This window comes from Sphingomonas faeni (assembly GCF_024273235.1).
Lineage (GTDB): Bacteria > Pseudomonadota > Alphaproteobacteria > Sphingomonadales > Sphingomonadaceae > Sphingomonas > Sphingomonas faeni_A.
On sequence record NZ_JANBVH010000027.1, the window covers coordinates 1 to 57,671 of the forward strand.

52 protein-coding genes and 2 tRNA genes are annotated in these 57,671 nt (G+C 66.3%); 33 read left to right on the forward strand and 21 right to left on the reverse strand.

Annotation, left to right across the window (positions count from 1 at the left end; all coding sequences use genetic code 11):
* A partial coding sequence (locus NLI89_RS14620) for a DcaP family trimeric outer membrane transporter (protein ID WP_254687690.1) occupies positions 1-1,427 on the reverse strand: 1,427 nt, incomplete at its 3' end.
* Positions 1,428-1,572: 145 nt separating this feature from the next.
* Here NLI89_RS14620 and acs point away from each other — a divergent pair.
* Entirely contained in the window at positions 1,573-3,528 is a 1,956-nt protein-coding gene (gene acs / locus NLI89_RS14625) for an acetate--CoA ligase (RefSeq protein WP_254687691.1), read from the forward strand.
* Positions 3,525-4,148 carry a response regulator transcription factor gene (locus tag NLI89_RS14630; protein WP_254687692.1) on the forward strand — a complete coding sequence of 208 codons (624 nt, stop codon included), beginning with the start codon at positions 3,525-3,527 and terminating at the stop codon, positions 4,146-4,148. The genes acs and NLI89_RS14630 overlap by 4 nt, the downstream gene beginning before the upstream one ends.
* Before the next feature lie 327 nt (positions 4,149-4,475).
* Here the strand turns inward: NLI89_RS14630 and NLI89_RS14635 are convergent, their stop codons facing one another.
* From NLI89_RS14635 to NLI89_RS14655, 5 genes are all read right to left on the reverse strand, one after another.
* Positions 4,476-7,799, reverse strand: coding sequence for a PAS-domain containing protein (locus NLI89_RS14635; protein ID WP_254687693.1), 3,324 nt, complete (start codon positions 7,797-7,799; stop codon positions 4,476-4,478).
* A 237-nt stretch (positions 7,800-8,036) separates the two neighbouring features.
* Positions 8,037-8,110 (reverse strand) — tRNA-Gly (locus NLI89_RS14640).
* A 160-nt stretch (positions 8,111-8,270) separates the two neighbouring features.
* Complete coding sequence (locus NLI89_RS14645) at positions 8,271-9,065, reverse strand: FadR/GntR family transcriptional regulator (RefSeq protein ID WP_254687694.1); 795 nt, start codon at positions 9,063-9,065, stop codon at positions 8,271-8,273.
* A gap of 110 nt (positions 9,066-9,175) precedes the next feature.
* On the reverse strand, positions 9,176-11,662 hold the full coding sequence (locus tag NLI89_RS14650) for a TonB-dependent receptor (protein ID WP_439144522.1): 2,487 nt from the start codon (positions 11,660-11,662) through the stop codon (positions 9,176-9,178).
* Between the two features lie 347 nt (positions 11,663-12,009).
* A tRNA-Gly gene (locus tag NLI89_RS14655) sits at positions 12,010-12,084 on the reverse strand.
* Positions 12,085-12,280: 196 nt separating this feature from the next.
* Between NLI89_RS14655 and NLI89_RS14660 the strand changes: the two genes are divergently transcribed.
* The 7 genes from NLI89_RS14660 (at position 12,281) to NLI89_RS14690 (ending at position 20,675) form a co-directional block, all read left to right on the forward strand.
* On the forward strand, positions 12,281-13,084 hold the full coding sequence (locus tag NLI89_RS14660) for an ImuA family protein (RefSeq protein ID WP_254687696.1): 804 nt from the start codon (positions 12,281-12,283) through the stop codon (positions 13,082-13,084).
* Positions 12,993-14,522: a Y-family DNA polymerase gene (locus NLI89_RS14665; RefSeq protein WP_439144524.1), complete on the forward strand. Its 1,530-nt coding sequence runs from the start codon at positions 12,993-12,995 to the stop codon at positions 14,520-14,522. Before NLI89_RS14660 ends, NLI89_RS14665 begins: the two co-directional genes overlap by 92 nt.
* 13 nt (positions 14,523-14,535) lie before the next feature.
* Positions 14,536-17,862 carry an error-prone DNA polymerase gene (locus NLI89_RS14670; RefSeq protein ID WP_254687697.1) on the forward strand — a complete coding sequence of 1,109 codons (3,327 nt, stop codon included), beginning with the start codon at positions 14,536-14,538 and terminating at the stop codon, positions 17,860-17,862.
* A gap of 437 nt (positions 17,863-18,299) precedes the next feature.
* Positions 18,300-19,196 carry a tetratricopeptide repeat protein gene (locus NLI89_RS14675; RefSeq protein WP_254687738.1) on the forward strand — a complete coding sequence of 299 codons (897 nt, stop codon included), beginning with the start codon at positions 18,300-18,302 and terminating at the stop codon, positions 19,194-19,196.
* Positions 19,193-19,834 carry an LON peptidase substrate-binding domain-containing protein gene (locus NLI89_RS14680; RefSeq protein WP_254687698.1) on the forward strand — a complete coding sequence of 214 codons (642 nt, stop codon included), beginning with the start codon at positions 19,193-19,195 and terminating at the stop codon, positions 19,832-19,834. Before NLI89_RS14675 ends, NLI89_RS14680 begins: the two co-directional genes overlap by 4 nt.
* Positions 19,831-20,031: a Trm112 family protein gene (locus NLI89_RS14685; protein WP_368077286.1), complete on the forward strand. Its 201-nt coding sequence runs from the start codon at positions 19,831-19,833 to the stop codon at positions 20,029-20,031. Before NLI89_RS14680 ends, NLI89_RS14685 begins: the two co-directional genes overlap by 4 nt.
* Positions 20,031-20,675, forward strand: a complete 645-nt coding sequence (locus NLI89_RS14690; protein WP_254687699.1) for a DUF2238 domain-containing protein — start codon at positions 20,031-20,033, stop codon at positions 20,673-20,675. Before NLI89_RS14685 ends, NLI89_RS14690 begins: the two co-directional genes overlap by 1 nt.
* Here NLI89_RS14690 and bluB read toward each other — a convergent pair.
* Entirely contained in the window at positions 20,662-21,315 is a 654-nt protein-coding gene (bluB, locus tag NLI89_RS14695) for a 5,6-dimethylbenzimidazole synthase (protein WP_254687700.1), read from the reverse strand. The two genes, NLI89_RS14690 and bluB, sit on opposite strands and share 14 nt — an antisense overlap.
* Positions 21,316-21,618: 303 nt before the next feature.
* Positions 21,619-22,833: a UbiH/UbiF/VisC/COQ6 family ubiquinone biosynthesis hydroxylase gene (locus NLI89_RS14700; RefSeq protein WP_254687701.1), complete on the reverse strand. Its 1,215-nt coding sequence runs from the start codon at positions 22,831-22,833 to the stop codon at positions 21,619-21,621.
* A gap of 143 nt (positions 22,834-22,976) precedes the next feature.
* On the opposite strand from NLI89_RS14700, the gene NLI89_RS14705 reads away from it, so the two are divergent.
* The 6 genes from NLI89_RS14705 (at position 22,977) to NLI89_RS14730 (ending at position 30,370) form a co-directional block, all read left to right on the forward strand.
* Positions 22,977-25,286 carry a DNA translocase FtsK gene (locus NLI89_RS14705; protein ID WP_254687702.1) on the forward strand — a complete coding sequence of 770 codons (2,310 nt, stop codon included), beginning with the start codon at positions 22,977-22,979 and terminating at the stop codon, positions 25,284-25,286.
* 211 nt (positions 25,287-25,497) lie between these two features.
* Positions 25,498-26,946, forward strand: a complete 1,449-nt coding sequence (locus NLI89_RS14710; protein WP_254687703.1) for a carbohydrate porin — start codon at positions 25,498-25,500, stop codon at positions 26,944-26,946.
* 69 nt (positions 26,947-27,015) lie between these two features.
* On the forward strand, positions 27,016-27,645 hold the full coding sequence (locus NLI89_RS14715) for a LolA family protein (protein WP_254687704.1): 630 nt from the start codon (positions 27,016-27,018) through the stop codon (positions 27,643-27,645).
* A 396-nt stretch (positions 27,646-28,041) separates the two neighbouring features.
* Positions 28,042-28,824 carry an exodeoxyribonuclease III gene (locus NLI89_RS14720; protein WP_254687705.1) on the forward strand — a complete coding sequence of 261 codons (783 nt, stop codon included), beginning with the start codon at positions 28,042-28,044 and terminating at the stop codon, positions 28,822-28,824.
* Positions 28,821-29,864, forward strand: a complete 1,044-nt coding sequence (gene ribA, locus NLI89_RS14725) for a GTP cyclohydrolase II (RefSeq protein ID WP_254687706.1) — start codon at positions 28,821-28,823, stop codon at positions 29,862-29,864. Before NLI89_RS14720 ends, ribA begins: the two co-directional genes overlap by 4 nt.
* Before the next feature lie 29 nt (positions 29,865-29,893).
* Positions 29,894-30,370, forward strand: coding sequence for a YdcF family protein (locus tag NLI89_RS14730; protein ID WP_254687707.1), 477 nt, complete (start codon positions 29,894-29,896; stop codon positions 30,368-30,370).
* Positions 30,371-30,567: 197 nt separating this feature from the next.
* On the opposite strand, the gene NLI89_RS14735 is transcribed toward NLI89_RS14730, so the two are convergent.
* Together NLI89_RS14735 and NLI89_RS14740 are read right to left on the reverse strand one after the other, a co-directional pair.
* On the reverse strand, positions 30,568-31,230 hold the full coding sequence (locus tag NLI89_RS14735; protein ID WP_254687708.1) for an HAD family hydrolase: 663 nt from the start codon (positions 31,228-31,230) through the stop codon (positions 30,568-30,570).
* Positions 31,227-31,901 carry a YggS family pyridoxal phosphate-dependent enzyme gene (locus tag NLI89_RS14740; RefSeq protein ID WP_254687709.1) on the reverse strand — a complete coding sequence of 225 codons (675 nt, stop codon included), beginning with the start codon at positions 31,899-31,901 and terminating at the stop codon, positions 31,227-31,229. The genes NLI89_RS14735 and NLI89_RS14740 overlap by 4 nt, the downstream gene beginning before the upstream one ends.
* 127 nt (positions 31,902-32,028) lie before the next feature.
* Between NLI89_RS14740 and NLI89_RS14745 the strand changes: the two genes are divergently transcribed.
* Positions 32,029-32,451, forward strand: a complete 423-nt coding sequence (locus NLI89_RS14745; protein WP_368077287.1) for a thiamine phosphate synthase — start codon at positions 32,029-32,031, stop codon at positions 32,449-32,451.
* Between the two features lie 357 nt (positions 32,452-32,808).
* On the opposite strand, the gene NLI89_RS14750 is transcribed toward NLI89_RS14745, so the two are convergent.
* A complete protein-coding gene (locus tag NLI89_RS14750; RefSeq protein ID WP_254687741.1) occupies positions 32,809-33,516 on the reverse strand; it encodes a hypothetical protein in 708 nt (235 codons plus the stop codon).
* Positions 33,517-33,808: 292 nt separating this feature from the next.
* Between NLI89_RS14750 and NLI89_RS14755 the strand changes: the two genes are divergently transcribed.
* From NLI89_RS14755 to holA, 4 genes are read left to right on the forward strand one after another with little or no spacing between them, the layout of a single operon-like run.
* Positions 33,809-34,240 carry a DUF3576 domain-containing protein gene (locus NLI89_RS14755; RefSeq protein WP_187502496.1) on the forward strand — a complete coding sequence of 144 codons (432 nt, stop codon included), beginning with the start codon at positions 33,809-33,811 and terminating at the stop codon, positions 34,238-34,240.
* 10 nt (positions 34,241-34,250) lie between these two features.
* Entirely contained in the window at positions 34,251-36,923 is a 2,673-nt protein-coding gene (leuS, locus tag NLI89_RS14760; protein ID WP_254687710.1) for a leucine--tRNA ligase, read from the forward strand.
* Positions 36,920-37,453: an LPS assembly lipoprotein LptE gene (gene lptE / locus NLI89_RS14765; RefSeq protein ID WP_254687711.1), complete on the forward strand. Its 534-nt coding sequence runs from the start codon at positions 36,920-36,922 to the stop codon at positions 37,451-37,453. The genes leuS and lptE overlap by 4 nt, the downstream gene beginning before the upstream one ends.
* Complete coding sequence (gene holA, locus NLI89_RS14770) at positions 37,450-38,469, forward strand: DNA polymerase III subunit delta (protein ID WP_254687712.1); 1,020 nt, start codon at positions 37,450-37,452, stop codon at positions 38,467-38,469. The genes lptE and holA overlap by 4 nt, the downstream gene beginning before the upstream one ends.
* A 275-nt stretch (positions 38,470-38,744) precedes the next feature.
* Here holA and NLI89_RS14775 read toward each other — a convergent pair whose 3' ends face one another.
* The 6 genes from NLI89_RS14775 to NLI89_RS14800 are packed head-to-tail and all read right to left on the reverse strand — an operon-like array spanning position 38,745 to position 44,445.
* The gene (locus NLI89_RS14775) at positions 38,745-39,641 is read right to left on the reverse strand and encodes a ParB/RepB/Spo0J family partition protein (RefSeq protein WP_254687713.1); all 897 of its coding nucleotides are present in this window, start codon (positions 39,639-39,641) and stop codon (positions 38,745-38,747) included.
* Complete coding sequence (locus NLI89_RS14780; protein ID WP_254687714.1) at positions 39,638-40,420, reverse strand: ParA family protein; 783 nt, start codon at positions 40,418-40,420, stop codon at positions 39,638-39,640. The genes NLI89_RS14775 and NLI89_RS14780 overlap by 4 nt, the downstream gene beginning before the upstream one ends.
* On the reverse strand, positions 40,417-41,037 hold the full coding sequence (gene rsmG, locus NLI89_RS14785) for a 16S rRNA (guanine(527)-N(7))-methyltransferase RsmG (protein WP_254687715.1): 621 nt from the start codon (positions 41,035-41,037) through the stop codon (positions 40,417-40,419). Before rsmG ends, NLI89_RS14780 begins: the two co-directional genes overlap by 4 nt.
* Positions 41,034-42,869, reverse strand: coding sequence for a tRNA uridine-5-carboxymethylaminomethyl(34) synthesis enzyme MnmG (mnmG, locus tag NLI89_RS14790; protein WP_254687716.1), 1,836 nt, complete (start codon positions 42,867-42,869; stop codon positions 41,034-41,036). Before mnmG ends, rsmG begins: the two co-directional genes overlap by 4 nt.
* 54 nt (positions 42,870-42,923) lie before the next feature.
* The gene (gene mnmE, locus NLI89_RS14795) at positions 42,924-44,201 is read right to left on the reverse strand and encodes a tRNA uridine-5-carboxymethylaminomethyl(34) synthesis GTPase MnmE (protein WP_254687717.1); all 1,278 of its coding nucleotides are present in this window, start codon (positions 44,199-44,201) and stop codon (positions 42,924-42,926) included.
* 7 nt (positions 44,202-44,208) lie between these two features.
* On the reverse strand, positions 44,209-44,445 hold the full coding sequence (locus NLI89_RS14800; protein WP_248524238.1) for a DUF6489 family protein: 237 nt from the start codon (positions 44,443-44,445) through the stop codon (positions 44,209-44,211).
* A 56-nt stretch (positions 44,446-44,501) separates the two neighbouring features.
* Here NLI89_RS14800 and NLI89_RS14805 point away from each other — a divergent pair, with 56 nt between their 5' ends.
* Together NLI89_RS14805 and NLI89_RS14810 are read left to right on the forward strand one after the other, a co-directional pair.
* On the forward strand, positions 44,502-44,975 hold the full coding sequence (locus tag NLI89_RS14805) for a methylated-DNA--[protein]-cysteine S-methyltransferase (protein WP_254687718.1): 474 nt from the start codon (positions 44,502-44,504) through the stop codon (positions 44,973-44,975).
* Positions 44,972-45,673: a dienelactone hydrolase family protein gene (locus tag NLI89_RS14810; RefSeq protein ID WP_254687719.1), complete on the forward strand. Its 702-nt coding sequence runs from the start codon at positions 44,972-44,974 to the stop codon at positions 45,671-45,673. The genes NLI89_RS14805 and NLI89_RS14810 overlap by 4 nt, the downstream gene beginning before the upstream one ends.
* 184 nt (positions 45,674-45,857) lie before the next feature.
* Here NLI89_RS14810 and NLI89_RS14815 read toward each other — a convergent pair whose 3' ends face one another.
* The 4 genes from NLI89_RS14815 to hemE form a co-directional block, all read right to left on the reverse strand.
* On the reverse strand, positions 45,858-46,577 hold the full coding sequence (locus tag NLI89_RS14815; protein WP_254687742.1) for a TerC family protein: 720 nt from the start codon (positions 46,575-46,577) through the stop codon (positions 45,858-45,860).
* 232 nt (positions 46,578-46,809) lie between these two features.
* On the reverse strand, positions 46,810-48,066 hold the full coding sequence (gene rho / locus NLI89_RS14820) for a transcription termination factor Rho (protein ID WP_031395107.1): 1,257 nt from the start codon (positions 48,064-48,066) through the stop codon (positions 46,810-46,812).
* 285 nt (positions 48,067-48,351) lie between these two features.
* A complete protein-coding gene (locus tag NLI89_RS14825; protein WP_254687720.1) occupies positions 48,352-48,813 on the reverse strand; it encodes a CopD family protein in 462 nt (153 codons plus the stop codon).
* Positions 48,810-49,859, reverse strand: a complete 1,050-nt coding sequence (gene hemE, locus NLI89_RS14830) for a uroporphyrinogen decarboxylase (protein WP_302675807.1) — start codon at positions 49,857-49,859, stop codon at positions 48,810-48,812. Before hemE ends, NLI89_RS14825 begins: the two co-directional genes overlap by 4 nt.
* A gap of 328 nt (positions 49,860-50,187) precedes the next feature.
* Here hemE and NLI89_RS14835 point away from each other — a divergent pair, with 328 nt between their 5' ends.
* From NLI89_RS14835 to NLI89_RS14885, 11 genes are all read left to right on the forward strand, one after another.
* Entirely contained in the window at positions 50,188-51,021 is an 834-nt protein-coding gene (locus NLI89_RS14835) for a pyruvate, water dikinase regulatory protein (RefSeq protein WP_254687722.1), read from the forward strand.
* On the forward strand, positions 51,018-51,608 hold the full coding sequence (locus NLI89_RS14840; RefSeq protein WP_254687723.1) for a Maf family protein: 591 nt from the start codon (positions 51,018-51,020) through the stop codon (positions 51,606-51,608). Before NLI89_RS14835 ends, NLI89_RS14840 begins: the two co-directional genes overlap by 4 nt.
* Positions 51,609-51,868: 260 nt before the next feature.
* A complete protein-coding gene (locus NLI89_RS14845; protein WP_254687724.1) occupies positions 51,869-52,690 on the forward strand; it encodes a shikimate dehydrogenase family protein in 822 nt (273 codons plus the stop codon).
* A complete protein-coding gene (gene coaE / locus NLI89_RS14850; protein WP_254687725.1) occupies positions 52,687-53,262 on the forward strand; it encodes a dephospho-CoA kinase in 576 nt (191 codons plus the stop codon). The genes NLI89_RS14845 and coaE overlap by 4 nt, the downstream gene beginning before the upstream one ends.
* 15 nt (positions 53,263-53,277) lie before the next feature.
* Positions 53,278-53,970 (forward strand): DNA polymerase III subunit epsilon, encoded by a 693-nt coding sequence (dnaQ, locus tag NLI89_RS14855; RefSeq protein WP_254687726.1) that lies wholly within the window; start codon positions 53,278-53,280, stop codon positions 53,968-53,970.
* 61 nt (positions 53,971-54,031) lie between these two features.
* Positions 54,032-54,643 carry a ribosome hibernation-promoting factor, HPF/YfiA family gene (gene hpf, locus NLI89_RS14860; RefSeq protein ID WP_187502479.1) on the forward strand — a complete coding sequence of 204 codons (612 nt, stop codon included), beginning with the start codon at positions 54,032-54,034 and terminating at the stop codon, positions 54,641-54,643.
* Positions 54,644-54,746: 103 nt separating this feature from the next.
* Positions 54,747-55,214: a PTS sugar transporter subunit IIA gene (locus NLI89_RS14865; protein WP_254687727.1), complete on the forward strand. Its 468-nt coding sequence runs from the start codon at positions 54,747-54,749 to the stop codon at positions 55,212-55,214.
* A gap of 161 nt (positions 55,215-55,375) precedes the next feature.
* On the forward strand, positions 55,376-55,843 hold the full coding sequence (locus NLI89_RS14870; RefSeq protein WP_254687728.1) for a PaaI family thioesterase: 468 nt from the start codon (positions 55,376-55,378) through the stop codon (positions 55,841-55,843).
* Complete coding sequence (locus NLI89_RS14875; protein ID WP_187502476.1) at positions 55,840-56,166, forward strand: DUF1491 family protein; 327 nt, start codon at positions 55,840-55,842, stop codon at positions 56,164-56,166. Before NLI89_RS14870 ends, NLI89_RS14875 begins: the two co-directional genes overlap by 4 nt.
* A 189-nt stretch (positions 56,167-56,355) precedes the next feature.
* Positions 56,356-56,985, forward strand: a complete 630-nt coding sequence (locus NLI89_RS14880; RefSeq protein WP_254687729.1) for a cell wall hydrolase — start codon at positions 56,356-56,358, stop codon at positions 56,983-56,985.
* A gap of 171 nt (positions 56,986-57,156) precedes the next feature.
* Entirely contained in the window at positions 57,157-57,666 is a 510-nt protein-coding gene (locus tag NLI89_RS14885; protein ID WP_254687730.1) for an MmcB family DNA repair protein, read from the forward strand.
* The last annotated feature ends 5 nt before the right edge of the window (positions 57,667-57,671 follow it).

Consider the following 57,671-nt stretch of genomic DNA (forward strand, 5'->3'; position numbering starts at 1 on the left):
CGGTCGAGCGCGCCGGTGTCACCCGAGACGAGCTCGCGGACGGCGTGGCGGTACTCCATGCCGATGTCGAAGCCCTTGCCCGGCGACCAGAACAGGTTGGCGGCGCCGCCATAGGACTTGGCATTGGCCAGCCCCGTGACGATCATGCCGGCCGGATAATCGGCCGACTGGTAGCTGCCCATGACCGTCGAGTGGATCGCATCGGTCCAGCCGATACGGAACGCCGCGAAGGCCGCGAAATTGTCGATCCGCTCGAGCCGGGTCGCGGTGCCGCCGTAGATCGCGTCGGGGACGTATCCCAATCCCAGGTACCGGCCGATGCCTTGCCCGTAGGTCGCCATGAAGCGCAGGTCGTGACGCTTGCCGATGGGAATCTTGCCCGACCCGGAAACGCCCCAGCCGAAGGCGGTATCGCCGCTGCCCAGCGTATCGGTGCGCAGCTCGCGCGCGATGCCGGCCAGCGCGAAATCGCCGAATGCCGGCTTCCAGTTCACGCGTGCCACCACGTCGGGCAGGCGATCGTCATCCGTGTCGACCAGCGCCGCATTGGCCGGCAGCGCGGTTTCCGTCTCGGGGTTCTCGGCCGCGATCTGCAACGTCAGCCCGGGTCGCAAGGGGATGGAATAACGGACCAACGCCTGCCGGTTGAACACCGTGCCATCCAGCGGACCGACGAAATCGGTCGTCTCCGGCAACACCGCGATGTTCTGGAAGGTCGACCATTCCTGCCCGACCAGCAAATTGCCATATTCGATGAAGCCACGGCGGAAGGTGGGCGTGTAGGGATTGGTCGCGCGCTGCGCGCCGACCGGTGCCGTCGCGAGCGCGAAATCGAACTCCACCAGCGTCTTGATGTCGGTGCCGTTCATCGGGGTCGCGGTGCTGAACTGCAGACGGGTCTGGCGCGCGGAAAGCAGCAGGTCCTGGCTGGAAAACCCGCCGCCGACCGGAATCTGCTGCGGCAGGAAGAACTCCTTGCCCAGCCCGCCGACCGCGACCTCGCCATCGCTGTAGCGGCTGGCGATGACGTTGAGGCGAACGAAGCCGCCCAGCTTGACCGTGGTGTTCCCGACGCGAAAACCGTCGGTCGGTGCCGAGTTGGCCGCGACAGGCCTGGCCTCGGCCACATTGGTCGCGCCGGGCGATCTGCCGGGCGACGCGGGTGCCGCGCTCACGGAAGCGGTGCTCGTGGGAGTCGCGCTTGGGGGAGACGCGCTCATGGGAGCCGGGGCGATCGACGCCGCAGCCGTGGCGCGCGCCGCGGTCAACTCGCCGCGCAGATCCTGCACTGCCGCTTCGAGCGCCTTCAACCGTGTCTCGAGCTCGATCTCACGCGCCGTCTGGGCTTGCACCATGCCTGGTACCAGCGCGGTACCGCCAAGCAACGCCGTGAAAGCCAGTCGCGTCCTGAACGCCATCCGTGTCATCCCCGTCTCCGCGCTCTTCCACTGGTCTTACGCGTGGAATGAGCGTTGTGATCATGGCGCATTGCGAACGCTGGGCCATCCCTTACTTTGGTTAGGGATGATCGTGCCGACGCGACCGCGTACAGCGCGGCAAAAGGAGAGCCAGATGACCGAGGCCAGCTATCCCGTCCCCGCAGATTGGGCGAAGGACGCCCTGATCGACGCCGCCGCCTATGACCGGATGTATGCCGAGGCCGCGACCGATCCCGACGCGTTCTGGGCGAAGGAGGCCAAGCGCCTCGACTGGATCGTGCCGCCGACCAAGATCAAGGACACGTCGTTCGACGAGAGCGACTTCCACATCCGCTGGTTCGAGGACGGGCAGCTCAACGTCGCCGCCAACTGCGTCGATCGCCACGCCGATGCGCGACCGGACGCGACCGCGATCCTGTGGGAAGGCGACAATCCCGACGAATCCCGCAAGATCAGCTATGCCGAACTGCGCGACGAAGTGTCGAAGCTCGCCAACTGCCTGAAGGCGCGCGGCGTCGAGAAGGGCGACCGCGTCACCATCTACCTGCCGATGATCCCCGAGGCGGCGTTTGCGATGCTCGCCTGCGCGCGGATCGGCGCGATCCATTCGGTGGTGTTCGGCGGCTTCTCGCCCGAGAGCCTGTGCAACCGCATCCACGACTGCGACAGCCGCATCGTCATCACCGCCGACGAGGGCCTGCGCGGGGGCAAGACCGTGCCGCTCAAGGCCAATGTCGATGCCGCACTCGACCACGGCGATCTCGCGGTCGAGGCGGTCATCGTCGTCCGCCGCACCGGTGGCACGGTCACGATGACCGAAGGCCGCGACTATTGGTATCATGAATGCGTCGAGGGCCAGTCGACCGACTGCGCACCCGAGCCGATGAACGCCGAGGACCCGCTGTTCATCCTCTACACCAGCGGCTCGACGGGCCAGCCCAAGGGCGTGCTCCACTCGACCGGCGGCTATCTGGTGTGGGCGTCGATGACGCATGAATACGTCTTCAACTACCGCCCCGGCGAGATCTTCTGGTGCGCCGCCGATGTCGGCTGGGTCACCGGCCACACCTATTCGCTGTACGGTGCGCTCGCGAACGGTGCGACCACCGTGATGTTCGAGGGCGTGCCGAACTATCCCGATCACAGCCGGTTCTGGCAGATCGTCGACAAATACCAGGTCAACATCCTCTACACCGCACCGACCGCGCTGCGCTCGCTGATGCGCGAGGGGGACGACTGGGTGACGCGCACCAGCCGCAAGTCGCTGCGGCTGCTCGGCTCGGTCGGCGAACCGATCAATCCGGAAGCATGGAACTGGTATCACAATGTCGTCGGCGACGGCCGGTGCCCGATCGTCGACACCTGGTGGCAGACCGAGACCGGCGGCCACATGATCAGCCCCCTGCCCGGCGCAACCGCGCTAAAACCCGGCAGCGCGACCAAGCCGCTGTTCGGCGTGCTCCCCGAGCTGGTCGACGCGGACGGCAAGGTGCTGGAGGGCGCGGTCGAGGGCAACCTCGTCATCGCCGACAGCTGGCCAGGCCAGATGCGCACCGTGTGGAACGACCACGAACGCTTCTTCCAGACGTATTTCTCGACCTATCCCGGCAAGTATTTCACCGGCGACGGCTGCCGCCGCGACGATGACGGCTATTACTGGATCACCGGCCGCGTCGACGACGTCATCAACGTCAGCGGCCACCGCATGGGCACCGCCGAAGTCGAGAGCGCTCTGGTCGCGCATTCGAAGGTCGCCGAAGCCGCGGTCGTCGGCATGCCGCACGACGTGAAGGGCCAGGGCATCTACGCCTACGTTACCTTGAACGCCAACGCCGAGCCGAGCGAGGAGCTGCGCAAAGAGCTCGTCCAGTGGGTTCGCCGCGAGATCGGGCCTATCGCTACGCCCGACATCCTCCAGTTCGCGCCCGCGCTGCCCAAGACGCGCTCGGGGAAAATCATGCGCCGCATCCTGCGGAAAATCGCGGAGAACCAGCTCGACCAGCTCGGCGACACCTCGACGCTGGCCGATCCCGCGGTGGTCGACGCCTTGATCGCAGGACGCGAGGAGGCCATTCCCGTTCCGGCATGACCCGCACGATCCTCATCGCCGACGATCACCCGCTGTTCCGTCAGGCACTCAAGCTGGCGGTCAGCCGGGCCGCGCCAGACGCGGTGGTGATCGAGGCGGGGCAGCTCTGCGAGGCGGTCGACGCGGTGCGTAGTGCTGAGCGGCTCGACCTGATCCTGCTCGACCTGCGGATGCCGGGCTCGGAAGGATTTGCCGGTGTCGCGCTGCTCCACGCCGAACGTCCGGACACGCCGATCATGGTGATCTCCTCGGCTGACGAGGCCGAGGCGGCACCGCGTGCCCGGGCTTATGGCGCAATCGGCTTCGTCTCGAAAACCGCCGACCTCGCCACGCTCGAAAACGCGGTCGCTCGAGCCCTCGCCGGCGAACGCGACGCGCCAACCGAAGGCGCCCCGGTCGACGAAATGTCCACCCGCGTCGCCAGCCTCACGCCGACCGAACTGAAGGTGCTGCTCGGCGTGCTTGCAGGCCGCCTGAACAAGCAGGTCGCCTTCGACCTCGGTATCTCGGAGGGTACGGTGAAGGGCCACATGACTGCGATTCTGCGCAAACTGGGGGTTCAGAACCGGACCCAAGCTGTGCTCGCGGCACGAGCGATGGACATCCACTTCGCCGATTGAGGCGGACCATGCCGCTCGGACAAGAGCCAGTCCGCAATCCACCGGCAGCACATCGGTCCTTGTTCTCCCGCGAAGGCGGGAGCCCAGTCTGGATCCCCGCTTTCGCGGGGAAACATGCCTTGCTCGATCGGTAAGAGTACCGACTGGTTTCGAGAGTTGGCGTTCGAGCTGAATGCCGCCCCCATTTCAATCCTCCCCCGCCAGGGGGAGGTGGCGCCGGAGGCGACGGAGGGGGAGGAACACGCAACGCCCGTTTGCCCTTACCTCCCCCTCCGTCTGGCAAGAGCCAGCCACCTCCCCCTGGCGGGGGAGGATTGCAGAGAAGGGTCAACTCCCCCGCGCCGCGGCCGCCGACGCCTCCTCGATGAACCGCCACAGATCCGCGGGCTCGACCGGTTTCGTCAGCACGACCAGCCCCGCACACCGCACATCCTCCACCACCGCACGGTCCGCCGTTACCAGCGCGATCGCCGGTGCCGGAGTCATCGCCCGCAACCGCGCGACCACGTCGAGCCCGTCCTCCACCTCGTCCAGATGATAGTCGATCAGCGCCACGTCCGGCTCCTCGTCCGCCGCCAGTTCCATGGCCTCGGAGATCGTCGCCGCCAGCAACGGCACGCACCGCCGCGCCCGCAGCGCCGCGTCGAGCGCCGCGAGGATCGTCGCGTCGTTGTCGAGACACAGCACCCGCAAACCAGGCACCAGCGCGCGCGCCGCCGAGGGCGTCGGCAGCGGCACGTCAAGCCCGTCAGGCGCCAGCGGCACCCGCACGGCAAACGTCGTCCCCCGCCCCGGCTCCGACCGCAACTCCACCGCCGCCCCGAGCAACCGCGCGATCCGCCGGACGATCGCCAGCCCCAGCCCGACGCCACCGCCCGCGCTGCCCTTGCTCTCCAGCCGCTCGAACTCCTCGAAGATCCGCTCGCGGTCCGCCGCCGCGATTCCCGGCCCGTTATCCCGCACCTCGATCAGCACGTCGCCACCCCGCCGCCGCGCCCCGATCCAGATCCGCCCATCCGCCGAATAGCGCACCGCGTTCGACAGGAAATTCTGCAGGATCGAGCGCAGCAAAGACCGATCGGTCGCCACGCTGAACGCGCCGGGATGGGATGCCAGCGACAGCCCACGCTCGCCCGCCAGTGGCCGGAACTGCGCCGCCAGTTCCTCGATCAGCGCCCCCAGCGCGAACCGCTCGACCTTCGGCACGACGCCCCCCGCATCGAGCCGCGACACGTCGAGCAACGCGCGCAGCAACGTGTCCGCCGATCCGATCGCGCCATCGATCGCGCGCACCAGATCGCCCTGATGCGGCGCCCTATCGTCGTCGAGGCCTTCGTCCAGTGCAGCGCAGAACAGCCGCGCCGCGTGCAACGGCTGCAACAGGTCGTGGCTCGCCGCCGCCAGGAACCGCGTCTTGTCGCGCGTGGCAGTCTCCGCCACCGCCCGCGCCTCGTCCAGCATCGCGTTCGACTGCGCCAGATCCTGCGTCCGCGCGGCGACCCGCGCCTCCAGATCGGCCTGCGCCTCCTTCTCCGCGGTGATGTCGGTAAAGCTCTGGACATACCCGCCGCCCGGCATCGGCCGCCCGACCATCTTGATCCAGCGCCCCGACGGCCGCTGCCGCTCAAAGCTATGCGGCGTGCCGCGCGCGAGATGCGCCACCCGGCGCCCGACATGCGCCGCGATATCGCCAACCCCCTCGCGCTCGGCATTGTAGCGGATCAGGTCGGCGATCGAGCGCCCGACCACGACATACCCCTCGGGATAGTCGAACATCTCGACATAGCGCGGATTCCACGCGACCAGCCGCAAGTCTGCATCGATCACGCTTACCCCCGGATCGATCGTTTCCAGCGTCGCCGACAGCAACGTCCGCGAGAACCGCAGCGAGCGCCCGCGCTGGTCGAGCAGCCGTACCACGTCGCTGACGTCGATCGCCGACCCGGCAATGCTCGACGCGACGATCTTCCGCGCCGACGGTGCGCCGATCACGCCCGCGATCAGTCGCTCGGCGGTGCGCGCGGCTGGCCCGTCGATCGGCGCACGCAGATCGGGCGACGCCACGCCGATCGCCTCCGCCTCGCCGTCGCCGACGAACCGCGCGACCAGCATCCGCAACTCGCCCAGCGTCGTGACGTGGTCGAGCGCGGCGTTCCCCCGATGCCGCTCGCGCAGGTGCAAGCCCGCCATCAGCGCGACGTTGACACCCAGGCTCCACACCGTGCCATTCACCAGCGGCGAGCCGATCCGCCAGCCGAGCAATGCATCGGGATCGAGCCAGCCGCGTGTGAACTGCGCCAGCATCGGGCCGATGCTCTCGCCGATCGACGGCAGCAACAGGCAGTAGATCCAGACGACCACCCCACCGATCAGCCCGGCACGTGCCGCAGTATGATTCGAAAAATTCCAGCCGACCGTCGCGATCAGCGCAGGCGCGAACTGCGCGACGCCCGCAAACGCGATCAGCCCGATCGAGGCCAGCGGCAGGTCCGCGCCGAGGCTCCGGCCATACAACAGCGCGACCGCGACGATCGCGGCGATGATGACCCGCCGCACGCGCAGCATCCGCCGGCCAAGCTCGCCCTCGCCCGCCTCGCCGTGCCGCCGGAGCAGCAATGGCGCGAGCAGGTCGTTGGTCGCCATCGTCGACAGCGCGATCGTCTCGACCACCACCATTGCCGTCGCCGCCGAGAACCCGCCGAGAAACGCGATCAGCGCGACCAGATGCTCACCCTGCTGCAACGGCACCGCCAGCACGTACAGGTCGGGCTCGGCATCGCCCGGCAACAGCGTCATCCCCGCCAGCGCCAGCGGCAAGACGAGCACCGAGATCAGAACCATATAGGCGATGAACGGCCAGCGGGCGCGCGCCACCGCATCGGGGCCGCGCGCCTCGATCACCCCGACATAGAATTGCCGCGGCAGGCACAGGATCGCCAGCGCCGACAGCAGCGTCCGCACCCAGAAGTCGGAGGTCAGCGCCCCCCAGGTGAAGCCCGACTCGAGCCGCGAGAGCGGTGCCGCCAGCGTCTCCGCCGGAACATCGGCGAGCAGCGCCACGGTCACCACGCCGAGCACGACGAAGCACAACAGCTTGATCAGCGACTCCGCCGCGATCGCCGCGACCACGCCGGGATTGCGCCCCGCCACCTCGTACCGCCGCGCGCCGAACAGGATCGCGAACACCGCCAGCAGCAGCGCGACGAACGTGCCGACCTCCGCCGAACTCCCGACGCCCGCGATCGCGCCGAAGCTCAACGTCACCGACCGCAACTGGAGCGCGATATACGGCACCGACGCGAGCAACGCCGTCCCCGCGACGATGGCGGCGGTGCCCCGACTGCGACCATAGCGCGCCGAGATGAAGTCCGAGATCGAACTCGACCCTTCCTCGCGCGCCAGCCGCACCAGCCGCGCGAGAAACTTCGGCGCGAGCAGGAACACCAAAGCCGGCCCGAGATAGATTGCGAGGTAATCCCACCCCCGCGTCGCCGCGGTGCCGACCCCGCCGAAGAACGTCCAGCTGCTGCAATACACCGCCAGCGACAGCGGATACGCGATCCGCCCGAGCCGCTGCGACATGCCCCGCCGATCGACCACCCACGCGATCCCGAACAGCAGGATGCCATAGCCGAGGATGGCGAGGATCACACTTGGCGCGACGATGATACGGCTCCGCTTGCAGGACTGCGCTGGCCTACGCCTAGCACAGGATCAGGCAATCGCCTTGGGCGCGGATCGCGGATCGCGGATCGCGGGTCGTCGTTGCGGAGCCCGTTCAGGCGCACTCTATTGCAAAGGCTTGGGAGATCGGCGTTATTGCAAAGGCCGGATAGACCGGCGGCGACATCATGGTCACCGCGTGCCTGCAATTCGAGACGCTGGGCGTGGAGCGGGTAACGGGAATCGAACCCGTGTATTCAGCTTGGAAGGCTGCTGTACTACCATTGTACTATACCCGCATCGCCTTGAAATCGTTAGATTTCCAAGCCTGCGTCCGAGTCCGTCCTGCTGGAATTCCAACATAGTGACGCGGTGTGCATCGGGGTCTTATTCAAATGACTATCCCGGTGCAAGGCTTGCCCGACGGGGTTACAAGACCATACGCGCGCGCGCCCTCCGCTACGAGCCGGATCCGCCGTAGCGCTGCCGGGTCGTCGCGAGGGCACGCCGTGCCTCCTCGATCGCGATTTCCTCGGTCCTGAAGAGCAGATGGTCCATCACCGACGTCAGATGGACCCGCATCGCCGATCGTGCCGCGGTCGCATCGCGGGCGCGCAGGGCCTCGACGATCGCCGCGTGTTCCGCCACGACCGGCCGGACCTTCGCATTGCGCGCCTTGGCATGCAGAAGCGCACATTCGGGCGACGTCGAGCGCAGATGCCACAGATCCTCGATCGTCCTGACGACGCCAGCGTTCCGGGTCGCTCTCGCAATCGCCATGTGGAAATCCCGATCGGCGTTTTCGGTCACCTCGGCGAGCAGGTTTTCGGTCGTCATCGCCTCGACCAGCCGGTCGAGCAGGTCCACTTCCTCGTCGGTGATCTGGACCGCGGCCAGTGCGGCCGATTCGCCCTCGAACATGATGCGCGCTTCGGTGAGCTCGAACGCGGTGATGGCGAAACCGGGTTCCTCGCCCTGCCCCGGCAACCGGACCACATAGGCCCCCGAACCGACACGCACCTCGATGAAGCCCTGCACCTCCAGCGCGATGAGCGCCTCGCGCACTGCCGGGCGGCTCGCGCCATATTCGATCGCGAGTTCGCGCTCCGCGGGCAGGCGATCGCCGATGCCGAACGTCCCGGAAACCAGTTCCTCGAACAATCGGCGCGCCAGCCGCTGGTACAGGCGCTCGTTCGCAGGCGCACGATACTCGCCGGCTGCGAAAATCGGGTTATCGCGTGCGGGCGTGACCATCGTACTTACCAATCTGCATCTCGGCGCAGATGCTACTACAGTAAGGGCCGAGGTGGAACGAAGATCGTCGCGCGATGGCGGACGCGGTTCACGCGTCCGCCACGGCGTCATCAGAAGCCGACGTTCAAGGTCGCCGACACGGCGCGCGGTGCGCCGATCTGGGCGTAGGTGAGCGAATTGGTCGCGCTCGTCCCGCTGAACCCGCCGACGTAGAGCTTGTCGAACAGGTTGGTCACGTTCAGCTGCAGGAAGGTCTGACCGTCCGAGCCCAGCCCCTGTAGCGCGATCCGCGCATCGAGGTTGAACAGCGTGTAGGCCGGGGCCTTCGCACCATAGACTTGCACGCCCGAGATCACGACCGGCAGGTTCTGGTCGTTGACGTAGCGATCGCCGGTCCGCTTGGCCTCGATACCGACGCGAATCGGTCCGGCATTGCCCTCGACCCGGCCGCCGAACGTGTAGGTCGGGGCGCCCGCCTCGCGCTTGCCCGCTGTGTAATAGGTGGAGGTGGCGGATGCCTGGACGTCGTCGAGGATCTTCGACTTCAGATACGATCCGAACGCATACAACGTCACCAGGTCGATCGGACGATAGCTGACGCTGCCGTCGATGCCGTATTTGTGGACGGTGCCGAGGTTGCGATAGATCGTCGTGTTGGTTTCCAGGTCGTAGGACGAGGCCAACCGGTCGTGGAACACCGTGTACCAGCCCGACACCTGCGCCTGCAGGCGACCCATCTGGTAGCGCAGTCCGGCGTCGAAATTGTCGGTCGTCTCAGGCTTGGCGCCCTCGGAACCGGTCGTACCCTCGGCGTAGTAGAAGCTGTTGTAGAGATTGTCGGTGCCCGGAACCTGCATGCCCTTCGAATAATTCGCGAAGACGGCGAGCGGCTCGGCGAGTTGATAGACCAGCCCGGCACTCGGCAGCACGCGGTTATAGTTGAACTTGCGCTGCTGCGGCCCCTGGTAGTTGGGATAGGCGGCGGCGATGATCGCATCGGTCGCCGCGTTCTGGCCCGAGCAGATCAGGCCGCCCGTCGCGCTGGTGGTGAAGCAGTAATTGGTCAGGTCGCGGGTGAAGAACGGCGCACGGATGCCGGCATTGATCGTCAGCTTACTGTCGAAGAAGCGCCCGCGATATTCGCCGAACGCCTGGTTCAGGATCGCCTTCGAGAAGCGATCGCGCTTCTGGAGCGCGGTGCCGGTCGAATCGAGCAGCGGTGCCTCGCTCGGGAACGGCGTCGACGCGAGATTATAGCCGTTGATCGTGGTCAGCTCGCCGGTCTGGCGATGGCGGCCATAGTCCAGGCTATAGCCGACGCGCACCGTCTGAGTCGGGCTGAGATCGTAGCGCAGACCGAGGTTGAGCAGGTAGCGGTTGGTCTCGGTGGTGCTCGGCGCACTGACCAGCACGCTGTCCCTGGTGTCGCCGTCGCCGTTCAGATCGACGCCGCCGAAATAGGGCGTGCTGCCGACATAGCCCGCGACCGCATGGCCACCGATCGTCGCGAAGCCTTCCGATGCGGTCGCCGTGCCGCCGCCGTTCGCCAGCGTATAGGAATAGGCCGCATCGGCGGTGAAGACGAGCTTGTCGGTGAGCGTGAAGCGCGAATTGACGCGGATATTGGCGGTCTTGGACGGGTTGTAGCGATAGTCATACGCGCCCGCGCCACACGCGGCACCGGCGCTGCTGACGCAATTGCCGACATCGTAGAAGCGCTCGTCGCGCGTCTGCGGGAAGCGGTTGCCCGATCCCGTACCGACGCTGGCGCCGACGTTGCTGAGCGGCACCGAGCCGAAGAAGTTGTTGATGTTGCGGTTGTAATGGCCGGCAACCGAGATGAAATCGCCGTTGTTGCCGATCGGCTGATAGATCTTGGCGTTGACCTGCGTCTTGTCGATCTTGCCCGCATCGGTGAACACGACGTTGTTGGTCGATTTGCTCGCGGAGAAGAACGCGCGCGTGCCGAACGGGGTGAAGACGCCGGTATCGACCGCACCGAACACGCGGAAGAAGTCATACTGGCCGACCGATCCCGCCATCCGGACGTGGAAGTCCTCGGACGGGTTGCGCGTGGTGTAGTTGATCGTCGATCCGGTCGCGGACGCGCTGGGGCTGTCGACGTCGGTCGAACCGAGGCTGACCGTAACCTGGCCGATCAGTTCGGGATCAAGCTGCTGGTTGGAATAGATCGCATAGCTGCCGGTGTCGTTGAGCGGAAAACCGTCCCACATCTGCGACACGCGGCTGCCGTCGAAGCCGCGGATGCTCAGCGTGCCGCCGGCCGAGCCGTAGGGATCGTTGTTCTGGAAGCTGACGCCTGGCAGCATGTTGATCGTGTCGTTGATCGACTGGCCTGGCGTCTCGTGCTGGATGAATTCCGCGTTCAGGCCGACCTTGGCCTTCGATGTCGCCGGCAGGACGACGCCGCCGACCGCGGGATCGCCGTTTTTGCCGGTGACGACGATGTCTTCGAAATCCTTGGTTCCGGTCGACTGCGCGATTGCAGGAGACGCGATCAGACACAAAGTGCAGCCGAAAAGACTGCGCGTCAGAAGAGTTTTACCCACTTTGATACCCCGAGCTGGTGGCGACATGCCGTACGCCACTCGGGCGGATCACTTAGTCGTCCCGCATTTCCGCGAAATGTCCCCGTGTTACGCGGCGTGTTACGCGGCATTCACAATCGCCGTCGCTGGCGGCCCGGAGCGGGGCGAGGCGGCGCGACGCGGCGCGCGGCGCGCGGCGCGGGCGACAGCAGGGCTGAGGGGGATGGCGGGACCAGTGCGGATGGACACGCAGCGTTCCGGAGTCGCGCGTTGGCTTTGGTCGAAGCTCACGGATCAACCGGGTCACGGAGCGCATTCGGCGCGCATTCGAAATGTATGGAATACCCTCGGCCTCGGCGGCCAGCCTCTACGTCAGTGCTTTAACTGTAGAAAACTGGAGCGGGCGAAGGGATTCGAACCCTCGACCCCAACCTTGGCAAGGTTGTGCTCTACCCCTGAGCTACGCCCGCTCTGGCGCCTATGTCTCCGGTCTGAAGCGACACGGTGACTGGGTGAGGCGCGCTGTTAGCCCGGGGTTTCGGGAACGGCAAGCGCCTTTTCCACTTTCGCGCGAAAATCATCCGGATTGTTGTGCGCCGCACAAAGCGATCAACCCTGCGAGATTCCGCTTGGCGACTCACCCTTTGGAACATTACAAGAACAGTTGTGAACGAGTCGTCCGCCCTGATTGCCCGCCTGAAGCGGATCGCCACGACGGGAATGCCGACCCAGGGTGATGGGCGCGCCGATGATGCATGGCTGACGCAGGGGATGGCCAAGGCGCAACTCCACGAGGTTTTCGCGACCGTCGACGATGCGGCGAGTGGCGCAGGGTTCGCGGTGGCGTCGGTTCTGGCGGCGCGTGCGGCGCCGGTGATGTGGTTGCGGACCGAGGCGAGCGAGCGCCAGGGTGGCCGGCTGCATGCGACCGGGCTGGTCGAGATGGGGCTCGACGTGACGTCGCTGGTGTTGGGGCTGGTCGAGGACGAGGCGGACTTGTTGCGCGCCGCCGCCGATGCCGCGCGGTGTCACGGGCTTGGGACATTGCTGATCGAATCCTGGGGGCGTGCGCCAAGGATCGACCTGACCGCGACGCGGCGGCTGATGCTGGCGGCCGAAGCCTCGGGCGTGACCATCCTCAGCCTGCGGATCGGCGCAGAGCCCGTGCCGAGTGCGGCGGCATCGCGCTGGCAGGTGGCGGCGTGTCGTTCGCGCCCGCTGGAGGCCGACGCACCGGGCAAACCTGCCTTCGACATCGAATTGCTGCGTCGACGCGGAGGCCAGGCCGGGCTTCGCTGGCGTGTGGAGTGGGACCGTGACGCGTATTTCTTCGACCAAATCGCCTTCGAAACCGTCATTATCGAAGACCCAGGCGGTGATACCGCGGCGCTATCTGGCGCTGGTGTTTCCGTGGCTGCCGATCGAGCGGCTGCGGACAATGCGGCCGCATCTGTTCGTCGGACGGGCTGAAACGCCGATCGCGTTCGTCGAGACGGTCTCGGGTGGGGTGCGGCTGAAGGCGCTCGACCGCGAGGCGATGCGGGCGGGACTCGTCCCGGGACTTACGCTGGCGGATGCGCGCGCGCAGGTGCCGGAACTGGAGGTTTACGAGCATGACGCGCATGCCGATCACGAATGGCTCGAGCGACTAGCCGATGGATGCCAGCGCTACACGCCGTCGGTCGCGCTCGACGAGCCCGATGGGCTGATCCTCGATATCGCCGGGTGCGTGCATGAGTTCGAGGGCGAGCGTCGCCTTGCCGCCGACCTGGAGGAGCGCCTCGCGCGGCGCGGGCTGCTGGTGCGCCACGCGTTCGGCGACACGCCCGACACGGCGCGCGCGCTGGCCCGGTTTGCGGGGGCACCTGCGCCGGATGAGAAGCGGGCCGTGAAGCGGTTGCCGGTGGCCGCGCTGGGGCTCGACGAGGATGCGACCACCGCCTTGTCGCGCGCGGGCCTGAAGACGGTCGGCGACGTGATGGCGCGGCCGCTGGCGACGATCGCCGCGCGGTTCGGCGAGGAGGCGGCGATGATGATCCGCCGGCTCGACGGATCGGTCAAAGGGCCGATCGTCGCGCGGCGCAGCGTGCCGAAGATCGGTGTCGAACGCCGCTTCGCGGAGCCGATCGCGCGCACCGAATACGCGCTGGAAGTGATCGCGGAGCTTGCCGCCGAAGCCGCCGAGCAACTGGCCCAACGGCACGAAGGCGGGCGGCGGTGGGAAGTACGGCTGTTCCGTGCCGACGGGCTGGTCCAGCGCCTCAGGATCGAGACCGGTCAGCCGATACGCGACGTCGCGCTGTTGATGCGCCTGTTCCGCGAGCGGATCGACAGCCTCGCCGACCCGCTCGATCCGGGGTTCGGCTATGACCTGATCCGGTTGGACGTGGCGCTCGCCGAACGTCTCGATGCGTCGCAGTTGAAGCTGGAAGGCGGCGAGGCGCAGAAGGGAGAGGTTGCGCAGTTGGTCGACCAGCTCGGCACGCGGCTGGGCCGGGCGCGCGTCCGCCGGTTCTCGGCGCGCGACAGTCACATCCCCGAACAGGCCGAGCTGATGCTGCCCGCCGCCGAGGCCCCTGCCCCGACTCCGTGGACCGCGCCCGAAACCGGTGAGCCGCCGCTCCGCCCGATCTATCTGTTCGATCCGCCGCAGCCGATCGAATCGATGATGGCCGAGGTCCCCGACGGCCCGCCGCACCGGTTCCGCTGGCGCCGGACCGTGCACGACGTGGCGCATAGCGAGGGCCCGGAGCGGATCGCCGGCGAATGGTGGCGGCGGCAGGACATCCCGACGCGCGATTACTACCGCATCGAAGACCGCCGCGGCCGCCGCTTCTGGATCTTCCGCCACGGCCTGTATTCCGAGATGGAGACGCCGCGCTGGTACCTCCACGGCGTCTTCGCATGACCCTGCCTGCGTCATGACCGAGTTCGCCGAACTCGTCGCCGCGACCAACTACTCGTTCCTCGACGGTGCCAGCCATCCGAGTGACATCGTCGGTCGCGCAATCGAATTGAAACTGGCCGGTATCGGCATCGCCGATCGCAATACGGTTGCTGGCGTGGTCCGCGCTTATGATGCACTGGGACGCGCAAAACGGGGTCAGCTCGGCGCAAAGCTGCCGCCGTTCGATTTCAAACTGGTGGTCGGCGCGCGTCTCGTATTCGCCGACGGTACGCCGGACATCGTCGCTTATCCCGCAACCCGGGCTGGATGGGGACGGCTGACGCGACTGCTGACACTAGGCAACCGGCGCGCCGAGAAAGGTGGCTGCATCCTCGGCTTCGACGATCTGATCGCGCATCTGGGTGAGATTTTGTTGATCGTCATGCCGGAATGCACCGCCCGCCCGGTGGTCGCGCACAAGGATTTCGTACTTCCCAAGCGCAACGATGCCAGTCTTGATGCCACACTTGTCGCGCTCCGCCCGCTGGCGCGGCGATCGGTGTGGCTTGGCGTAACGATGCCGCACGGCGGTCGCGATCGGCGGCGTCAGACCCGGCTTGCCCGGATCGCGGCCAAGGCGCGCGTCCCGATCCTGGCGACCAACGACGTTCGCTATGCCGTAGCGGACGATCGCTCGCTTCATGACGTCGTCACCTGCATCCGCGAGGGAACGACGATCCAGCATGCCGGCAAACGCCTCGGTGCCAATGGCGAGCGCCATCTGAAGGGGGTCGACGACATCGCGCATCTTTACCGCGATAGGCCACACGCGATCGACGAAACGGCGAAGTTCCTCGCGCGGATCGACTTCACACTCGACGAACTCAAATACGAATATCCGCACGAGCCCGTGCCCGAAGGTTGGAAACCGCAGGAGTGGCTTGAGCATCTCGCCTGGCAATCGGCGATCGATCATTATGAGGGCTACGTCCCCGACAAGCTGATCGCGTCGTTGCGCGACGAGTTCGCGCTGATCCGGCAATGCGGATACGCCTATTATTTCCTGACGGTCCATGACGTCGTCCGGTTCGCACGCAGCGTCGATCCGCCGATCCTGTGCCAGGGACGCGGTTCCGCCGCCAACTCAGTGGTATGCTACGTGCTCGGCGTTACGTCGGTGGATCCGATGAAGCACGACCTGCTCTTCTCGCGCTTCGTCTCCGCCGAACGTAGCGAACCGCCCGATATCGACGTCGATTTCGAGCATGAGCGGCGCGAAGAGGTGATGCAGTATATCTACCGCCGCTACGGTCGGGAACGCGCAGCGATCGCCGCCACCGTCATCCACTTCCGCTCGCGCAGCACCGTGCGCGAGGTCGGCAAGGCGCTGGGCTTTACCGAAGACGTCACACAACGCCTGACCAGCACGGTTTGGGGCAGCTTTTCGAACCGTTTCCCGGAACGCCGCTTTGCCGAAACGGGGTTTGACGTGGCCAATCCGGAAGTTGCCCGGTTGCAGGACATGGTCGAACGACTGCTCGAATTTCCGCGTCACCTATCGCAGCATGTTGGCGGTTTTGTGCTCACGCAAGGTCGGCTCGACGAGATTGTGCCGATCCATAACGGCGCGATGGAGGACCGTACGTTCATCGAATGGGACAAGGACGATATCGATTGCCTCGGCCTGATGAAGGTCGACATTCTCGCGCTCGGTATGCTGACGTGCATCCGAAAGAGCTTCGACCTGATGCGGCAGCACGGGCTTGGCGACCATGAATTGAAGACCATCGCCAACGACGAGAATTCGAAGGTCTATGACATGCTGTGCGATGGCGACAGCATTGGCGTGTTCCAGGTCGAGAGCCGCGCACAGATCAACATGCTGCCGCGATTGCGACCGCGGAAACTGTACGATCTGGTGGTCCAGGTGGCGATCGTCCGGCCCGGGCCGATCGAAGGCGACATGGTGCATCCGTATCTTCGGCGGAGGGCGAAAAAGGAGGTGGTAGTGTATCCCTCGCCATCGCCCGAGCATGGCCGAAGCGACGAACTCGAGGTTCTGCTGGGAGAGACGTACGGCGTGCCGCTGTTCCAGGAACAGGCCATGAAGCTGGCGATCGTCGCGGCGAAGTTTACCCCTGACGAGGCCAATGAACTGCGAAAGTCGATGGCGACGTTTCGCAAGGTCGGGGGAATGAATAATTTCCAGGCCAAGCTGATCGGTGGGATGGTCGCGCGGGGATATGAGGCGGAGTTCGCGGAACGCTGTTTCAAGCAGATCGAGGGGTTTGGGTCCTACGGTTTCCCGGAGAGCCATGCGCTGTCGTTCGCGCGGCTGGTGTATGTGTCGTCGTGGATCAAATGCTTCCACCCGGCGGTGTTCTGCTGCGCGTTGCTCAATTCTCAGCCGATGGGGTTTTATGCGCCGGCGCAACTGGTGCGCGATGCGGTGGAGCATGGGGTGAAGGTACTGCCGGTCGATGTGAATGCGAGCGGGTGGGATAACTCGCTCGAGGCTTCGGGGACTGATCTGCGGCTCGGGTTTCGGCAGGTGGACGGGTTTCGACAGGACTGGGCCGACGAGATCGTTCGCGTTCGAACTACTCCGTTCGCCAGCATCGAGGATCTCGCGCGGCAGGCGACCTTGCCGCAGCGGGCGATGAACCTGCTCGCCGATGCGGATGCGTTTCGATCGGTCGCGAAGGAACGCCGCGGGGCGTTGTGGGATGTGCGCCGGACGCCGCCCAAGCAGCTCGCGCTGTTCGCCGCCGCGGAGGTGCCCGAATTGGGCGTGGAGCCCGACGCGCATCTGCCGGCGATGCCGCTGTCGGAACAGGTAGCGGCGGATTACCAGACGACGCGACTGTCGTTGAAGGGGCATCCGATGGCGTTCCTGCGCGAACGCTTCGCGGCCGAGGGGATCCTGTCGAGCGCGCAGGCCAATGCGACCAAGGACGGGCGGCGCGCGAAGGTCGCGGGGGTCGTGCTGGTCCGCCAGCGGCCGGGCAAGGGCAATGCGATCTTCGTGACGATCGAGGACGAGACCGGGATCACCAACGGGCTGATGTGGGCGCGCGATTTCGAGGCGAACCGCCGCGCGGTGATGGCGTCGCGGCTGATGGTGCTGGAGGGCGTGATCCAGCGCAGCGAGGAAGGCGTGACGCACCTGATGACCGCGCGGGTGCAGGACCGCACCGAGATGCTGCGGCTGTTGTCGGAGGATCATGCGCTGGAGCCGCCGCTCGCGCGGGTGGACGAGGTGATCCGTCCGGTGCTGACGCGCGGCCCGGACGGACGCACGCCGCGCGCGATGCATCCCCGCGATGTGCGCGTCCTCCCCAAGTCACGCGACTTTCATTAATTCCTTGCCCGTCACGGATCCCGATCCCGTCTCGGATCCCAGGCATGTGTCGAATCCTAGACTGTCTCGAATCCCAGACCGTCTCGAGTCATACGCCCGTCACCCCAGCGAAAGCTGGGGTATCTCACGTGGCACGCGACCAGCGCCTCACGGGGATACCCCAGCTTTCGCTGGGGTGACGGACTTGAGGGTGACGGACTTGAGGGTGACGGACTTGAGGGTGACGGGCTTGAAGGAGTCGGACCTGAAGCGGACGGGCTGATGGGGGTGTACCGACGGTGACGGACCAAGGATCGACGGGCTGCTTCAACGGCGGCGTCGCCACGTGGAATTTCGAACGCGATGCTCTACGATGGCTTCCAGAGGTGGCATTCGCTGCCCGCCCGCCCCAGATAGCGCGCAGTGCAATACGGGAGTTGAACTTGGCCACGCTTGGAATGTCCCCCGCGGAGAAGGACGCCGTCGAGGCGTTCCGTCGCGATGCCGTCGAACCGTCGATGACGAAGCTCGTGATCATCGATTTCTGGGCGGAATGGTGCGGGCCGTGCAAGGCGCTGACGCCGACGCTGGAGAAGGTCGCCGCCGACTATGCCGACAAGGGCGTCGTGCTGGCCAAGGTCGATACCGACAAGAACCAGTTCATCGCCGCGCAATTCCAGATCAAGTCGATCCCGACCGTCTATGCGATGTTCCAGGGCCAGCTGGTCGCCGACATGACCAGCGCGCGGACCGAATCGCAGTTGCGCGTGATCCTCGACCAGTTGCTCAAGCAGCTGCCGATCGAGGCGGACGCGACGGACGCGGTGCCCGATATCGAGCCGTTGATCGCGGTGGGCGAAGCGGCGTTGGCCGAGGGAGACGGCGAGCGCGCGCTCGGGATTTTCCGCGAGATCGCCGAGATCGCACCCGAGCATCCCGCGGTCCATGCCGGGTTCGTCCGCGCGCTGGTCGCGACCGGGCAGTTCGACGAGGCGAGCGACTGGCTGGCGAACCTCGATCCGGCGATCGCCAAGGATCCGGCGATCACCCGCGCGCAGGCCGCGCTCGCGCTCGCGCAGTCGGCGCCCCCGGTCGCCGACCTGTCGCCGTTGATCGCCGCGGTCGAGGCGAACCCCGACGACCTGCAGGCCCGGTTCGCGCTCGCCAACGGCCAGATGGCGGCGAACGACCGCGATGCCGCCGCCGACACGTTCCTCGGCATCATCGCCACCGAGCGCGACTGGAACGAGGGCGCGGCACGCGCGCAGTTGCTGAAATTGTTCGAGGTCGTCGGGCTCGAAGACCCCTGGGTCTCTGGACAACGCCGCCGCCTGTCTGCGATCCTGTTCGGATGACCACCGAGTCCGCCCCCCCGCGCGCTACCACGCGTCTGTCGATCTTCCCGCTGCCGGGGGCGCTGTTGTTCCCGGGCATGCATTTGCCGCTGCACATGTTCGAGCCGCGCTATCGGGCGATGATCAGCGATGCGATGGCGCGCGACCGGCGGATCGGGATGATCCAGCCGCGAGGCGGACCGAACGACGATGCCGACGCGCTGTACGACATCGGCTGCGTCGGCAAGATCGCCGAGGTCGAGGCGCTCGATGATGGGCGGTACAACGTCGTGCTGGAAGGCATGGCGCTGTTCCGGATCGTCCGCGAGCTCGACGTGACGACCGCGTTTCGCCAGGTCGAGGCGGAATTGCTGCCGTTGATCGAGGATGATTCGCTGTCGCTGGGGCGGCGGTCGTCGCTGGAGCTTGAATCGCGCCGGTTCGCGGACATGCAGGGCTATGCGGTCGATTGGGATGCGGTCGGACGGCTCGACGACGAGAGCCTGGTCAATGGCATCGCCCAGATTGCGCCGTTCGATGCGGCCGCCAAACAGGCGTTGCTGGAGGCACCGGATATCGAACAGCGCGCCGAACTGATCATCCAGCTGATGCAGTTCTTCGGACGGCACGACGGCGATGAATCGGTGACGTTGCAGTGAGCACGCCCGGCACCTCGATCGATCCCTGGCTGCTCGAACGCCTGGTATGCCCGATGACCCGCACACCGCTGCGCTATGACGAAGCCGCGCAGGAACTCGTCTCGGACGCGGTGGGCCTGGCCTATCCGATCAAGGACGGCATCCCGGTGATGCTGGTGGAGGAAGCACGGCGGATCGACGGACGCGTAGCCGATTGATGCCATCGACCGACCGCCGCCTCTGGGGTCTCGGCGCGGTTTGGGGAGTTGGGCTGGTCGCGTCGGGCTGGACGCCGTTCGATCGCGCGACGTGGTGGATGGAGATCGCGCCCGTCCTGATCGCATTTCCGATACTGGTCGCCCTGCGACGCCGGTTCGTCTTCACCGACTTGGTGCTGCTGATGATCGCGCTGCATGGCCTCGTCCTGATGCTGGGCGGCGCGTACACCTACGCTCGCGTACCGATTGGTTTTGCGGTCCAGGACATGCTGCATCTCACGCGCAATCCGTATGATCGGTTCGGCCATTTGATGCAGGGCTTCGTGCCCGCGATCGTGTTGCGGGAAGTTCTGGTGCGGACCGGGGCGATCGTCGCGCCGCGACTATTGGCCGTTACCGTGCTGGCCTATTGTCTCAGCGTCAGCGCGCTGTACGAATTGATCGAGTTTGGTGCCGCAGTGTCGCTGGGCCAGGGCGCGGATGCTTTCCTGGGAACGCAAGGCGACGCATGGGATACACAGTGGGATATGCTGATGTGCCTTGTCGGTGCATCGCTCGCGCTGATCGTATTATCGCGCGTTCACGACCGGCAGATCGAACGACTCAAGGCTCAACGCTGCATGATTTCGCCTAGCGCCGGGTGACCTCGACCGGTTGCCGGCACTCCCAGCCTTCGCGTTCCAGTTCGGGTGTGTCGCTGTCGACCGCCGGATAGCCGATGCAGACATAGCCGATCAGCTGCCAATGAGCGGGCACGTCGAGCGCGACACGGACGCGGTCGGCGTCGAGGATCGAGACCCAGCCGAGCCCGAGGCCTACGCAGCGCGCCGCCAGCCATAAGGTGTGCAGCGCCATGACCGCCGAATAGGCTGCTGTTTCGGGCATCGTCTGTCGTCCCAGGCCATGGCCCTGTTGCGGGTCGGGGTCGACGAAGACCGCGAGATGGCAGGGTGCGTCGTCGAGGCCCGCGAGCTTCAACCGCGCGTACCGGTCGGCGCGCGTCGGCGACTGCGCCGCGAGTGCCTGCGCGTTGCAGGCGGCGAAGGTTGCGCGGACCGCGGCGCGACGGTCGGGATCGTCGACCGTGACGAAGCGCCATGGCTGGCTGAGGCCTACCGACGGCGCGAGGTTCGCCAGATCGAGCAGTTTGGACAGTAGCGTGGGGTCGATCGGATCGCGCCGGAAATGCCGGACGTCGCGGCGCCAGCGGATCAGCGCGGCGAGTTGGTGCTGGAAGGTTTCGAATGCGGGTATGGGGGGGGTGTGGTGTTCAGAGGCCGACATGGTGGTCATCACGCTTTCACTAACACGGCTCGGCGTTGCGTTCTCGCTCGTCTCGATCGAGATTTTGCCGACCTTCCGGCACCTCAGATGTTTTCGGCACTTATGCTTTGCGCAACTACCTCCCCGGCGGAGGCCGGGGTCCAGGTGGGGAGCGGAGGTAACGACGGACAGTCCCTGGTTATATCGGCCTTTCCACCTGGACCCCGGCCTTCGCCGGGGAGGCGTCATTGTTGGCGCGAGCCAGCTTCGACTCATTCCGGAGTGACGACAATCGCGGACGACAATCGCGAATGTCGAACCGCCTTAAACCGTCATCCCCTGAAGCAGCTTCGGCAAATCGCCCGACTCGCCCCGCGCCTCGGCCATGAAGCGGTCCTTGAGCGGCGGGATCGCATTCACCGCGCTGATGCCGAACCGGCGGACGGCGCTGGCGGTCTTGCCGGGGAGGCCGAACAGGCGGGTGAGCGTGTCGGTGGCCGCCGCGGTCATGAACGTGTCGAGCCCGCGCCAGCGCTGGTAGCGCGCGAGCAACGCCGCGTCGCCGAGGTCGAGGCCGAGGCGCTTGCCCTCGACCAGCACTTCGACGAGCGTCGCGACGTCGCGGAAGCCGAGGTTGAGGCCCTGTCCGGCGATCGGGTGGATGCCGTGGCCGGCGTCGCCGACCAGCGCGAGGCGCGTGTCGGTGATGCGGGCGGCGTGGTGGAAGCCGAGCGGATAGGACGAGCGCGGCGTCGCCATCGAGAGTTTGCCGAGGAAGCCGCCCATGCGCTTTTCCGCTTCGGCGAGGAACGCGCGGTCGCCGAGCTTGAGCATGCCGGGGGCGTTCTTCGCGTCGACCGTCCAGACGATCGCGGAGCGGTGGCCGTCGGCATCGTCGGGCAGCGGGAGCAGCGCGAACGGGCCGCTCGCATAGAAGATCTCGTACGCGACGTCCTCGTGCGGGCGTTCGTGGTGGAACGCGGCGATGATCGCGGTGTGCTCGTACGACCAGCGCGCGATCGTGATGCCGGCAGCCTCGCGGGTCAGCGAGTTGCGGCCCTCCGCCGCGATCAGCAGCGGTGCGCGGACACTATCGCCGGACTCGAGCGTGACGGTGACGCCCGATTCGGCGCGGTCGACCGATGTCGCGCGAGTCTTCATGCGGAGGTCGACGTGCGGCGCGGCGGTCGCGGCGTCGAACAGCGTGCGACGGAGCAGCTTGTTCTCGTACATCGTGCCGAGCGCGCCATCGTCGGCATCGGGGACGAAATCGAGCTTGCCCGGCTCCAGCCCGTCGCTGACGCGGATCTGGCGGATCGCACAGCCCTGCCCCGCCAGCGTCGCGCCGATGCCGATCGCGTCGAGCATGCGGTGGCTTGCGCTCGCCACCGCGGAGGCGCGGCCGTCGAAGCCCGGCGCCAGCGTAACCGCCGGGTCCGCGGGGTCGATCACGATCGTCGAGATGCCGTGCACGTCGAGCGCCACGGCGAGCGTCGCGCCGACCAGCCCGCCACCGAGGATGATTACATCTGTGTCCATACGGCCGCTTTATCCCGCCAGCCGGTCGCTGCCAACGACGATCCGGGCGCAGCTTAACCCGTGTTGTCGCGTGGTTACCTTGACGTTGCGCCTGTCGAGGACGATGCATTTCCGCATTATACTGCAACTGGAGATTACGGGTCATGGCCAGCCGCGCGCAGCCAGCCTTGTGGCGTGAGACGGTGAAGGCGGGTGCGGTGCGCAGCGGCGCGCTGATCGCGGCGATCGCGTTGTTCGTCGGCACGCTGCTGATGGCGCTCGCGCTGGCGAGCTATCACCCGAGCGACGCCGCGTTGAACACCGCATCGGGCGGCTATCCGGACAATCTGGTCGGTCCGCCGGGCGCCTGGTTCGCCGATATCGCGCTCACCCTGTTCGGGCCGGCGGTCGCCTTGCTGCTGCCGATCGGGCCGATCCTGGGGATGCGGCTGTGGCGCGACATGCCGCTGGGACGCTGGGGGCGGATGTTGCGCGGGGCCGCGATCGGCGTCGCGTTGATGGCGAGCGCGCTGGCGTTCGTGTCCGGGTCTTCGGTGCTGGCGCTGCCGGCCGGTTGGGGCGGCGTGATCGGCCTGTCGGTGGCGAGCGCGGTGCATTGGGGGCTGAGCTTCATCGGCCAGCCGGTCGCCGAGCTCTGGTCCGGCCGCGCGGTCGGTCTGCTCGCGGCGATCGCGGGCGCGATCGTGTGGGGCAAGAGCATCGAGATCGATCTCGGCGAGCGCAAATGGCGCTTCCCCCGCCGCAATCGGACCGAGGCGCTCGGCTATGACGGCTTTGCGGAGATCGACGAGGACGACGAGCCGCTGACGCTGACGCGCAAGCCGGTCGAACCACGCGCGATTGCCGAGCCGGACCCGCGCCCTGCCCCCGTCATCGCCGACCGCCAGAGCGCGCCGTCGCAGGCCAAGCCCAAGGAGCGCCAGTCGTCGCTCGACCTGCGTGACAATTTCACGCTGCCGAGCCTCGACCTGCTGACGCCGTCACCGCCGAGCCAGGGCAATGTGATCGACAAGGCGGGGCTGGAACGCAATGCACGGCTGCTCGAGAACGTGCTCGACGATTTCAAGGTGACCGGGTCGATCATCGAGGTGCGGCCGGGTCCGGTCGTGACGATGTACGAGCTGGAGCCCGCCCCCGGCGTCAAGGCGAGCCGGGTGATCGCGCTGGCCGACGATATCGCGCGCAACATGTCCGCGATCTCCGCGCGCGTGGCGGTGATCCCGGGGCGCAACGTGATCGGCATCGAGCTGCCGAATGCGCGGCGCGAGGCGGTGAGCTTGCACGAACTCGTTGGCAGCCAGACGTTCGAGGACCAGTCGGCGCAGTTGCCGATCATCCTGGGGAAGAACATCGCGGGCGATTCGGTGATCGCCGATCTCGCGCCGATGCCGCATCTGCTGGTCGCGGGTACCACCGGCTCGGGCAAGTCGGTCGGGCTGAACAGCATGATCCTGTCGCTGCTGTACAAGCTGACGCCGAACCAGTGCCGGATGATCATGATCGATCCGAAGATGCTCGAACTGAGCATGTACGACGACATTCCGCATCTGTTGTCGCCGGTCGTGACCGATCCTGCAAAGGCGGTGCGCGCGCTGAAATGGGCGGTCGAGACGATGGAGGATCGCTATCGCCAGATGTCGTCCGTCGGCGTGCGCAGCCTTGCGGGCTTCAACGACAAGGTGCGCGGCGCGAAGGCCAAGGGGCAACCGCTCGGGCGGAAGGTGCAGACTGGGTATCATCCCGATACGGGCGCGCCGATGTACGAGGAGGAGAAGCTCGAATACGACGTGCTGCCGCAGATCGTGGTGATCGTCGACGAGCTGGCCGACCTGATGATGACCGCCGGCAAGGAGGTCGAATTCCTCATCCAGCGGCTCGCGCAGAAGGCACGCGCGGCGGGCATCCACCTGATCATGGCGACGCAGCGCCCGTCGGTCGACGTCATCACCGGCGTCATCAAGGCCAATCTGCCGACGCGGATCAGCTTCCACGTCACATCGAAGATCGATTCGCGCACCATCCTCGGTGAGCAGGGCGCGGAGCAGCTGCTCGGCAAGGGCGACATGCTGTACATGCCGGGCGGCAAGGGGATCGTCCGCGTCCACGGGCCGTTCGTGACCGACGACGAAGTGCGGCTGGTGGCGGATCACTGGCGCTCGCAGGGGCTGCCGGATTACATCTCGTCGGTGACCGAGGAGCCTGAGGAGAGCTTCGCGCTGGAGGGTTCGCCGACGGGTGAGGATTCGGCGGAGGACCAGCAATATCGCCAGGCGATCCAGTTGGTGTGCGAGTCGCAGAAAGCGTCGACCTCGTGGCTGCAGCGGCAGTTGCGGATCGGGTATAACTCGGCCGCGCGGTTGATCGAGCGGATGGAGAAGGACGGGATCGTCGGTCGGCCGGATCATGTCGGGCGGCGCGAGGTGCTGCGCGATACCGAGGGGCATGCGATCTGAGGTTGGGCCAGCGCGCCTTCCTTGCCTTCCCCCCCTCCCTGAAAGGGAGGGCTGGGGGTGGGTAGGTTGGCTCGAGCCGCAACGGTTGCCTGTTGCTGAAACCGACCCACCCCCGACCCTTCCCTTCCAGGGAGGGGAGATAAGACGACTGACAGATGCGCGGCACAAAATCGCATGATCGCGGTTTTGCTCGGCAAAGGGTGGATCATATATGAAATACGGGTGGGGTTTGGCAGCGGCGTTGGCGCTGGTTCCTGCGGCGGCGCATGCGGCACCTGACGATGACATCGACCAGAACGCCGCGCGTGCGGATACCCAGCGCCCGGCGACCCAAAAGGAGGACGCCGCTAAGCAAACCCCCGGTAGCTCCACCACCGACACCCAGCACCGCCCCCGCGCCGGCGTCCGCCGCGACAGCGATCTCTCGCCCTCGGCACTGACCGCCGATACGCAGCGCACCCCGCCACCGGGATTGTTCGCCGACTGGTTCGACATCCGCAAACGCCTGACCGAGCGCGGGATCGGCGTCAGTGCCCGCTATGCCTCTGAAAGCGGGTATAATTTCGCAGGCGGCGACCGGAAGCTGCTGCGCGAAACCGGACAGTTCGACGTCGGCGTGCTGCTCGATCTCGACAAGGTGATCGGGCTGCAGGGTGGCGCATTCCAGGCCACCCTCACCTATCGGCGCGGACGCGATCTGGGTGCGGATGCCAATCTAGGCGTGCTGCAACAGGTGCAGGAAGTCTATGGCCGCGGCCAGACGCTGCGCCTGACGCAATTCTGGTACGAGCAGAAACTGGGTGAGAAACTCGAACTGAAGATCGGCCGGACCAATCCAGGCGAGGATTTCGCGGTCTTCTCCTGCTATTTCCAGAACCTCAGTTTCTGCGGCGCGCAGCCGGGCAATCTGGTCGGCGATTACTGGCAGAATTGGCCGGTCGGGCAATGGGGCGCGCGGCTTCGCTACGACCGGAACGAGCAGCTGACATTCAAGGCCGGGGTTTATGAAGTGAACCCGCGCAATCTCGATAACGATTTCGTGATCGGGCATTTCCATGGCGCGACCGGCGCGCTGATCCCGGTCGAGGCCGAATGGCATCGCGGCAATGACGACGGCCGGGTCGGCGCGTTCAAGGTCGGCGGCTGGGTCAACACGTCGGACGGCGACGACGTGTTCTACGACGTCAACCGCCAGCCGATCGCGATCACCGGGCTCGCACCGCTCCGCAGCAACGCCCGCTACGGCGTGTATTTCAATCTCCAGCAGCAGATCACGGGCACCTCGAAGGACGGCAAGTCGGTCACCGGGCTCAGCGTGTTCCTCAACGCGACTCAGGCCGATCGCGCGACCTCGACCACCGACAACCAGGTCGCGGCCGGGCTGTTCTACAAGGGGCTGGTGCCGTGGCGGCCGGGCGACATCCTCGGCTTCGGCGTGGCGCGCACCAATGTGAACGGACGCGTCGCGAAGGGGCAGGCGCTCGATCCGACGCGCCCCGCGGTGCAGGATGCCGAGTACGCGTCGGAGATCTACTACAGCGTCCATCCGACGCGATGGCTGGAATTGCGGCCCAATGTGCAGTTCATCCACAACCCGGGCGGCGTGCATGACGCCAACGACGTCGGCGTGCTCGGGATGAAGGCGGCGATTACCCTGTAACGGAACTCGTCGAATTCAGTGGCGGTTCAAGCGCGGGGCGGCAATCGTCCGCGTTCCAAGGAGATTTCGATGTTCAATACCCGCCCCGCGGTGATCGCGACGATCGCCGCCCTATCGGTCGCTGCCGTACCGGCGCCGATCGCCGCACAGGCCACCGGCGACCTCGCGGCCGTGCAGAAGCATCTGCAATCGGTCGAGACGATGACCGCGAATTTCTCGCAGGCCGATCGCAACGGCAAGGTGCTGACCGGCGTGCTGACGCTGAAGAAGCCCGGCAAGCTGCGCTTCCAGTACGAAAAGGGCGTGCCGATCCTGATCGTCGCGGAGGGCGGCGCGCTGACCTTCATCGATTATTCGGTGAAGCAGGTGCAGCGCTGGCCGATCAAGAACTCGCCACTGGGCGTGCTGCTCGACCCGACCCGCGACATCACGCGCTATGCCAAGCTCGTCCCCGGGTACGACCAGCGGATCGTATCGGTCGAGGCGAACGATCCCAAGCATCCGGAATATGGCCGGATCACGCTGGTGTTCGTGCGCAACGCAGGCGCGCCGGGCGGGCTGATGCTGCAGGGCTGGGTCGCGCTCGACAGCCAGAACAACCGGACGACGATCCGCCTGACCAACCAGAAATTCGGCGTCCCGGTGAGCGACAACACCTTCCGCTGGAACGATCCGCGGCGGACGGGTGGAAGAAAGTAACATAACTTTCGCGTCATTCATGCAAGCGACAGGTTCCGCCTCCTAGAGAGTGGCTCGCGGATGTGGGGCATTCGGGATTTTTCCCCCTGTTGCCCGGATGGTTTCTCCACAGTCTGCCTGCGTGACGAACGCTGAGTCGGCCCTCGCTCCATGCCCCCGGAGCGGGGGTCATTCGCGTAGCGCGGCAGGCAAACACGTTTGCCCGACTCGCTCAAGCGCGGCCGACGAGCGATAGCTCGATCGACGACATGGGCTTTGCCCGTGGCGCCTTCTGATCTTCTAAACCAACGCATCAAACCCGTGGAAACCGACCCACCCCCTGCCCCCCCCTTTCAGGGAGGGGAGACCGTTGCGCGCTTCCTTGTCCCCACCCCCACGCAGCGCTACATCGCGCCCGTGAAGATCGTCTCCTGGAACATCAACTCGGTCCGTTTCCGGATCGCCATCGTCGAGCAGTTCCTGCGTGACGAGCAACCCGACATCCTGTGCCTGCAGGAGACCAAGGTCATCGACGGCGACTTCCCGTTGGAGGCGTTCCGCGCGCTCGGCTACGAGCACATCGTGCTTCACGGCCAGCGCATGCACCACGGCGTCGCGATCCTCAGCCGCGTGCCGTTGGTCGAGGACGACCGGTTCGACTGGCAGGCGAACAGCGAGGCGCGTCATATCGGCGTCCGGCTGGAAAACGGCGTACGCCTCGAGAACGTCTATGTCCCGGCCGGCGGCGACGTGCCCGACCGCGAGGTGAACCCCAAGTTCGGCCAGAAGCTCGACTTCATCGACCGCATGACGACCTGGTCGGAAACGCTCGCCGGACCCACCATTCTCGTCGGCGACTTCAACATCGCGCCGCTCGAATCGGACGTCTGGAGCCACAAGCAGTTGCTCGACGTCGTCAGCCACACGCCGATCGAGGTCGAGGCGCTCGGCCGGTTGCAGGCGGCGGGCGACTGGGTCGATCTCGGCCGCCGCTTTCATCCTGCGCCCGCGCGGCTGTTCACCTGGTGGAGTTACCGCGCGAAGGACTGGGAAGCGTCGGACCGCGGCCGGCGGCTCGATCATATGTGGGCGACCGGTGCTGCCGCCGAAGCCGCGGTGTCGCATCATGTCTATGAACGCTGCCGGAGTTGGCTGAAGCCGTCCGATCACGTCCCGATCATGACCGAGTTCGCGTTTTGAACCCGCGCGCAGCGGCGCGTGCGGTCGATGCGTTGCGCCGCGGCTGGCCGATCGCGATCGACGGGCTGGTGCTGCTCGCGGTCGAGACGGCGGATGCGGATAGGTTGGCGGCGTTCGATCCGGACGCGAATGGCGGCGTTTTGATCTCGTCGGGACGCGCGGCGACGTTGAAGCTGGCGAACCAACTTGCGGCGGCCGATCCGACCGAGCCGGTACTGGTCGATCGCGCGCCGTGGATCGATTTCGCCGCGGCGACCGCGCTGGCCGATCCGCAGTTCGACCTGGCGACTCCGATGAAGGGGCCGTTCCATACGGTCGCGTTGGCCGATCCCGAGGCGGCGACGGCCGCGTTGCGGCTGGCGCGGATCGCCGGGCTGTTGCCGGCCTTCTTCCTGGGTACCGGCGAACCCGAGGTGTCGATCACGCACGCCGATATCGACGCGCATGAGGATGCGAACCGGCTGACGCTGGCGGCGCGCGCACGGTTGCCAGTCGAAGGTGCCGAGGACGCGGAGATCGTTGCCTTCCGATCACCGGAAAGCGCCGACGAGCATATCGCGCTGTTGATCGGCCAGCCCAACGGCCAGCCGCCGCTGGTCCGCTTGCACAGCGAATGCCTGACGGGCGACGTGCTTGGGAGCCTGAAATGCGATTGCGGGCCGCAACTGCACGCTGCGATCCACGCGATCCAGCACAGCGGCTGGGGTATCCTGCTGTATCTCCGGCAGGAGGGGCGCGGAATCGGGCTGGTCAACAAGCTGCGCGCCTATGCGTTGCAGGACCAGGGGTTCGACACGGTCGACGCGAACACGCGGCTGGGCTTTGCGGTCGATGCGCGTGATTTCGGGGTGGCGGCGCGGATGCTGAATTTGCTCGGGCAGCGCGAGATACGCTTGCTGACGAACAATCCGGCCAAGGTTGCGGGGCTGGAGGCGGCGGGCGTGACGGTGATCGAGCGCGTACCGCATTTCCTGCCCTCGAACCCGCACAACGCGCAGTATCTCGCGACCAAGCGCGATCGTACGGGGCATCAGTTCTGACCGACATTCCACCCTCCCGGCGCCTGATCGTGGTGTTCGGTGCGGCCGTTCGTCCCGATGGCAGCCCGAGCCCGACGCTCGGGCGGCGCATCGCCTTCGCGGCGGCGGCGGCGGCGCGGTATGTCGATGCGGACCTGTTCTGCTCGGGCGCGAAGGGGACGCATGGACCTTCGGAGGCGTCCGTCATGGCGGATGTGCTGGCGGAAACGGTCGACCGATCGCGAATCCATCTCGACGAAGCCAGCGTGGATACGTTGCAGAGCGTCGTCGCCGCGACCGCGTTCGCGCGTGCGGGCAAGTACGCTCAGTGCATGATCTGCACCGACGGCTATCACCAGCCGCGTATCCGCATGCTGTTCGCGATGCTCGGCATGCCCGCGAGCGCGATCCACGTCCCGCATGGCGGGAGCCGGCGCTACCAGCTCAAGATGCGGACGCGGGAGGCGGCGGCGATCCCGTATGATCTGGTTGCGGGGATCGGTGCCATCTGGCGGAAGCGGGGCTGATCGTATCCTGCCAGCGCAGGGGCCAGCATCGAAATGTCCACGACTTCCCCCCTCCCTGGAAGGGAGGGGTCGGGGGTGGGTAGGCTTCCGTATCACCGTACTGTCGCGGCCAAAGCCGGCCTACCCACCCCCTGCCCCTCCCTTTCAGGGAGGGGAGCCTGCACCTTTCGGAATAGGCCGAATGAATGTTGCCCCGTCTAAGCCAGCAGTCGCGCGACGTCGTCGAAGCTGTCCGCCAGCGCATCCACGCCGATCGCCTTCAGCCGCGCGCCATGCTCGGCATTGCAATGCGAGCCCGCCGACAGGCCGATAACATACCCGCCCGAGGCCACAGCCCCGGTCGCCCCCACCGGCGAATCCTCGAGGATCGCCGTCCGCGCGATGTCGACCCCAAGCTGCCGCGCCCCGAACAGGTACAGATCTGGCGCCGGCTTGCCGTTCGTCACGTGTTCGCGCCCGCTATAAAGGTGGTCGCCGAACGCGTCGCGCAGGCCGATATGCTCCAGATGCCGTGCGATCCAGCTGACCGGGCTCGACGAGACGATCGCCTTGGGCAAATCGGCGGGAAGCGACCGGACGAACGCCACCGCGCCCTCGATCGCGTCGACGCCCGCCGCCATCACGCGCTCGTCCTCGGCCTTGCGCGCGGCGTAGAAGTCATCGGTCAGCGGCCGGTCGATCCAGCGTTCGACCGCGTCGATGAACTGCGGCCCCGCGAGTCCCATGAAGTTCGCCATCGATTCGTCGGCGGTCGTCGGATGCCCGGCGGCGGTAAGCCACTCCGCGATGTGGCGGTTACCTACGGCTTCGCTGTCGATCAGCACGCCGTCGAAGTCGAACAACAGTGCATCGAACTTCATGCGCCCGTCCCCCGCGCACCGAACAACGCGCTACCGATCCGGACGTGGGTCGCGCCGATCGTCACCGCCGTCTCGAAATCGTCGGACATGCCCATGCTGAGGCCGATCAGCCCGTGATCGCGCGCGAGTTTCGCCAGCAGCGCGAAATACGGCGCCGGTTCGATATCGGCAGGCGGCAGGCACATCAGCCCGGCGACCGGCAGTCCGGCGGCGCGCGCCTTCTCGATCAGCGCAGGCAGGTCCGCGATCGCGCAACCGCCCTTTTGCGGTTCGTCGCCGATGTTGACCTGGAGGAAGCAGTCCGGGCGGCGCTCAGACGTGCTCATCGCCTTAGCCAGCGCGTCGACCAGCGACGGGCGGTCGACCGCGTGGATGCAGTCGAACAGCGCGACGGCCTCGGCCGCCTTGTTGGACTGGAGTTGGCCGATCAGGTGCAGTTCGACGGCGGGATATTTCTCGCGCAAGGCCGGCCACTTCTCCGAGGCTTCCTGAACGCGATTCTCGCCGAAAACGCGCTGGCCCTCGACGAGCAGCGGTTCGATCGCCTCGACCGGGTGCGTCTTGGAGACCGCGATCAGCGTGACGTCGGTCACGCGGCGATCGGCGATCTCGGCGGCCTTGGCGATCCGGGTGTGGATGGACGCGAGCGGCGTGATGTCGTCAGATGTCATGCCGGGCGCTATAGGCAGCGGCGTGACGGTTCGAAAGCCCATCCCCGAGCGCTGGTTGATGACCGATGAGCGGATGGGGGACGCATTGTGGCCGGCTTTGCGCAGGGTGCCACCGGGATCCGGGATAGTGTTTCGCCATTATGCCACGCCTGCAGGCGAGCGGCGGGCGATGCTGCGGCGGGTAAAGCGAGTCGCATCCGCGCGCGGACTGGTCGTGGTCGTGGCCGGAGAGTCGTCGATCGCGGCGGACGGGGTGCATGGTCGGGTGCGGACTCGGGCAATTTGGCGGATCAGGACGTGGCCGGCGCACGATCGCGCGGAGGCCCTGGCCGGGCGACGCGCGGGGGCGGATGCGCTGTTCGTGTCGCCGGTTCATGCCACGCGGTCGCATATGGATGCGTCCGGGCTTGGGCCGGCGCGGGCGATGCGGATCGGGCGCGGGCTCGGGATACCGGTAGTTGCGCTGGGCGGGATGGACGAGTCGCGCTGGCGGCGGATCCGGCGGTTCGGGTTTCACGGCTGGGCCGCGATCGACGCATGGGTCCGCTAGATTTGGTAGACTTCGGCGCCTGTTAGACTTGGTGCCTGGCTGCCTCGCGCTCTGCTAACTTCTCCACCCGCTTTGCCAAGCTGCTCGACCCAACAGTGCCAGGAAATTTCGGGCACCACGCTGCCCAGCCCCATCCGTCATCCCAGCGAAAGCTGGGATCTGATCATGTGGCACGCTTCACCTGTATCGAGGGATACCCCAGCTTTCGCTGGGGTGACGGGGTGGTGGAGATGCGGCGACCTGTTGGAGAGCAGATGCGGAAAGACGCGGAAGGCGGCGATGGGTGAGGGTTCGGGTTTCACCCGTAAATGGCGAGATCCGGTCGAGCACTACGACGAACCGCCGCTACTCGGTCGATCAGAAGCGGAAGGCGGTGCCCAGATACACGGCTTGGCTGTCGCGGCGATCGTCGTCGACCTTGACGAAACGCTCGCGGTCCGAGCGATACCGGACGCCCGCCGTTACCGCCAGGTTACGCGTCAGCGAGTAGGAGCCGCCCAGATCGACCGAATAGCTCGGCGTTTCCTCGATCAGGTTCGGCGTGTTTGCCAGCGGACGATCCGCGGCCGCCTTGACGGTGCCGCTGAAACGCTTGGCGCTGTAGCTGATTGCCAGGTCGGCCGCCTGACGGCTGCCCGGCAGGCCACCCAGATCGAGCTTGTTCACGTCGCCCGAGATCGCGAACCGCTTCCAGCCGACCGACATGCCGAGGTTGTAGGCGATCGGCGCGATGCCGACGGTCGGCGTCGTCGATGCGAGGCTGGCCGTGTTCGCGATGCCGCGGTTGGTCTGCGCACGGACCGCGACGGTCACCGCGCGATTGTCCTGCCGGGTCTCGGCGGGCGTGAAGCGGAAGCTGCCGGCGTCGAAGCCACCACGCGCGAACATCGCAGCAAGGCGGGGATCGGCGGCGGCGGGGGTGAACGACCCGATCCCGCGAACAGAAGCGACGTTGTGCTTGGCGATGCGCGCGGACTGTTCGCTGGCACCGAACGCGGGCGCGACGATTGCGGCGGTGGCGACAAGCGCCCCGGCAACCACCCCGAATATTCCCCCACGCGTCATCACAACGAATCTGTCCTTCGAATCCCGTAATCGGATCCTGTTAAACAGCATCTAACATGAATTGATCCAGAGCAAAGGCCGCAGAACCGGCGTATTTGCCCCTTCGTCGCCGAATTGTCGGACAGTGTTGCAATCAGCACACATATCGCCGCGATAGCGCTACCGAATCGGACGTATCCGAATGCGAATCGCCTGCTCGGCGCGCCGCCGCTCGCACATGCGGGCGTCTGCTTGCGGGCGCGCGGGCTGGCCTGTAGAGCATGAGGCAGATTTTCTTGCCAGGATGATGCCCATGTTCCGCCGCTCGCGTATCGCAGTCGTGCTGTTTGCCCTGCCTCTCGTCGCTTGCGGCGGCGGTTCCGCTCGTCCCCAGGCGGATCTCGCCGCGTCGAAGATCACGACGATCGGCGTGAACAGCTATCTGTGGCGCGCGAGCCTCGACACGCTGGGCTTCATGCCGTTGCTCCAGACCGACTCGAATGGCGGCGTGATCGTCACCGACTGGTACACCAACCCGCAGACCCCGACCGAGCGCATGAAGGTGACCGTGTCGATCCTCGACCAGGATCTGCGCGCCGATGCGCTGCGCGTGGCCGCGCTCCGCGAAGTCAATCGCAACGGCCAGTGGGTGTCGTCCCCGGTCCAGGCCGCGACCACGCAGAAGCTCGAGGACATCATCCTGACCAAGGCCCGCGACCTGCGCCGCGCCTCGATCGCGGGCTGAGGACGACATAATGGCGTCGCGTTTCAATGCGTTGAAGGCGGACGCGGCGTGGCAGAAGGTCTGGGACGAGCGCAAGACGTTCGCCGCCGACGACCTGTCGACCAAGCCGCGCTCGTACGTGCTCGAGATGTTCCCCTATCCGTCGGGGCGCATCCATATGGGGCATGTCCGGAACTACACGATGGGCGACGTGCTCGCGCGGTTCCGTCGGATGAAGGGCATGGAAGTGCTCCATCCGATGGGCTGGGACGCGTTCGGCATGCCCGCCGAGAATGCGGCGATGGAAAAGGGCGTGCATCCGGGTACCTGGACGCGCGCCAACATCGCGACGATGAAGGCCCAGTTGAAGCGGCTCGGCTTCGCCCTCGACTGGACGCGCGAACTGGCGACGTGCGAGCCCGACTATTACGGGCATGAGCAGGCGCTGTTCCTCGATCTGTTCGCGGCGGGGCTCGTCTACCGCAAGGAATCGGCGGTAAACTGGGATCCGGTCGACATGACCGTGCTCGCCAACGAGCAGGTGATCGACGGGCGCGGCTGGCGCTCGGGTGCGCTGGTCGAGCGGCGGAAACTGTCGCAGTGGTTCCTGAAGATCACCGACTTCGCCGACGAGCTGGTCGATGGTCTGGGTGCGCTTGAGCATTGGCCCGACAAGGTCAAGCTGATGCAGGAAAACTGGATCGGCCGCAGCCAGGGGTTGCAGTTCAAGTTCCTGCTCTCTTCCCCCCTCCCTGGAAGGGAGGGGCCGGGGGTGGGTCGGCCAGAGGCGGACGCGGCAGTCCCACGAGAGCAACCCACCCCTAACCCCTCCCTTCCAGGGATGGGAATAGAGAGCGTCGAGGTGTTCACCACCCGTCCCGACACGATGTTCGGCTCCAGCTTCGTCGCGGTCGCAGCCGATCATCCGATCGCGCGCGCGATCGCCGAGACGAACCCCGACGCCGCCGCCTTCATCGAACTCTGCAAGCGCGGCGGCACCACCGCGGCGGAACTCGACACGCAGGAGAAGCTCGGCTTCGACACCGGCCTGCGCGCGGTGCATCCGCTCGACAAGGCTTGGGAACTCCCGGTCTACATCGCCAACTTCGTACTGATGGAATATGGCACCGGCGCGGTCTTCGGCGTCCCCGCGCATGACCAGCGCGATCTCGATTTCGCGCGCAAATACGACCTGCCCGTCAAGCGCGTCGTCAGCGAAGGCGATGACGAGGCCCCGGTGTTCGTCGGCGACACCGCCTGGACGGGCGCCGGGACCATCGTGAACTCGCACTTCCTCGACGGCATGGACATCGAGGACGCCAAGCGCGTCGTGATCGAGCGCGCCGAGGGCGAAGGCTGGGGCAAGGGTACCACTGTGTTCCGCCTGCGCGACTGGGGCGTCAGCCGCCAGCGTTACTGGGGCACGCCGATCCCGATCATCCACTGCGACGCGTGCGGCGCGGTGCCTGTGCCCAAGGACCAGTTGCCGATCGTGCTGCCCGAGGACGTGTCGTTCGACATCCCCGGCAACCCGCTCGATCGCCATCCGACCTGGAAGCACGTCCCCTGCCCGTCCTGCGGTGGCGATGCGCGGCGCGAGACCGATACGCTCGACACGTTTGTCGATTCGTCGTGGTATTTCATCCGCTTCGCCAGCCAGCCGGACGCGAAACCGTTCGACCGGACGGGCGCGGAGAAGTGGCTGCCGGTCAACCAGTATATCGGCGGCGTCGAGCATGCGATCCTGCATCTACTCTACGCGCGGTTCTGGACGCGCGCGCTGAAGCATATCGGCATGCTCGACATCGCCGAGCCGTTCGCCGGGCTTTTCACGCAGGGCATGGTGACGCACGAGACGTACTGGACAATGGAACAGTCCAAGCCTGCGTCCGAGTCTTTGGACGATTTTCTGGAAGCTCAGGTTCATACTCGTCGCTGGCTGTCGCCTGATGATATCGACAAGCGTGACGGTAAGGTGTTTCTCCGCGGAACGACCGACGAAGTTACCGTCGGTCGCGTCGAGAAGATGTCGAAGTCGAAGAAGAACACCGTCGATCCCGAACCGATCGTCGACCAGTATGGCGCAGACGCGGTGCGCTGGTTCGTGCTCTCCGACTCGCCCCCCGAGCGCGATCTGCCGTGGAGCGAGTCGGGTATCGAAGGCGCGTGGCGGTTCGTCCAGCGTCTCTGGCGGCTGATCGAGTCGGACGATGCGGCAAAGGCCGAGGGCGAAGACATCGCGCTACGCAAGCTCTGCCACCGGACGACAATCGGTATCGAGAGCGATATCAACGCCTTGCAGTTCAACAAGGCTGTCGCGCGGCTCTACTCGTTGTGCACCGCGATCGAGAAGGCACCGCCGTCCGCCGACCGCGACGAGGCGGTACGCACGCTGCTGCTGCTCGTCAGCCCGATGGTCCCGCACGTCGCCGAGGAAGCCTGGGCGACGGCAGGCAATGACGGCCTGATCGCCGACGCCGCGTGGCCGATCGTCGATCCGGCGATGCTGGTCGACGACGAGGTCACGATCGCGGTGCAGGTCAACGGCAAGCTGCGCGACACGCTCGTCTTCCCCAAGGGCGCGCCGAAGGACGCGGTCGAAGCCGCCGCGCTCGCCTCCGAGAAGATCGTCCGCCTGCTTGAGGGCAAGCCGCCCCGGAAAGTGATCGTCGTGCCCGACCGTCTCGTGAACATCGTCGTATGAAGCGTCTTGCGACCCTCGCCGGTGCACTCGTGCTATCGATAACGCTGTCTGGTTGCGGCCTGCACCCGCTCTATGCGGGCGGCAGTAGCGGTCCGGTCGCGGGGGCGCTCGGCCAAGTCGAGATCGCGCCGATCGCGGGCAAGAATGGCTGGCTGATGGCGACCGCCTTGCGTGATCGCCTGCCGTCGAACGGCGCGCCGCCGCTCTACCGGATCGACATCCGCCTCGACGACGCGATCAGCGGGCTCGGTGTTCGCACCGACGACAGCGTCTCGCGCGAACGGCGGACCCTCCGCGCGCGCTATCAACTTGTCCGGATCGGTGATGGCTCGGTGCTGCTCGACGCGACCGCGGGCTCGGATGCCGGTATCGACGTCGTCCGCTCCGAATATGCGACGATCGCAGCCGAGAACACCGCACTCGAACGCCTGTCGCAGATCGTCGCCGACCAGATCGTCGCGCGCGTCGCCTTGTACGCGCGGAATACGCCCGCGGTCGCGGCGGCGCAGGGCGCTACGCCAGCAAAGTGAAGGCCAGCGCCGGCCAGATCCGCGGCGCGCTGGCCAAGCCAGGCGGCGACATCCGCCTGTACCTGCTCCACGGTCCCGACGAGGCCGGCGCGAGCGACCTCGCGCGCGTGCTCGCCAAGGCGATGGGCGCGGACGCCGAACGCGTCGATCTCGACGGGTCGACGCTCAAGGGCGATCCCGGCCGGCTGACCGACGAAGCCGCCTCGCTCTCGCTGTTCGCAGGCGCAAGGTTCGTCCGCGTTGCGTCGGCCGGCGAGGAAAGCCTGGAGGCGTTCACCAACCTGCTGGCGGCCGAACGAGTCGGCAACCCGGTCGTTGCGATCGCGCCAACGGTCAAATCGACTGCAAAGATCGTCAAACTCGCGATCGACTCCCCGCGCGCGATGGCGTTCGCGTGCTATGCGCCGACCGCGCAGGATGCCGAGCGCCTCGCGACGACGATCGCCGCCGAGAACGGCCTCCGCCCAGCCCCCGGCGTCGCACGCCGCCTCGTCGATACGACCGGCGGCGACCGTGCCGTCATCACCCGCGAGATCGAGAAGCTTGCACTGTATCTCGACGCGGCGCCGGACCGTCCCGCGGACCTCGATCACCAAGCACTCGACGCGGTCGGCGCGGACCTAGGCGATGCGGAAGTGAGCCGCGCGATCGATGCGGTGATCGAGGGCCGGGTCGATGACCTCGGCGCCGAACTCGCGGTGCTCGAAGAGGCGGGCACCTCGCCGATCCCGTGGCTCCGCCAACTCGTCCGCCGCCTGATCGCGCTGGCCGACATGCGCGGCGAGATCGACCGCGGCGACACGGTCGACGCTGTGATGAAACGCCACCGCGTGTTCTACAAGGAAGAGGCCAGCACCGCACGATCGTTGCGCCGCTGGTCGCCGGTAATGCTCGCCACCGCGATCCAGCGCGTGCGGACGGCGGAGCGGGCGATCATGGCGTCGGGGAACGCTGGTGGGGTTGTCGCGAAAGCGGCGGTAGTGGCGCTGTCGCAGGCGATCGCACGGCGAAATTAATCTTGAGCGCGCTTCGTCGCGCATGCTCTTCTGATAACCATCCCCCCCTCCGTCATCCCGGCGCACGCCGGGACCCATGGATAGGGTGCGATCACTAACGAAGCGGGCCGCAACCGTGGGTCCCGGCTTCCGCCGGGATGACGGAGATTAGTGGTCCTCCCTCCCCCATCACCCGTTCGTCCTGAGCGAAGTCGAAGGATAGTCCAGTACGCAGGTTCTTCGACTTCGCTCAGCACGAACGGAAGGAGAGTAACCGGGTCGGGTGACGACGCGGCCTAGATCGCCCCACCGGTCAACCGCTGACAAACCATATCGAGCTGGTCCAACGTCGAATAATTGAGCGTCAACGTCCCCCCCGTCTCGGTATGCGCGACCCGGACCTGCAACCCAAGCAAATCCGCCAACTGCCGCTCCAGCGCCGCAATATCCGCGTCGGGGATCCGAGGCTCGGCTCGCTTGCCGCTACGGCTCCGCCCAGGCTTCGCATCCCGCGCCAGCTTCTCGGTCTCGCGCACCGACAGCCCGCGCGACACGACCTGATCGGCCAGCGTTTCGACGTCGGGCGAGCCCAGCAAAGCCCGAGCATGCCCCATCGACAGCGACCCATCCACCACCTGCGACTGCACCTGCGCCGGCAGTTCCAGCAACCGCAGCAGATTCGCGACATGGCTGCGCGATTTGTGGACGATCTTGGCGAGCACTTCCTGCGTATGGCCATATTCGCCGGCCAGCCGCTGATACGCCTGTGCCTCTTCGATCGCGTTGAGGTCCTCGCGCTGGATGTTCTCGATCAGCGCGATCTCGAGCGTCTCGGCATCGTTGAAGTCGCGGACAACAACCGGCACCTCGTGCAGCCGCGCCCGCTGTGCAGCCCGCCAGCGGCGCTCGCCCGCGACGATCTGGTAGTCGTGACCATGCGGGCGGACGACGATCGGCTGGATCAACCCGCGCGAGGCGATCGAGGCGGCCAGTTCGTCGAGCATCGCCTCGTCGAAATGGCGGCGCGGCTGATCGGGATGCGGCGATAGCGAACTGACCGGCAGCATCCGTACGCCCGACGATTGCTGCGCCGCACCATCGCCCGATACCGGAGTCTCGCGCGCCATCTCGCCGAGCAGTGCGTTGAGCCCCCTGCCCAGCCCCGGACGCCCACGTTTGTTCCCGTCGCTCATGCCGCCGCCTGCGCTGTTGCCGGAAGCCGACCGATAAGTTCCCGCGCCAGCGCGATATACGCCTGCGAGCCCGAACAGCGATGGTCGTAGATCAGCGCGGGCAGACCGTGGCTCGGCGCCTCCGACAGCCGCACATTGCGCGGAATCACCGTCTCGAACACCACTTTCCCCAACACCGCACGGACATCCGCGGAGACCTGGTCGGTAAGCCGGTTGCGGCGGTCGAACATCGTCAGCGCGACACCGAGAATCGACAGGCCGGGATTGAACCGCTGGCGGATGCGCTCGACCGTACTGAGCAACTGGGACAACCCTTCAAGCGCGAAAAACTCGCATTGCAGCGGCACGAGCAGCGAGTCTGCTGCGACCATCGCGTTGATCGTCAGCAACCCGAGCGACGGCGGACAATCGATCAGCGCGATATCCCACGGCCCCTGCGCCGCCTTCACCGCGCGATCGAGTCGGTGGGTGCGCGCATCGAAATCGACCAGCTCGATCTCGGCGCCCGACAGGTCGACCGTCGCTGGCACGATATCGAGTCGCGGCACGCGCGTATGCACCACCGCGTCTGCGATCGACGTCTCGCCGACCAGCACGTCGTAGCTCGACCGTTCGCGTTGCGAATGACCGATGCCAAGCCCGGTCGACGCGTTGCCCTGCGGATCGAGATCGACCAGCAGCACGCGCATGCCCGTCGCCGCGAGCGCGGTCGCGAGGTTGATGGCGCTGGTGGTCTTGCCCACCCCGCCCTTCTGATTGGCGACCGCGATGGTGATCATCGCGCGCTTACCCGATCCAGAACCACGATCGACGACTCCGGGTTCGTGACGCTTTGTTCCACGTGGAACATAAACCGCCAATGCTGCTTGAGCGCGGCCAGCTCTTCCTCGTCGAAACGCCCCCGAGGAAGCAACCACCGCGTCTCCATTGTGGCGCAGTGTGCCGCGCCACGCAAAAGGTTTTGCAACGATGCGACCGCACGGGCGGAAATGATCGACGCATCGGCGGTCGCATTCTCGACCTTGGACGCGTGGACACGGACCTGATCGCCGAGGCCGAGACGCGCGACGCAGAGCTGTAGGAAGTCCGCGCGCCGTCTCCGGGGCTCGACCAGATCGACCGGCCCCTCGCGAACCAGCGCGACGACCATGCCGGGGAAACCACCGCCGGTGCCAATATCGAGCCAGCGCGCCGCCGAGGTATCCGCCCCGGCGAGCGGTACGAGCTGGAGCGAGTCGACGACATGCCGGTCCCAGATCGTCGGGACCGTCGACGGCGCGATCAAATTCTGGTGCGGCGCTTCCTCGACGACCATCGCGACGAACGCGGCCAAGCGCGCGGTTGCCTCAGGCCCGAACCGCTCGGTGACCCAGGCCTGTGCGTCGTCTTCGGTCATGCTGGCACTCGTTTCGTATGCAATAAGACTGCCGACAACGCAGCCGGGGTGATCCCCCGTACGCGCGCCGCCGCCGCGAGCGAGGTCGGTCGCGCGGTCGTCAGGCGATTGATCATCTCGTTCGACAGGCCGGGTATGCGATCATAGGCCAGGTCCTCGGGTAAGCGGATCGCCTCGTCGGCACGCAGGCGCGCAACCTCGTGCGCCTGGCGTTCGATATACGGGGCGTAGCGCGCGTCCTCTAACACTTCGTCAACGACCGACGTCGGGATGCCCGTCGCAGCATCCGGCGCAACATGCGCGAGCGTCACGCCTTCGAACCGGAGCCAGTCGAACGCGGTCCGGCGCGCGCCATCGCGGCCGATGGCCACGCCCTGATCGGCGACCTCGGTCGCGGTGCGTTCGCCATCGAGCGACGCGCGGAACCGGGCACGGTCTTCGGCCAGCGCGTGCTGATGCGCGAGCCGCTCCGGTCCAAGACACCCAGCCGCTTCGGCGATGCCACCAAGCCGCGTCTCCGCATTGTCGGCACGCAGCGACAGGCGAAACTCGGCGCGCGCCGTCAGCATGCGATAGGGCTCGGTCACGCCTTGCAGCGTGAGATCGTCGATCATGACGCCGAGATAACTGGACGCGCGGTCAAGAATGACGGGAGCGAGGTCGCACGCATAGGCAGCGGCATTGAGGCCCGCGACGAGCCCCTGCCCTGCCGCTTCCTCATAGCCGGTCGTGCCATTGATCTGGCCGGCGCAGAACACGCCCTCGATCGCGCCGAGCGCGAGCCGCGTATCGAGCGCCCGCGGATCGATGTAATCATACTCGACCGCATAGCCCGGCATCGTCATCCGCACGCGTTCGAGGCCGGGAATGCTGGCCAGCATTGCCGCCTGGACTTCGACCGGGAGCGACGTGGACAAGCCGTTGGGATAGACCGTCGCGTCATCCAGCCCCTCGGGTTCGAGAAACACCTGGTGCCCGTCGCGGTCGCCGAAGCGGTGGACCTTGTCCTCGATCGACGGACAATAGCGCGGGCCGGCGGCCTCGATCGCGCCGGTGAACAGGGGCGACCGGTGGAACGCCTCGCGGATGATTGCATGCGTTCGGTCGGTCGTGCGCGTGATGGCGCAGGCGATCTGGGGGAGCGGACGCGCGCGAGTCATCGGCGACATCGTCCAGGGATCGAGGTCCGACGGCTGCTCGGCCAACGCGCCCCAGTCGATCGTCCGGCCATCGAGGCGGGGCGGTGTGCCGGTCTTCAGTCGCGCCATCGGCAAGTCGCGGGCGCGCAACTGGTCGGCCAACGGCTTGGCCGCACGCTCGCCGATCCGGCCACCTTCCTCGCGATCATCGCCCCGAAAGATGCGGCCGCCGAGGAATGTGCCGGTAGCGAGGACTACCGCGCGAGCTGCGACGATCGAGCCATCCGCGAGGACGACGCCAGCTAGGCGATCGTCGTCGAAATGCAGCGCGGTCGCTTCGCCCTCGACGATCGCGAGCCCTGCGGTCGCGGCCAGCATCGTCTGGATCGCTGCCGAATAGAGGCGGCGGTCAGCCTGGATGCGGGGACCCTGCACCGCCGATCCCTTGCTGCGATTGAGCATCCGGTAGTGGATCGCCGCCGCATCGGCAGCGCGTCCGATCAGGCCGTCGAAGGCGTCGACCTCGCGGACCATATGCCCCTTGCCCAATCCACCGATCGCTGGATTGCACGACATTGCGCCAATGTGCTGCGCGTCGAACGACACGAGCGCAGTGCGCGCGCCCCTACGCGCCGCCGCGGCTGCGGCTTCGGTTCCGGCATGGCCACCGCCAACCACCACTACATCGAACATGCCATCGCCCTAGTGCGGCGTGGCGGATGCGTCAAAGATGTTCCACGTGGAACATCATTTGCCGATGCAGAATCGCCCGAACAGCGCGTCGAGCATTTCACCGGTCGCATCGAGACCGAGGACACCGGCGAGGATAGCGCGCGCCTGACGGAGATGTTCGGCGACGATAAGCGCGTCTGAACTGCGGTAGCGCAGCGCGTCGGCGGCCATTCCGCACTGCCGCCGCTGGTGCTGCTTGAGCGCGATCCCGTCGCTGCGCGGAAGCATGGTCATCGCCCGCTGGTGCACCTCCGCCCAAAGCCGATCGAGCGAACCGCGATCGGATTGCGCAATCGCGAGCACGCGCCCTGCGGGCATATCCGCCCGCCCCGGCAGGTCCGCGCGCGCATGGATCCAGATGGCATCGGTCCGCGGTGGTGGCGTGTCGGCGAGCCACAACATGATGTCGGCTGCGGCGATGGCGTCCTCGGCGCGCGTCACGCCGATCGCCTCGATCGGGTCGAGCGTATCGATCAGCCCAGCGGTGTCAGTCAGCACATAAGCGACGCCGTCGCGGATTACCGGCACCTCGATCCGGTCGCGCGTGGTGCCCGAGATCGGCGACACGATCGCCGCGTCGCGCTCGCCGAGCAGATTGAGCAGCGTCGACTTTCCGCTGTTGGGCGGACCGCCGATGACGACGCGCAGGCCGTCCTTGAGCCGTTCGACCGGGGGCGCGTCGACCACCGCCTCGATTGCCGCCGCGAGCGCGCCGATGTCCGCAACGATCGCGTCGAAAGCAGCGATGTCGCTCGCCACATCGTCCTCGTCGGCGAAGTCGAGCATCGCTTCGATCCGTGCGGACAGCATTGCGACGGAGTCCATCCAGCCGCGAACGGCCTGGCTCACGCGGCCCTCGGCTGCGGTCATCGCCGCGACGCGCTGTCCTTCGGTCTCTGCCTCCAGCAGGTCGGCAAGGCCTTCTGCCTCGGTCAGGTCGATGCGGCCGTTGGTCAGCGCGCGGCGGGTGAACTCGCCGGGTTCGGCAGTACGCAGCCCCGGCATCGCCGACAATGCGCGCTCCACAGCGGCGATAACCGCACGGCCCCCATGGCAATGAAGTTCGACCAGATCCTCACCTGTCGCGGTTGTCGGTCCCGGAAAGACGATCAACAACGCGCGGTCGAGTAGCGCACCGTCGGCATCGCGCAACCCGCGCAGGCTCGCGTGGCGAGCGATTGGCAACGGGCCTGCCAGAGCTTCGGCCGCCGCGAACGCTTGCGGGCCACTCACCCGGACGACGGCGATCGCCGCGGGAGGACGCCCGCTCGATACCGCGAAGATCGTTTTCACGTGGAACTCAGCCGCCCGTCTTCGTCGCGGTGTCGAACATCCGCTTCCACATCGCCATCCCCGCCTCGCCCATCGGCTGCCACCCGCGCATCATCGATTCGAGCATCTCGGGCTTCATCTGGCCGTCCGGGATCGCGTCCATCATCATCGCGACATAGCGATCGTGGATCGGCGTCAGATCGGGCAGTCCGACCGCGCGGCGCGCCTCTTCGGGGGTGCATTCGATCTCGATATTCATCTTCATGTACCGCGTCCCAGATGGCGCTTGAGCCGCCCATCCGCGCGCTGCATAGCGTGGCCATGTATGCGCGCGATGCAGCCTCGATCGCAACGCCAATCGGACTGGTCCGCGTGACCGGTACCGCGGACCGGATCGACGCGATCGAGATTCTCGCGACGGGCGATGCGGTGGCGAGCAACGCGCCGGCGATCCGGGAAGCGCTTCGACAGATCGAAGCATATTTCGCCGGGCAACTGACGGCGTTCGATCTGCCACTCGCCCCCTCGCCTACCGAACGCGGCGCGGTCCTGCGGCAGGGGATCGTAGACGTCGCGTACGGCGAGACTGCGAGCTACGGCGCGCTTGCGAAAGCGATCGGGTCCAGCCCGCGCGCGATCGGCCAGGCGTGTGCGCGCAATCCGTTTCCGATCGTCGTCCCCTGTCACCGGATCCTTGGAGCCGGCGGGGCGCTTGGTGCGTATTCCGCGGGCAACGGCCCCATCACCAAATCCAGGCTGCTCGATCACGAGCGGTCGCAAGGAGGATTGCTATGACGAACACGACCACCATCGCGACGCTCGATGGCGCCGGCGATTTCCACGCCTACCGCGCCATCCCCGCCGGCACGCCCAAAGCCGCGATCGTCGTGATCCAGGAGATCTTCGGCGTGAATGCCGGCATCCGTCGCAAGTGCGATACGCTCGCCGAGGCGGGCTATCTGGCGATCGCGCCGGACCTGTTCTGGCGGCTGGAGCGCGGCATCGAGCTCGATCCGGACATCAAGCCAGAGTTCGATCGCGCGCTCGAGCTGATGGGCCAGTTCGACCAGGACAAGGGCGTGGCAGATATCGAGGCCACGATCCGCGCGGCGCGTGCCGAGCTCGGCGATAGCAGCAAGGTCGGCGTGGTCGGCTACTGCCTCGGCGGGCGGCTCGCATTCATGACCGCGGCGCGGACCGACGTCGATGCGAGCGTCGGCTATTACGGCGTCGGGATCGACGGGCTGCTGGGCGAGAAGCACGCGATCGCGCACCCGGTGCTGTTGCACGTGCCGGAGGAGGATCACTTCGTCGACAAGGCTGCGCAGGCGACGATGCATGCCGGGCTCGACGATCATCCGAAGGTGACGATCTACGATTATGCTGGCGAGGATCACGGCTTCGCGACCGAGTTCGGCGAGCGGCGGTCCGACGCGGCGGCGAAGCTGGCGGACGAGCGGACGGCGAAGTTCTTCGCGGAGAATCTCGGCTGACGCCTGCCTCCGTCACCCCGGACTTGTTCCGGGGTCCACGGTCCCGCGAACTCACGGCTATCGAGTTTGCGGAACGGTGGATGCCGGAACGTGTCCGGCATGACGGGAGTGTTGACGGCGGACATGAAAAAGGCCTCGCCGGGATTACCCGGCGAGGCCTTTCCTTATCCCAACCGCAACGCGATCAGCGCAGCAGCGAGATGATCCCCAGCGTGTCGCCGGTGCCGACCCAGCCTTCGTAGATCATCTTCACCGCGACCACGAGGATCACTGCGAGACCGATATACGCGATCCAGCGATACTTGTTGATGATGCGCGCGATATAGTTCGCGGCGAGGCCCATCATCGCGACCGACAACAGCAGGCCGATGACGAGGATTCCGGGATGCTCGCGCGCCGCGCCGGCGACCGCCAGGACGTTGTCGAGGCTCATCGAGACGTCGGCAACGGCAACGGCCCAGGCTGCGCTCGCGAAACCCTTCGAGGACCGGAGACCCGAGCGTTCGTCGCCCTCGATTTCCTCAGACCCAGCGTTCTGCGCACCCTCGCGGATTTCACGCCAGAACTTCCAGCATACCCACAGCAGCAACAGGCCGCCGGCAAAGATCAGCCCGACGATGCCCATCAGCCATGTCACGATCAGCGCGAAGAAGATGCGCAGCACGAGCGCCGCGCCGATGCCGATCAGGATGACCTTCTTGCGCTGGTCGGCGGGAAGTCCCGCGGCAAGCGCACCGACGACGATCGCATTGTCGCCCGCGAGGACGAGGTCGATCATCAGGACCGAGCCGAACGCGGCCAGGGCCTTCGGATCGCCGAGGTTCGAAAAATCGGCGACGACGTGATGCCAGATGTCGAGCGGCGAGCCGGGTCCGGCGGCTCCCGATGCGGCGGCGGCCAGCATGGCGATGATACTCAAGGTTTCGGCTCCCGGTGACGTGGGTCACCAGCGACTAGCGGTGGTGACGGTTATGGGGGTTTAATAGCAAAGCGGCACGCGAAAGCCATGCTCTCGCGTGCCGCATACGGGTCTTCTGGGCAGACATGGGCAAAGCCCATGTCGTCGGTCGGGAGCTTTCGCCCCGCCGGCCGAACCGGTGCGAGTCCTGCTGCAGGTTGCAGCAGGCCGCACTCGGTTATTGATTCATGGAATCGAAGAAATTCTCGTTGGTCTTCGAATCCTTCATCTTGTCGAGCAGGAACTCCATCGCGTCGATCGTGCCCATCTGCATCAGGATGCGGCGCAGGACCCACATCTTGCTGAGCTTGGCCTTGTCGACCAGCAGTTCCTCCTTGCGGGTACCCGACTTGCCGACGTCCAGCGCCGGGAAGATGCGCTTGTCCGCAACCTTGCGATCGAGCACGATTTCCGAGTTGCCGGTGCCCTTGAACTCCTCGAAGATCACCTCGTCCATGCGGCTGCCGGTATCGATCAGCGCGGTGGCGATGATCGAGAGCGAACCGCCCTCCTCGATGTTGCGCGCGGCACCGAAGAAGCGCTTCGGACGCTGCAGCGCGTTCGCATCGACACCACCGGTCAGGACCTTGCCCGACGACGGCACGACGGTGTTGTAGGCGCGACCCAGTCGCGTGATCGAATCGAGCAGGATCACGACGTCCTTCTTGTGCTCGACCAGGCGTTTGGCCTTTTCGATCACCATTTCAGCGACTTGCACGTGGCGCTGCGCGGGTTCGTCGAAGGTCGAGCTGACCACCTCGCCCTTCACGCTGCGCTGCATGTCGGTGACTTCCTCGGGGCGCTCGTCGATCAGCAGGACGATCAGGAACACCTCGGGGTGGTTGTCGGTGATCGCCTTGGCCATGTTCTGCAACATGACGGTCTTGCCGACGCGCGGCGGTGCGACGATCAGCGTGCGCTGGCCCTTGCCCTGCGGCGAGACGATGTCGATTACGCGCGCCGACTTGTCCTTGACGGTCGGGTCGGCGGGATCGAGCGTCAGCTTGCTCTCGGGATAGAGCGGCGTGAGGTTGTCGAAATTGACGCGGTGGCGGACGACGTCAGGGTCGTCGAAATTGACCGCCGTGAGCTTCACCAGCGAGAAATAGCGTTCGCCATCCTTCGGCCCGCGGATCTCGCCCTCGACCGTGTCGCCGGTGCGCAGGCCGAACTTCCGCACCTGGTTCGGCGAGATGTAGATGTCGTCCGGACCCGCGAGATAGTTCGATTCCGGCGAGCGCAGGAAGCCGAAGCCATCAGGCAGCACTTCGATCGTGCCGAGCCCCATGATCTGGTCGCCATTGTCCGCCTGCACCTTCAGGATCGCGAACAGCAGGTCCTGCTTGCGCAGTGTCGAGGCGCTCTCGACCCCCAGTTCCTCGGCCAGCTGGACCAGCTCGGCGGGTTTCTTCTTCTTCAGGTCTTTGAGATGCATGGGGATTTCCGGATAGCAATCAACGGGAGAACGCTCGGTCGGCGGTGCGCTTGGGAAGCGAAACTGGGCGAAACGAGTCTGGCAGGAACCCACGACCGGGCAGGACGCCAGGAGGCCGTGTTGGGAGAAGGGGTTAGAATTGGGGGGCAGGTTAGTCAAGCGGGCCTTTCCGCCCCTCCCTGGAAGGGAGGGGTTGGGGGTGGGTTTGCTTCCGCATGAAGGACGCGTTTTGGCTCAAACTGGCCGACCCACCCCCGGCCCCTCCCTTCCAGGGAGGGGGGAAGGTCAGAACGGCTTCACGATCGCGAGCACGACGATCAGCGTCACCGCCAGCGCGGGCACCTCGTTGAGCATCCGCAACTGCTTGCCCGTCAGCGTCGGCTTGCCGGCCGCAAGCTTCTTCGCATAGCCGACCATCCAACCGTGATAGCCCGTCAGCAGGACCACCAGCAGCAGCTTGAGGTGCAGCCACCCCAGCCCCGGCGCGCCGTCCGCCAGCCCCAGGTTCAGCGCCAGCGCGATCCCCAGCACCCAGACGACGATCATCGCCGGCGTCAGGATGATGTGGCGGATCTTGCGCTCGCGCTCGACCCAGTTTGCCGCCTCGCCCGTGTTCCCAGCCGCCAGCGCCTCCTGATGATACACCAGATAGCGCGGCAGCATGAACAGCCCGGCCATCCAGAAGATCACGAAGATCAGATGCGCCGCCTTCACCCAATCATAGGCTGCCCCGAGAAAACCGCTCATGTCGTGCTCCTTACGCGGGCAATCAGCTGCTCGACATGCGCGATGGGCGTGTCGGGCAGGATGCCGTGGCCGAGATTGAAGACGTGCGGACGCTCGACGAACGCCGCCAGAATCCGATCGATCGCCGCATCGAGATCCGCCCCGCCCGCGATCAGCGCGAGCGGATCGAGATTGCCCTGCACCGGCATGTCCGCGGGCAACGACGCATGCGCCCACACCGGATCGACCGTCTCGTCCAGCCCGATCGCATCGACGCCGGTCTCCCGCGCATACGCCGGCAGCTTGCCCCCTGCCCCCTTCGGAAAGCCGATGATCGGCACGCCGGGGCAGCGGGCGTGCAGGCGCTCGACGATCGACGCGGTCGGCGCGATCACCCAGCGCTCGAACTGCGCAGGCGAGAGCGAGCCGGACCAGCTGTCGAACAGCTGCACCACGTCGACGCCCGCCTCGATCTGACGCGCCAGATATTCGACCGTGTTGTCGGCGATCGCATCGATGATCGCACCGAAGGCCTCCGGGTCGCGATAGGCGAAGCGCCGCGTCTCCGACTGATCCTTGCTCCCCTTCCCGGCCACCATATACGTCGCGACCGTCCAGGGAGACCCTGCAAAGCCCAGGAAGGTCGTCTCAGGCGGCAGTGCCGCAGCGACCTTTGCAACGGTGCCGTAGACCGGCTCCAGCCGTCCCATGACCGGTTGCAACCGATCGAGCGCGTGGTCGACCAGCGCCGGCTCGAGCCGAGGGCCCTCACCGACCCCGAAGCTCAGATCCTGCCCGAGCGCCCACGGGATCATCAGGATATCCGAGAACAGGATCGAGCCGTCGAACCCGAACCGGCGGATCGGCTGGAGCGTGACCTCGGCCGCGGCGTCCGGATCGGTCGCAAGCGCGAGAAACCCACCCTTCTCGGCCCGCAGTTCGCGATACTCGGGGAGATACCGCCCCGCCTGCCGCATGAGCCACAGCGGCGGGACCGCCTGCCGCTCACCGCGGAGGGTCGCCAGCAGCGGCTTGAAGGACGACGAACGGGAGGTCGGATCGGTCAGCGGAGCACCCTTCTTCTACTATAAGAAGATTCTAGAAATAGGTTGTTGCAGTGGTTGGGCGGTTGAACCCGGGACTTATGCGGTGATCCCCGAATTGCCAACAGCTTGACCCTGTCGCACCGCCACAAACGCGCTGATTCGATTCAAGGCTCCCCGTTACCCACAGCCTGTGGATAAAATCCGCCCCTGTGCGCGAGCGTGTGGATAGAATCGCTGTTATCCACGGCACACCCGTCGCTTGGCGAGGGGAACGAGTTACGCTAGCCGTTCTCCCCATGTTATCCACAGATCCACACCCACGGACCCGCCCGCTGGGGATAAATCGCCGATGATGCGGCTCCACCTCCATTTGCTGTCGGATTCGACCGGTGAGACGCTGGAGAACATCGCGAAGGCGGCGCTGGCGCAATATGACGACGTCGAGACGGTGCGGCATTTCTGGCCGATGGTGCGGACCGAAGCGCATCTCGAGCGGATCCTCCAGGAGATCGCGCAGAACCCGGGGCTGGTGATCTTCACCTTGGTGAATCCCTCGACACGGCGGATTTTGGAGCAGCGGTGTCTGGCTTTGGGACTGCCCGCCGTGGCGCCGCTCGACCCGGTCAACGATGCATTGTCGGGACTGCTCGGGCAGCAGGCCAAGGCGCGACCGGGTCGTCAACACGTGCTTGATGCCGCGTATTTCGCGCGCGTTGATGCGATCCAGTGGACGATCGCGCACGACGACGGGATCGCGTGGGAAGAATGGGAGGAGGCCGATATCGTCCTTGCGGGCGTGTCGCGCTCGTCCAAGACGCCGACCTCGATCTATCTCGCCAACCGTGGGTACAAGACGGCCAACATCCCGATCGTGGTCGAGAGCCCGCCGCCGAAGATCCTCTATGGTCTGAAGAACCCGCTGATCGTCGGGCTGACGACCAGCGCGGATCGGCTGATTCAGGTCCGCCGCAACCGGTTGCTGTCGCTGAACCACCAGCCGGATACGTCGTATGTCGAGGAGGAGGCGGTGATGCGCGAACTCGCCTTTGCGCGGCGGATGTTCGCGGACAATGGTTGGCCGGTAATCGACGTGACGCGGCGCTCGATCGAGGAAACCGCGGCGGCGATCATCGCGCTGTGCAACCAGCGGCGGAGCGACGACGTCGCGAAGGTCGAGGCATGAGCCTGATCCTAGCCTCGCAGAGCGCGTCGCGTCGAGCGATGCTGACCGCCGCAGGCGTGCCGTTCGAGGCGACGTTTGCGGGGGTCGACGAGGATGCGGCAAAGGCGGCGTTGCGCGACCTGTCGCCGCGCGATCTGGCCGATGCGCTGGCAGAGTTGAAGGCGTTGAAAGTGTCGGCGCGGATGCCGGGGTATCTCGTCTTGGGCAGCGACTCGCTCGTTGCGCTGGAGGACGGCACGATCCTCGACAAGCCGATCGACCGCGCCGACGCCGCGGCGCATCTTCGCGTGATGTCCGGCAAGCGGCATGATCTCTGGAGCGCTGCGGTGATCGCCGAGAACGGCCAGGCAATCTGGCGCCACGTCGAGCGCACGAAAATGCATGTCCGCCCGCTGTCGGAGGCATTCATCGAGACGTATCTCGATGCGGAATGGCCTGCGATCTCGGGCTGTGTCGGGTGCTACCGGATCGAAGGCCCGGGCGCGCAGTTGTTCACCAAGATCGAGGGGAGTCAATTCACGGTGCTCGGCATGCCGTTGCTGAACGTGCTCGATTTCCTCCGCGTGCGTGGCGAGTTGCCGGCGTAACCTAAAAAAGGGACGGCACTGTAATCCTCCCCCGCCAGGGGGAGGTGGCTGGCACTCGCCAGACGGAGGGGGAGGTAAGCGACACATCTGTTCCGTGTCCTCCCTCCGTCACCTTCGGCGACACCTCCCCCTGGCGGGGGAGGATCGTTCGAGGCGGACGGCGCATGGCGATCGTAGCCTAATCGATTAAACCTTGTTCACCCGCGAAGGCGGGTGCCCAGACTGGATCCCCGCCTTCGCGGGGACACATGGAGCTTCGAATGACCGTCTCGACCCGCCCCTACGCAGAAGTGATCGGCGATCCGATCGCCCAGTCCAAGTCCCCGCTGATCCATGGTTTCTGGCTCGAAGCGCTCGGGATCGACGCCGAGTATCGCCACAAACACGTCACCGCGGACGAACTCCCCGCCTATTTCGCGGAGCGGAAGGCCGACCCCGCCTGGCGCGGATGCAACATCACGATGCCGCACAAGCTCGCCGCGCTCGACTACGTCTCGGACCCCGGCAACGTCCGCGGGACGATCGGGGCGATCAACACCGTGTTCCGCAACCAGGCGGGCGACTGCATCGGCACCAACACCGACGCCGCCGGATTCTGGGCGCCGATCGACGATCTCGATATTGTCGGCCAGCCCGTCACGGTGATCGGTGCTGGCGGCGCAGCCCGCGCGATCCTGTTCGCACTGTCGCGGATGGGCGTTGGCCCGGTGACCATCCTCAACCGCAATCCGCTCAAGGGTGCAGCGTTGCTGTCGGCGTTCGGGCTCAAGGGGCAGGCATTGCCGATCGGCCCCGCCGCCCCGCCCTCGCGGCTGCTCGTCAACGCCAGCGTGCTCGGGATGGCGGGTCAGCCCCCGCTCCACATCGATCTCGGCGCGCTCGAACCGGACTCGCTGGTCTACGACATCGTCTACTCCCCGCTCGAAACGGGTCTGCTGAAAGCGGCGCGTGCGCGGGATCTCGAAACCGTCGACGGGCTCGAAATGCTGATCGGCCAGGCGGCTGTCGCATTCGAGATATTGTTCCACGTGGAACCACCACGCGATCGCGACGAGGACCTCCGGGCATTGCTGGTCAAATGATCATCGGGCTGACCGGTTCGATCGGTATGGGCAAGTCGACCGTCGCTGCGATGTTCGCCGACGAAGGCGTGCCGGTATTCGACGCCGACGCGACCGTTCACCGGTTGCAGGGCGCCGGCGGTCGGCTGGTCCCGGCGATCGAAGCCGCCTTCCCCGGCACGACGGTCGATGGCGCGGTTGATCGGGTCAAGCTCGGCGCAGCGGTGTTCGGCAACGATGCCGCGATCAAGCGACTCGAGGCGATTGTCCACCCCGCCGTCGGCGAAGAGCGCGCCGCCTTTCTCGCCGAGCACGCCGGCAAACGAGTCGTGTTCGACGTCCCCCTGCTGTTCGAGACCGGCGGCGACCGCAACGTCGACTCGATCGTCGTCGTCTCCGCCGCGGCGGACGTGCAGCGCACGCGCGTTCTCGGCCGCCCCGGCATGACCCCGGAGAAGTTCGCCGCGATCCTCGCGCGCCAGACCCCCGATGCAGAAAAACGCGCCCGCGCGCACCACGTCATCCGCACCGATGCAAGCATCGACGAGACGCGCGCGCAAGTCCGGGCAGTGCTTGCATCCTTGGAAATCTGAGCCGATACCATCGGGATGCGTGAGATCGTCTTCGATACCGAAACCACCGGCCTCAGTTTTTCCGGGGGCGACCGCATGGTCGAAATCGGGTGCGTCGAGATGGTCAACCGGGTCGAGACCGGCCGGACCTTCCACGCCTATTACCACCCCGAACGCGACATGCCGGTCGAGGCGTTCAACGTTCATGGGCTGAGCGCACAGTTCCTGTCCGATAAGCCGAAATTCGCCGATGCGGTCGAGGATCTGCTAGAATTCGTCGGCGATGCACCGATGGTCGCGCACAATGCCGGCTTCGACTTCTCGTTCCTCAACGGCGAACTGACCAAGTGCGGTCGCCAGATCATCCACATGAAGCGGATGATAGACACGCTGCAGATCGCACGCAGCCGCCATCCCGGCGCCAAGCATTCGCTCGATGCGCTGTGTTCGCGCTTCGGAATCGACCGTAGCCACCGCGTGCTACACGGCGCGCTGCTCGATGCGCAGCTGCTGGCGCAGGTCTATGTCGAGCTGATGGGCGGGCGCCAGATCGGCCTCGGTCTTCTTACCGAAGCGGCCGGCAACGCCGCGACTCCGATCGTCGCACAGGCGCCTCGGGTCGTTCGTCCGCCACGCATTTTCGCAGTGAGCGAGGGAGACCTTGCGGCGCATGCGGCGTTTATGAAGGGGATCAAGGATCCGATTTGGGGGGCCGTGGCGTCCGGATGACGCTGGCAGGGTGGAGCCAACAGGACCACCCGAACTACGTAACGCCGACAAGGAGACGATAATGGATATCCGGATTTCTGGTCACCAGGTTGACACTGGCGAAGCACTGAACAGCCATGTGGAAGACCGACTCCAGGGTATCGCCGACAAGTATTTCTCGCGCGCCATCTCGGCCGAGGTCACGTTCGGCAAGGGGCCGCACGATGCCGGCTTCAAGTGCGATATCGTCGCGCACGTGATGAAGGGGCTGGTGCTCAAGGGGCATTCGGACGCCTATGACGCGCGCGCCGCCTTCGATGGCGCCGCGGCCAAGATCGAAACCCAGCTTCGCCGCTACATGCGTCGCCTGAAGGACCGCCATGCCGGCGAAGCGGTCGCGATGGCCGAGAGCAACGGCTATGACAATGCCGGCTACACGCTGTTCCAGGAGAGCGTCGAGGAGGACGATGTCGCGGACGCACCGCTGATCATCGCCGAAACGCGCGTCGACATTCCCGAGGCCAGCGTGTCCGACGCGGTGATGATGCTCGATCTGCGCAACACCGCAGCCTTGCTGTTCAAGAATGCGGGTACCGGTGCGCATAACATGGTCTATAAGCGCGGCGACGGCACGATCGGTTGGGTCGAGCCACAGCGGGCCGCGTCGACTGGCGCGGCGTCCCCTCCCCAGTAAAAGAAGGGTCCATAAGGGCGCAGGTCTCGAGGCCGCGCCTTTACGCCCCCGCGCAACCCGCTAAGGCGGACGCGCGCGGGGGCGCTTGAGACACATGAAGACCATGACCGATTTCAGCGATATGCTGCGTCCCGACGCAGTGCAGACGGGCGTGATCGCCACCAACAAGAAGGCGGTGTTCCAGCATATCGCGACGATTGCGGCCGAGATCGTCGATACGGATGCGAAGACGATCGCCGAGCGACTGACGGCGCGCGAGAAGCTCGGCTCGACCGGGTTCGGCGGTGGCGTCGCGATCCCGCACGCCAAGCTGGACGGTCTTGCGCAGGTCACCGGCGTGTTCGTGCGGTTGGCGCAGGCCGTCGATTTCCAGGCGGTCGACGATCTGCCGGTCGATCTCGTCTTCATGCTGCTGTCGCCGACCGATGCGGGGGCGGTGCATCTTAAGGCGCTCGCGCGCGTCTCGCGGCGGCTGCGCGACAAGGCGTTCCTCGAGAAACTGCGCGGCGCCGGTTCGCCCGATGCGCTCTACGCGCTGTTCACCGCCGACGAGGTGCGCGATGCCGCATGACCCCTCCCCCTCCCCCTCCCCCTCCCCCGCCCCCTCCCCCGCCCCCGTCCCCGTCATCCTGACGAAAGTCAGGACCCAGAGTAACCGACTGCTGCCCTTCGTGGCTCTGGGTCCTGACTTTCGTCAGGATGACGGAAGTTGGTTGCTCGCGAGTTCTGACAATGTCTGACGCCCCAAATACCGCCGGCGCGGAGGCGCATTTTCGTGCGCTGGAGTCGCTGTATGCGCAGGCGCCGATCAATCGGTTCTTCGAATCGTCGCTGGAAATTCCGGAGGCGGGCGTCGCGCGGATCCATTTCACGATCGACGAGCGGCATTATCACGCCGGCGGCGCCGCGCACGGCACGAGCTATTTCAAGATGCTCGACGATGCCGCGTTCTACGCGTCGAACAGCCTCGTCACCGATCGCTTCCTGCTGACCACCGCGTTCAACCTGCTGCTCACCCGCCCGCTCAAAGTCGGCCGGGTGATCGCAGAGGGGCGCTGGATCAGCGGCAAGCGGCGCGTGTTCGTCGCGGATGCGCGGCTGATCGATGCGGAAGGCGAGGAAGCCGCGCGGGGCACGGGCACCTTCATGCGCTCGCGGATCGCGCTCGCCGGGCTGCCCGGATACCGCGCACCGGCATGAGCGGTCGGCTCCCCAGCGGCGTGCTCGTCAGCGCGCTCCTCCGCCGGGTCAACGACGCGGGCGGCTTCGGTGCGGTGATGGCGAAAGGCGATGCACAGGGCGGCGCGATCCTCGTCATTGCGATCGACAAAGGGGCCCCTCCCCGGCTGCTGGAGCGTGGAATCGGGCCCGACGGACGAACCGCGCTGATCGACTCGACCCCCGCCGAAGACCTGGACGGCTATTGGCGGCGCAGGCGCGCGCGCGACCCCGATTTGTGGGTCGTCGAGGTGGACATCGCAGCGGCGGAACGGTTCGCCGCTGAAACGATCCTCGACGATTGACTCGAAAGCCCCCCCAATAGAGGGGGATTGCAACATTGATTGGCGTTGTGCTGGGACGGGTGCGATCCGGATCAGTTACGCAGTCGGGGGGATGCCTGGATGGTCGGCTCGTACGATCGATTCCACGGTCTCACCGCATCTGAATAAGCTTGAATGACCATTCTTCAGCGGGCCGCGACGATCGCAGCCATGACATTCTCTCTCGCCGGCCTGCTCGGCAACAGCGCACCCGGCCATGCGACCGGTATCGATCGTACCACAGTCAACCTGACCGCCCTCGCAAATCTAAACGCCCTCTCCCCGCAGAATGTTCCGCAGGTCGCTCCCGCCGCAACGCCCGTTGCCGCCGTCGAGAAGACCGCGATCGAGAAGACTGCCGCCGAGCAGATCGCTCCTGCCGAGGAAGAAGAATTCGACACGCTCGCCCAGGCCGTTGCCGCGCAGGATAGCGCCGCCGCCGACGACGCGCTCCAGTGCCTTGCCGGCGCGATCTATTTCGAGTCCAAGGGCGAGCCGCTGACCGGCCAGCTCGCGGTCGCCGAAGTCATCATCAATCGCGCCAAGTCGGGTCGTTTCCCCGCCGACGTCTGCGCCGTCGTCAAGCAGCGCGGCCAGTTCAGCTTCGTCCGCGGTGGCCAGATCCCGACCATCACCAAGGGTGCCTCGTATCGCACCGCGGTTGCCGTCGCCAAGGTCGCCCTCGCCAGCGCCTGGAACAGCCCGGCCGACAAGGCACTCTACTTCAACACCCCCGATCGCCGCCCTTCGGTTCGTGCGATCAAGGTCGCCTCGATCGGCAACCACGTCTTCTATCGCTAAGACGACCCCGGCCCCGTTCGTGCTGAGCGAAGTCGAAGCACCTTTACCCGGGGCACACCCTTCGACTTCGCTCAGGGCGAACGGGTAAGGGGCGGGCCAACACCGACCTGAAACACAACCACAATCCGTGAATGAGCTTGCCTCGTTCGCGGATTGTTCTATTTCCGGGGTATGCTCGACATGCCGCCGGACTCCTGCATCGACAAACCCGGACCCCCCCAGGATTCGTCCTTGTGCGCCGCCGACGTGGCGCGCGGGGTCATCCGGATGTTGCTGCGCCACGATCTCACCGCGATGACCGAAGTCCCGCTCGACGGTGGCCGCCGGGCCGACCTGATGGCGGTGGATGCGCGCGGTCAGATCGTCATCGTCGAGATCAAGGTGTCGCGCGCCGACCTGCTCGGCGACGGGAAATGGCCGGATTATCTCGGGCATTGCGACCGGTATTTCTGGGCGGTCCCCGCGGGGTTCGACGTCGGACCGTTGCACGGGCCTGCGTTCCTGCCCGAGCGGACCGGGATCATCGTCGCGGATCGCTACGACGCGGCGATCGTGCGGGAGGCGCATACCATCCCCCTGCCCGCGCATGCCCGCAAACGCTGCACGCTGGCGTTCGCCAGGCGAGCCGCGCGCCGGTTGATCGCGCAGATGGACCCGGATGCCGACGGGTTGGCGTTTTAGGGTCT

Coding starts and splice junctions, on each gene's coding strand:
- acs (WP_254687691.1), top strand. CDS start 1,573: ATGACCGAGGCCAGCTATCCCGTCCCCGCAGATTGGGCGAAGGACGCC.
- NLI89_RS14885 (WP_254687730.1), top strand. CDS start 57,157: ATGCTCGACATGCCGCCGGACTCCTGCATCGACAAACCCGGACCCCCC.
- NLI89_RS14705 (WP_254687702.1), top strand. CDS start 22,977: ATGGCCAGCCGCGCGCAGCCAGCCTTGTGGCGTGAGACGGTGAAGGCG.
- coaE (WP_254687725.1), top strand. CDS start 52,687: ATGATCATCGGGCTGACCGGTTCGATCGGTATGGGCAAGTCGACCGTC.
- NLI89_RS14710 (WP_254687703.1), top strand. CDS start 25,498: ATGAAATACGGGTGGGGTTTGGCAGCGGCGTTGGCGCTGGTTCCTGCG.
- NLI89_RS14870 (WP_254687728.1), top strand. CDS start 55,376: ATGTCTGACGCCCCAAATACCGCCGGCGCGGAGGCGCATTTTCGTGCG.
- NLI89_RS14835 (WP_254687722.1), top strand. CDS start 50,188: ATGATGCGGCTCCACCTCCATTTGCTGTCGGATTCGACCGGTGAGACG.
- NLI89_RS14865 (WP_254687727.1), top strand. CDS start 54,747: ATGACCGATTTCAGCGATATGCTGCGTCCCGACGCAGTGCAGACGGGC.
- NLI89_RS14810 (WP_254687719.1), top strand. CDS start 44,972: ATGACGAACACGACCACCATCGCGACGCTCGATGGCGCCGGCGATTTC.
- NLI89_RS14700 (WP_254687701.1), bottom strand. CDS start 22,833: ATGGACACAGATGTAATCATCCTCGGTGGCGGGCTGGTCGGCGCGACG.
- NLI89_RS14715 (WP_254687704.1), top strand. CDS start 27,016: ATGTTCAATACCCGCCCCGCGGTGATCGCGACGATCGCCGCCCTATCG.
- NLI89_RS14780 (WP_254687714.1), bottom strand. CDS start 40,420: ATGATCACCATCGCGGTCGCCAATCAGAAGGGCGGGGTGGGCAAGACC.
- NLI89_RS14840 (WP_254687723.1), top strand. CDS start 51,018: ATGAGCCTGATCCTAGCCTCGCAGAGCGCGTCGCGTCGAGCGATGCTG.
- rsmG (WP_254687715.1), bottom strand. CDS start 41,037: ATGACCGAAGACGACGCACAGGCCTGGGTCACCGAGCGGTTCGGGCCT.
- NLI89_RS14825 (WP_254687720.1), bottom strand. CDS start 48,813: ATGAGCGGTTTTCTCGGGGCAGCCTATGATTGGGTGAAGGCGGCGCAT.
- dnaQ (WP_254687726.1), top strand. CDS start 53,278: ATGCGTGAGATCGTCTTCGATACCGAAACCACCGGCCTCAGTTTTTCC.
- NLI89_RS14740 (WP_254687709.1), bottom strand. CDS start 31,901: ATGACATCTGACGACATCACGCCGCTCGCGTCCATCCACACCCGGATC.
- NLI89_RS14875 (WP_187502476.1), top strand. CDS start 55,840: ATGAGCGGTCGGCTCCCCAGCGGCGTGCTCGTCAGCGCGCTCCTCCGC.
- NLI89_RS14650 (WP_439144522.1), bottom strand. CDS start 11,662: ATGTCGCCACCAGCTCGGGGTATCAAAGTGGGTAAAACTCTTCTGACG.
- NLI89_RS14675 (WP_254687738.1), top strand. CDS start 18,300: ATGTCCCCCGCGGAGAAGGACGCCGTCGAGGCGTTCCGTCGCGATGCC.
- NLI89_RS14630 (WP_254687692.1), top strand. CDS start 3,525: ATGACCCGCACGATCCTCATCGCCGACGATCACCCGCTGTTCCGTCAG.
- NLI89_RS14775 (WP_254687713.1), bottom strand. CDS start 39,641: ATGAGCGACGGGAACAAACGTGGGCGTCCGGGGCTGGGCAGGGGGCTC.
- lptE (WP_254687711.1), top strand. CDS start 36,920: ATGAAGCGTCTTGCGACCCTCGCCGGTGCACTCGTGCTATCGATAACG.
- NLI89_RS14680 (WP_254687698.1), top strand. CDS start 19,193: ATGACCACCGAGTCCGCCCCCCCGCGCGCTACCACGCGTCTGTCGATC.
- bluB (WP_254687700.1), bottom strand. CDS start 21,315: ATGTCGGCCTCTGAACACCACACCCCCCCCATACCCGCATTCGAAACC.
- NLI89_RS14815 (WP_254687742.1), bottom strand. CDS start 46,577: ATGCTGGCCGCCGCCGCATCGGGAGCCGCCGGACCCGGCTCGCCGCTC.
- NLI89_RS14750 (WP_254687741.1), bottom strand. CDS start 33,516: ATGACGCGTGGGGGAATATTCGGGGTGGTTGCCGGGGCGCTTGTCGCC.
- NLI89_RS14880 (WP_254687729.1), top strand. CDS start 56,356: ATGACATTCTCTCTCGCCGGCCTGCTCGGCAACAGCGCACCCGGCCAT.
- NLI89_RS14845 (WP_254687724.1), top strand. CDS start 51,869: ATGACCGTCTCGACCCGCCCCTACGCAGAAGTGATCGGCGATCCGATC.
- NLI89_RS14735 (WP_254687708.1), bottom strand. CDS start 31,230: ATGAAGTTCGATGCACTGTTGTTCGACTTCGACGGCGTGCTGATCGAC.
- hpf (WP_187502479.1), top strand. CDS start 54,032: ATGGATATCCGGATTTCTGGTCACCAGGTTGACACTGGCGAAGCACTG.
- NLI89_RS14690 (WP_254687699.1), top strand. CDS start 20,031: ATGCCATCGACCGACCGCCGCCTCTGGGGTCTCGGCGCGGTTTGGGGA.
- leuS (WP_254687710.1), top strand. CDS start 34,251: ATGGCGTCGCGTTTCAATGCGTTGAAGGCGGACGCGGCGTGGCAGAAG.
- rho (WP_031395107.1), bottom strand. CDS start 48,066: ATGCATCTCAAAGACCTGAAGAAGAAGAAACCCGCCGAGCTGGTCCAG.
- mnmG (WP_254687716.1), bottom strand. CDS start 42,869: ATGTTCGATGTAGTGGTGGTTGGCGGTGGCCATGCCGGAACCGAAGCC.
- NLI89_RS14755 (WP_187502496.1), top strand. CDS start 33,809: ATGTTCCGCCGCTCGCGTATCGCAGTCGTGCTGTTTGCCCTGCCTCTC.
- NLI89_RS14645 (WP_254687694.1), bottom strand. CDS start 9,065: ATGGTCACGCCCGCACGCGATAACCCGATTTTCGCAGCCGGCGAGTAT.
- NLI89_RS14670 (WP_254687697.1), top strand. CDS start 14,536: ATGACCGAGTTCGCCGAACTCGTCGCCGCGACCAACTACTCGTTCCTC.
- NLI89_RS14800 (WP_248524238.1), bottom strand. CDS start 44,445: ATGAAGATGAATATCGAGATCGAATGCACCCCCGAAGAGGCGCGCCGC.
- NLI89_RS14805 (WP_254687718.1), top strand. CDS start 44,502: ATGTATGCGCGCGATGCAGCCTCGATCGCAACGCCAATCGGACTGGTC.